Source organism: Mesorhizobium sp. M6A.T.Ce.TU.002.03.1.1 (genome assembly GCF_003997275.1).
In the GTDB taxonomy this organism is placed as follows: Bacteria; Pseudomonadota; Alphaproteobacteria; order Rhizobiales; family Rhizobiaceae; genus Mesorhizobium; species Mesorhizobium mediterraneum.
In genome coordinates this window covers 1-57,671 of the sequence record NZ_RZTI01000014.1, presented here as the reverse complement: position 1 = coordinate 57,671, position 57,671 = coordinate 1, and the positions used below count along the sequence as shown (strand labels likewise).

50 protein-coding genes and 2 pseudogenes (1 of these 52 running past the window's edge) are annotated in these 57,671 nt (G+C 61.1%); 35 read left to right on the top strand and 17 right to left on the bottom strand.

The features are described from left to right. From EOC93_RS07070 to EOC93_RS07030, 8 genes and pseudogenes are all read left to right on the top strand, one after another. On the top strand, positions 1 to 1,080 hold the 3' portion of the coding sequence (locus EOC93_RS07070) for an ABC transporter ATP-binding protein (protein WP_095486250.1). 18 nt of this gene lie to the left of the window's left edge; 1,080 of the gene's 1,098 nt are visible here — the last part of the coding sequence; the start codon falls outside the window, past its left edge; it ends in the stop codon at positions 1,078 to 1,080. Between the two features lie 30 nt (positions 1,081 to 1,110). Beyond that, positions 1,111 to 2,274, top strand: coding sequence for a mandelate racemase/muconate lactonizing enzyme family protein (locus EOC93_RS07065; RefSeq protein WP_127204220.1), 1,164 nt, complete (start codon positions 1,111 to 1,113; stop codon positions 2,272 to 2,274). Positions 2,275 to 2,297: 23 nt separating this feature from the next. Next, positions 2,298 to 3,047: a ribonuclease activity regulator RraA gene (locus tag EOC93_RS07060; RefSeq protein ID WP_095486252.1), complete on the top strand. Its 750-nt coding sequence runs from the start codon at positions 2,298 to 2,300 to the stop codon at positions 3,045 to 3,047. A 496-nt stretch (positions 3,048 to 3,543) separates the two neighbouring features. After that, complete coding sequence (locus EOC93_RS07055; protein WP_095486253.1) at positions 3,544 to 4,935, top strand: glycosyltransferase; 1,392 nt, start codon at positions 3,544 to 3,546, stop codon at positions 4,933 to 4,935. 515 nt (positions 4,936 to 5,450) lie between these two features. Then, a pseudogene (locus EOC93_RS35515) lies at positions 5,451 to 5,609 on the top strand (hypothetical protein); the annotation flags it as partial. Positions 5,610 to 5,643: 34 nt separating this feature from the next. Next, the gene (locus tag EOC93_RS34635; protein WP_245329945.1) at positions 5,644 to 5,910 is read left to right on the top strand and encodes a hypothetical protein; all 267 of its coding nucleotides are present in this window, start codon (positions 5,644 to 5,646) and stop codon (positions 5,908 to 5,910) included. A gap of 48 nt (positions 5,911 to 5,958) precedes the next feature. After that, positions 5,959 to 6,135 (top strand): DUF1127 domain-containing protein, encoded by a 177-nt coding sequence (locus EOC93_RS35305; protein ID WP_127204217.1) that lies wholly within the window; start codon positions 5,959 to 5,961, stop codon positions 6,133 to 6,135. A 4-nt stretch (positions 6,136 to 6,139) separates the two neighbouring features. Beyond that, on the top strand, positions 6,140 to 7,849 hold the full coding sequence (locus EOC93_RS07030) for a tetratricopeptide repeat protein (RefSeq protein ID WP_095486257.1): 1,710 nt from the start codon (positions 6,140 to 6,142) through the stop codon (positions 7,847 to 7,849). A gap of 260 nt (positions 7,850 to 8,109) precedes the next feature. Here the strand turns inward: EOC93_RS07030 and EOC93_RS07025 are convergent, their stop codons facing one another. After that, positions 8,110 to 8,817 carry a response regulator transcription factor gene (locus EOC93_RS07025; RefSeq protein ID WP_095486258.1) on the bottom strand — a complete coding sequence of 236 codons (708 nt, stop codon included), beginning with the start codon at positions 8,815 to 8,817 and terminating at the stop codon, positions 8,110 to 8,112. A gap of 69 nt (positions 8,818 to 8,886) precedes the next feature. Continuing rightward, entirely contained in the window at positions 8,887 to 12,576 is a 3,690-nt protein-coding gene (locus tag EOC93_RS07020) for a PAS-domain containing protein (protein ID WP_095486259.1), read from the bottom strand. A gap of 458 nt (positions 12,577 to 13,034) precedes the next feature. On the opposite strand from EOC93_RS07020, the gene EOC93_RS07015 reads away from it, so the two are divergent. Then, positions 13,035 to 14,417 carry an FAD-binding oxidoreductase gene (locus tag EOC93_RS07015; protein ID WP_095486260.1) on the top strand — a complete coding sequence of 461 codons (1,383 nt, stop codon included), beginning with the start codon at positions 13,035 to 13,037 and terminating at the stop codon, positions 14,415 to 14,417. A 158-nt stretch (positions 14,418 to 14,575) separates the two neighbouring features. Here EOC93_RS07015 and EOC93_RS07010 read toward each other — a convergent pair whose 3' ends face one another. Further along, positions 14,576 to 15,625 carry a zinc-binding alcohol dehydrogenase family protein gene (locus tag EOC93_RS07010; RefSeq protein ID WP_127204216.1) on the bottom strand — a complete coding sequence of 350 codons (1,050 nt, stop codon included), beginning with the start codon at positions 15,623 to 15,625 and terminating at the stop codon, positions 14,576 to 14,578. A 104-nt stretch (positions 15,626 to 15,729) separates the two neighbouring features. Here EOC93_RS07010 and EOC93_RS07005 point away from each other — a divergent pair, with 104 nt between their 5' ends. The 10 genes from EOC93_RS07005 to EOC93_RS06960 all read left to right on the top strand — a co-directional run bounded on the left by EOC93_RS07005 (position 15,730) and on the right by EOC93_RS06960 (position 27,904). After that, entirely contained in the window at positions 15,730 to 16,113 is a 384-nt protein-coding gene (locus tag EOC93_RS07005; protein WP_095486262.1) for a helix-turn-helix domain-containing protein, read from the top strand. A gap of 363 nt (positions 16,114 to 16,476) precedes the next feature. Further along, positions 16,477 to 17,508 (top strand): substrate-binding domain-containing protein, encoded by a 1,032-nt coding sequence (locus EOC93_RS07000; RefSeq protein WP_095486263.1) that lies wholly within the window; start codon positions 16,477 to 16,479, stop codon positions 17,506 to 17,508. Between the two features lie 90 nt (positions 17,509 to 17,598). Next, complete coding sequence (locus tag EOC93_RS06995) at positions 17,599 to 19,140, top strand: sugar ABC transporter ATP-binding protein (protein ID WP_127204215.1); 1,542 nt, start codon at positions 17,599 to 17,601, stop codon at positions 19,138 to 19,140. A 19-nt stretch (positions 19,141 to 19,159) separates the two neighbouring features. Next, entirely contained in the window at positions 19,160 to 20,149 is a 990-nt protein-coding gene (locus tag EOC93_RS06990) for an ABC transporter permease (RefSeq protein WP_095486265.1), read from the top strand. Between the two features lie 28 nt (positions 20,150 to 20,177). Then, positions 20,178 to 21,158 carry a sugar-binding transcriptional regulator gene (locus tag EOC93_RS06985; protein ID WP_127204214.1) on the top strand — a complete coding sequence of 327 codons (981 nt, stop codon included), beginning with the start codon at positions 20,178 to 20,180 and terminating at the stop codon, positions 21,156 to 21,158. After that, positions 21,155 to 22,150, top strand: a complete 996-nt coding sequence (locus EOC93_RS06980; RefSeq protein ID WP_095486267.1) for an aldo/keto reductase — start codon at positions 21,155 to 21,157, stop codon at positions 22,148 to 22,150. Before EOC93_RS06985 ends, EOC93_RS06980 begins: the two co-directional genes overlap by 4 nt. A gap of 18 nt (positions 22,151 to 22,168) precedes the next feature. Further along, positions 22,169 to 23,905, top strand: a complete 1,737-nt coding sequence (locus EOC93_RS06975; protein WP_127204213.1) for a glycerol-3-phosphate dehydrogenase/oxidase — start codon at positions 22,169 to 22,171, stop codon at positions 23,903 to 23,905. Further along, complete coding sequence (locus EOC93_RS06970; RefSeq protein ID WP_095486269.1) at positions 23,878 to 24,720, top strand: class I fructose-bisphosphate aldolase; 843 nt, start codon at positions 23,878 to 23,880, stop codon at positions 24,718 to 24,720. The genes EOC93_RS06975 and EOC93_RS06970 overlap by 28 nt, the downstream gene beginning before the upstream one ends. A 26-nt stretch (positions 24,721 to 24,746) precedes the next feature. After that, a complete protein-coding gene (locus tag EOC93_RS06965) occupies positions 24,747 to 26,258 on the top strand; it encodes an FGGY-family carbohydrate kinase (protein WP_127204212.1) in 1,512 nt (503 codons plus the stop codon). Further along, positions 26,255 to 27,904: a GMC family oxidoreductase gene (locus EOC93_RS06960; RefSeq protein WP_127204211.1), complete on the top strand. Its 1,650-nt coding sequence runs from the start codon at positions 26,255 to 26,257 to the stop codon at positions 27,902 to 27,904. Before EOC93_RS06965 ends, EOC93_RS06960 begins: the two co-directional genes overlap by 4 nt. A gap of 212 nt (positions 27,905 to 28,116) precedes the next feature. On the opposite strand, the gene EOC93_RS06950 is transcribed toward EOC93_RS06960, so the two are convergent. Beyond that, complete coding sequence (locus EOC93_RS06950; protein WP_127204210.1) at positions 28,117 to 29,091, bottom strand: AraC family transcriptional regulator; 975 nt, start codon at positions 29,089 to 29,091, stop codon at positions 28,117 to 28,119. Between the two features lie 853 nt (positions 29,092 to 29,944). Between EOC93_RS06950 and EOC93_RS06945 the strand changes: the two genes are divergently transcribed. Further along, the gene (locus EOC93_RS06945; RefSeq protein ID WP_127204209.1) at positions 29,945 to 30,904 is read left to right on the top strand and encodes a methyltransferase; all 960 of its coding nucleotides are present in this window, start codon (positions 29,945 to 29,947) and stop codon (positions 30,902 to 30,904) included. Positions 30,905 to 30,945: 41 nt separating this feature from the next. Continuing rightward, positions 30,946 to 31,167, top strand: a pseudogene (locus tag EOC93_RS06940) (RES domain-containing protein); the annotation flags it as partial. A 52-nt stretch (positions 31,168 to 31,219) separates the two neighbouring features. Here the strand turns inward: EOC93_RS06940 and EOC93_RS06935 are convergent. After that, positions 31,220 to 32,239 (bottom strand): LLM class flavin-dependent oxidoreductase, encoded by a 1,020-nt coding sequence (locus EOC93_RS06935; RefSeq protein WP_127204207.1) that lies wholly within the window; start codon positions 32,237 to 32,239, stop codon positions 31,220 to 31,222. A gap of 214 nt (positions 32,240 to 32,453) precedes the next feature. Between EOC93_RS06935 and EOC93_RS06930 the strand changes: the two genes are divergently transcribed. Both EOC93_RS06930 and EOC93_RS06925 read left to right on the top strand, forming a co-directional pair. After that, positions 32,454 to 32,708, top strand: coding sequence for a helix-turn-helix domain-containing protein (locus EOC93_RS06930; RefSeq protein ID WP_095486276.1), 255 nt, complete (start codon positions 32,454 to 32,456; stop codon positions 32,706 to 32,708). Then, a complete protein-coding gene (locus EOC93_RS06925) occupies positions 32,708 to 34,033 on the top strand; it encodes a type II toxin-antitoxin system HipA family toxin (protein ID WP_127204206.1) in 1,326 nt (441 codons plus the stop codon). Before EOC93_RS06930 ends, EOC93_RS06925 begins: the two co-directional genes overlap by 1 nt. 392 nt (positions 34,034 to 34,425) lie before the next feature. Here EOC93_RS06925 and EOC93_RS06920 read toward each other — a convergent pair whose 3' ends face one another. Continuing rightward, a complete protein-coding gene (locus EOC93_RS06920; protein WP_127204205.1) occupies positions 34,426 to 35,214 on the bottom strand; it encodes a class I SAM-dependent methyltransferase in 789 nt (262 codons plus the stop codon). 162 nt (positions 35,215 to 35,376) lie between these two features. Here EOC93_RS06920 and EOC93_RS06915 point away from each other — a divergent pair, with 162 nt between their 5' ends. From EOC93_RS06915 to EOC93_RS06905, 3 genes are read left to right on the top strand one after another with little or no spacing between them, the layout of a single operon-like run. Then, the gene (locus tag EOC93_RS06915) at positions 35,377 to 36,459 is read left to right on the top strand and encodes an ABC transporter substrate-binding protein (protein ID WP_245461384.1); all 1,083 of its coding nucleotides are present in this window, start codon (positions 35,377 to 35,379) and stop codon (positions 36,457 to 36,459) included. Further along, positions 36,449 to 37,516 carry an iron ABC transporter permease gene (locus EOC93_RS06910; RefSeq protein WP_127204203.1) on the top strand — a complete coding sequence of 356 codons (1,068 nt, stop codon included), beginning with the start codon at positions 36,449 to 36,451 and terminating at the stop codon, positions 37,514 to 37,516. The genes EOC93_RS06915 and EOC93_RS06910 overlap by 11 nt, the downstream gene beginning before the upstream one ends. Next, entirely contained in the window at positions 37,510 to 38,295 is a 786-nt protein-coding gene (locus tag EOC93_RS06905; RefSeq protein WP_095486281.1) for an ABC transporter ATP-binding protein, read from the top strand. Before EOC93_RS06910 ends, EOC93_RS06905 begins: the two co-directional genes overlap by 7 nt. Positions 38,296 to 38,342: 47 nt before the next feature. On the opposite strand, the gene EOC93_RS06900 is transcribed toward EOC93_RS06905, so the two are convergent. The 10 genes from EOC93_RS06900 to EOC93_RS06860 form a co-directional block, all read right to left on the bottom strand. Continuing rightward, positions 38,343 to 39,287 carry a lipid kinase gene (locus tag EOC93_RS06900; RefSeq protein ID WP_127204202.1) on the bottom strand — a complete coding sequence of 315 codons (945 nt, stop codon included), beginning with the start codon at positions 39,285 to 39,287 and terminating at the stop codon, positions 38,343 to 38,345. Between the two features lie 251 nt (positions 39,288 to 39,538). Then, complete coding sequence (locus EOC93_RS06895) at positions 39,539 to 40,462, bottom strand: branched-chain amino acid ABC transporter permease (RefSeq protein ID WP_245329937.1); 924 nt, start codon at positions 40,460 to 40,462, stop codon at positions 39,539 to 39,541. A gap of 59 nt (positions 40,463 to 40,521) precedes the next feature. After that, a complete protein-coding gene (locus EOC93_RS06890) occupies positions 40,522 to 41,409 on the bottom strand; it encodes a branched-chain amino acid ABC transporter permease (protein ID WP_095486284.1) in 888 nt (295 codons plus the stop codon). A gap of 69 nt (positions 41,410 to 41,478) precedes the next feature. Further along, complete coding sequence (locus EOC93_RS06885) at positions 41,479 to 42,675, bottom strand: ABC transporter substrate-binding protein (RefSeq protein WP_095486285.1); 1,197 nt, start codon at positions 42,673 to 42,675, stop codon at positions 41,479 to 41,481. Between the two features lie 47 nt (positions 42,676 to 42,722). Next, positions 42,723 to 43,469, bottom strand: a complete 747-nt coding sequence (locus EOC93_RS06880) for an ABC transporter ATP-binding protein (protein ID WP_127204201.1) — start codon at positions 43,467 to 43,469, stop codon at positions 42,723 to 42,725. Beyond that, the gene (locus EOC93_RS06875; RefSeq protein ID WP_095486287.1) at positions 43,462 to 44,217 is read right to left on the bottom strand and encodes an ABC transporter ATP-binding protein; all 756 of its coding nucleotides are present in this window, start codon (positions 44,215 to 44,217) and stop codon (positions 43,462 to 43,464) included. The genes EOC93_RS06880 and EOC93_RS06875 overlap by 8 nt, the downstream gene beginning before the upstream one ends. Before the next feature lie 701 nt (positions 44,218 to 44,918). Continuing rightward, positions 44,919 to 45,092 carry a hypothetical protein gene (locus EOC93_RS34010; RefSeq protein ID WP_164547015.1) on the bottom strand — a complete coding sequence of 58 codons (174 nt, stop codon included), beginning with the start codon at positions 45,090 to 45,092 and terminating at the stop codon, positions 44,919 to 44,921. Positions 45,093 to 45,124: 32 nt separating this feature from the next. Continuing rightward, positions 45,125 to 46,252 (bottom strand): WD40 repeat domain-containing protein, encoded by a 1,128-nt coding sequence (locus EOC93_RS06870; protein ID WP_127204200.1) that lies wholly within the window; start codon positions 46,250 to 46,252, stop codon positions 45,125 to 45,127. A gap of 14 nt (positions 46,253 to 46,266) precedes the next feature. Next, positions 46,267 to 46,578 carry a hypothetical protein gene (locus EOC93_RS06865; protein ID WP_127204199.1) on the bottom strand — a complete coding sequence of 104 codons (312 nt, stop codon included), beginning with the start codon at positions 46,576 to 46,578 and terminating at the stop codon, positions 46,267 to 46,269. 34 nt (positions 46,579 to 46,612) lie between these two features. After that, the gene (locus EOC93_RS06860; protein ID WP_126103116.1) at positions 46,613 to 47,065 is read right to left on the bottom strand and encodes a hypothetical protein; all 453 of its coding nucleotides are present in this window, start codon (positions 47,063 to 47,065) and stop codon (positions 46,613 to 46,615) included. A 571-nt stretch (positions 47,066 to 47,636) separates the two neighbouring features. Between EOC93_RS06860 and EOC93_RS06855 the strand changes: the two genes are divergently transcribed. The 9 genes from EOC93_RS06855 to EOC93_RS06815 all read left to right on the top strand — a co-directional run bounded on the left by EOC93_RS06855 (position 47,637) and on the right by EOC93_RS06815 (position 57,343). Then, positions 47,637 to 49,304 carry an aromatic/alkene/methane monooxygenase hydroxylase/oxygenase subunit alpha gene (locus EOC93_RS06855; RefSeq protein ID WP_095486586.1) on the top strand — a complete coding sequence of 556 codons (1,668 nt, stop codon included), beginning with the start codon at positions 47,637 to 47,639 and terminating at the stop codon, positions 49,302 to 49,304. Between the two features lie 51 nt (positions 49,305 to 49,355). After that, positions 49,356 to 50,417 carry a 2Fe-2S iron-sulfur cluster binding domain-containing protein gene (locus EOC93_RS06850; protein WP_095486291.1) on the top strand — a complete coding sequence of 354 codons (1,062 nt, stop codon included), beginning with the start codon at positions 49,356 to 49,358 and terminating at the stop codon, positions 50,415 to 50,417. Positions 50,418 to 50,466: 49 nt separating this feature from the next. Beyond that, complete coding sequence (locus tag EOC93_RS06845) at positions 50,467 to 51,525, top strand: aromatic/alkene monooxygenase hydroxylase subunit beta (protein WP_095486292.1); 1,059 nt, start codon at positions 50,467 to 50,469, stop codon at positions 51,523 to 51,525. Positions 51,526 to 51,542: 17 nt separating this feature from the next. Next, positions 51,543 to 51,914 carry an MmoB/DmpM family protein gene (locus EOC93_RS06840; protein ID WP_095486293.1) on the top strand — a complete coding sequence of 124 codons (372 nt, stop codon included), beginning with the start codon at positions 51,543 to 51,545 and terminating at the stop codon, positions 51,912 to 51,914. A 76-nt stretch (positions 51,915 to 51,990) separates the two neighbouring features. Beyond that, entirely contained in the window at positions 51,991 to 53,013 is a 1,023-nt protein-coding gene (locus tag EOC93_RS06835; protein ID WP_127204198.1) for an amidohydrolase family protein, read from the top strand. 5 nt (positions 53,014 to 53,018) lie between these two features. Then, positions 53,019 to 53,816: an iron-sulfur cluster assembly protein gene (locus tag EOC93_RS06830; RefSeq protein WP_095486295.1), complete on the top strand. Its 798-nt coding sequence runs from the start codon at positions 53,019 to 53,021 to the stop codon at positions 53,814 to 53,816. A 76-nt stretch (positions 53,817 to 53,892) separates the two neighbouring features. Then, on the top strand, positions 53,893 to 55,524 hold the full coding sequence (locus EOC93_RS06825; RefSeq protein ID WP_095486296.1) for a molecular chaperone GroEL: 1,632 nt from the start codon (positions 53,893 to 53,895) through the stop codon (positions 55,522 to 55,524). A 38-nt stretch (positions 55,525 to 55,562) separates the two neighbouring features. After that, positions 55,563 to 56,606: an NAD(P)-dependent alcohol dehydrogenase gene (locus tag EOC93_RS06820; RefSeq protein WP_095486297.1), complete on the top strand. Its 1,044-nt coding sequence runs from the start codon at positions 55,563 to 55,565 to the stop codon at positions 56,604 to 56,606. Between the two features lie 233 nt (positions 56,607 to 56,839). Then, a complete protein-coding gene (locus EOC93_RS06815) occupies positions 56,840 to 57,343 on the top strand; it encodes a DUF1097 domain-containing protein (protein WP_126103113.1) in 504 nt (167 codons plus the stop codon). Positions 57,344 to 57,431: 88 nt separating this feature from the next. On the opposite strand, the gene EOC93_RS06810 is transcribed toward EOC93_RS06815, so the two are convergent. Continuing rightward, positions 57,432 to 57,671 (bottom strand): helix-turn-helix domain-containing protein (locus EOC93_RS06810; RefSeq protein ID WP_281033114.1); only part of this gene is annotated, 240 nt, incomplete at its 5' end.

Below are 57,671 nucleotides of genomic sequence, written 5' to 3'. Positions count from 1 at the left end.
AAAGATCTCGTCAAGACCTATGGCAGCTTCAAAGCCGTCAACGACGTTTCGTTGACGGTCAATGACGGCGAATTCGTTGCGTTAGTCGGCCCTTCAGGCTGCGGCAAGACGACCACGCTTAATCTCGTCGCGGGGCTGATCCCAATCACATCGGGCGACATCGTCATCGGGGAACGAGTGGTCAACGACCTCGACCCCAAGGACCGCGACATCGCAATGGTGTTCCAGAACTACGCGCTCTACCCGCAGAAATCGGTCTACAAGAACCTGGCGTTCCCGTTGCAGATGCGCAAACTCCCCAGGGACGAGATTGACAAGAAGGTCAAGGAAGCGGCGCGAGTGCTCGACATGACGCACTTGCTCGAGCGCAAGCCGCGCGAACTTTCGGGCGGACAGCAGCAGCGTGTGGCCCTGGGCCGTGCCCTCGTCCGCGACCCCGCTGTGTTCCTGATGGATGAGCCGCTCTCTAACCTCGATGCCAAACTGCGCGTGCAGATGCGGTCCGAAATAAAGCGGTTCCATCAGGACCTGAAGGCGACGATCATCTATGTAACGCACGACCAACTCGAGGCCGTGACCATGGCAGACAGGATGGCGGTAATGAACGGTGGCTATCTGCAGCAATACGATTCGCCGGCACAGGTTTTCGCCCATCCCGTGAACATGTTTGTCGCGAGCTTCATAGGCAGCCCGGCGATGAGCCTTATTCCGCTGGAGGCATCGACGGCAAACGGCAACACCGTGTTGACCAGCGCGGAAGGCTGGAGCCTCGAGCTGTCGCAACTCAACGCGCGCAAGGTCCAGAGGGCGACGACCAAGAAGGTCGTGCTCGGAGCGCGACACTCGACGATCAAGCTGCACAACAGCGCGGTCCCCGGTGCCATTCCGGCCAAGGCCTTTACGGTGGAACCAACCGGAGACGTCACCTTCGTGCAGGCGTTCCTCTCCGGCGCCATCGTCAACATCAGCGTGCCTCCCAACATCGCCGTCGCACCTGACGAACAGATCTGGCTCGAGTTCGATCAGGAGCGGATGCATCTGTTCGACGGCGAAACTGAAATGGCCCTCACGGCCAACTGAGATAGGGCGGCGCGTGGAACGTGGGCGTAGATGACTGAGAGGCTTAAGATCACCGCGATCAAGCCCTATCCAGTATGGGTAGGAACGCGCAACCAGATGCTCGTCAAGGTCGAGACCGACCAAGGCATCTTCGGCTGGGGCGAGAGCGGCTTGAGCGGTCGCGAGAAGGCCGTGGCCGGCGCGGTAGAGCACTATCGCGAGTTCCTCATCGGCCGCGACCCGATGCAGATTGGCCGGATCTGGCAGGAGGTTTATCGCAGCCAGTACTTCGAGGGCGGGCGAGTTCTGCAGGCGGCGATTTCCGCCATCGACATCGCCCTTCACGACATCAAGGGCAAGGCATTGGGGGTGCCTGTCTACGAGCTGCTGGGCGGCAAGCAGCGCGACCGCGTCCCCACCTTCGCCTCGACCGGAGACGAGGCCGAGGGGGATGTCGCCATAGAACGAGCCCGCGAACTCCGCGCGCAAGGGTGGCAGGCGATCCGCTTCTTCCCCGTCGGGCAAAACGGCAGGGACATCTTCGAGCCGCGCGAGTCGATCGGCGCCACCGCGAGTATGATGAACAAGGCGCGCGAGGCGCTGGGCGACGACGTCGTCCTCGGCATCGACTATCATCATCGGCTATCGGTGGCGGAGGCGGCGAGCTTCTGCAACAAGCTCGGCCGCGGCGTGCTTGATTTCCTCGAGGAGCCGATACGGGACGAGACACCGGAGGCCTACGAATCCCTGCGCACGATGACCGACATCCCCTTTGCCATCGGCGAGGAATTTGCCAGCAAGTGGCAGTTCCTGCCCTATATCGAACGCGGCATCCACCAGTTCAACCGGCTCGATGTTTGCAATGTCGGCGGACTCACCGAGGCGATGAAAGTCGCTGGCTGGAGCGAAGCGCACTACGTCGACCTGATGCCGCACAATCCGCTTGGCCCGGTGTGCACGGCCGCGACCATGCATCTCGCTGCCGCGGTCTCCAACTTCGCGTGGCTCGAGACCAGGGCGCCCGAAAGAAAGCTGGGCTTCGACAATTCCGACTTCTTCCCGGTGCAACCACAACTCGATGGCGCCGACTATCCGGTCAGTGACCTGCCGGGGCTAGGCGTCGAGGTCGACGAAAAGGCGGTCCAGGCGGAGAGCTTTCGTTTCTGGGAAGCGCCTCACCTTAAGCGCCGCGACGGTTCCGTTACGAACTGGTAGTTCTCTTTCAACCGGAGTCCACGATGACACATGCTCCTGACATCACGCGGCCGCCAAAAAACCTGATCGACGCGCTAAGGGAGATCGGCGCCGCGACGGTTGCCGGCACGCTTGGCCACATGGGATTTCGCAATCCGCACATGGTCGGACCGGTAGCCCAAAACCACGGGAAGTCGATCGTCGGGCCGGCGCTGACGCTGCAGTTCATGCCACAGCGGCCGGATCTATTCAGCGAGGGAGAATATGCCGATCCGGAGACGCAGTTGCATCGGCACGTGCTCTATCACGCGCAGGAGGGCGATGTGGTCGTGGTCGACGCGCGCGGCGACATGAGCTCGGGCGTCTTCGGCGATATGATGTCGACGTATTTCAAAGGCAGAGGCGGCGCGGGTATCGTCATCGACGGGTGCATGCGCGACCGGCCCAATGTTGAAAAGCTCGATCTGCCCCTATGGCTGCGCGGCTGGACGCCAAATTATCATGTGCAGACCAGCATCTACCCCAATGCCGTCAACGTTCCGATTGCCTGCGGCGGTGTCACGGTGATCCCCGGCGACATCATCGTCGCCGACGACGATGGCGTGGTGGTGCTCCCCGTCGCGATGGCCGCAAAGGTAATCGAAGAATCGCAGAAGCATCACGACTGGGAGGAGTTCTCGCGAGTGAAACTCATGGGAGGCGGTTCGTTGCAGCGCTACTACCCGCTGCATGACGATGCCCGCGGGGAGTATGAGGAGTGGCGCAAAACAAACCGCTTGGAGAACCCTAGTTAGCGCATGGATTACCCTGCGGCGGGCGGCAGACCGTCTGGCGGTATCGCCGGCGTCTACGAAAAAGTGGGGAGTCGAATTTCGCTTTGGGGCACCGCTTTCGATCTGGCAGCCGGGATTGACGTGATTCAGACTTCCTCGAAGTCCGCCGAATGTCGGCTCTTGACGGACTGTGTTGATTCTGGTTTCGGGTTTTCGAGAGTCACTTCTTGCCGACCTCGGCGAACAGGAGGGAGGGATCTTCGTTCTCGAAGCGAGGCGTTTGACGCGGTCCTAGAGGTCACGAGCGCGGTCGGACGAGTTGGTATTTGCTCGGCACACCAGGCCCCTAGTTTCCTACATCGAAACGCGCAAGTCAGCGCTGAAGCGCGAGGCCGAAGCTCAGGCTTTCCGCGTTAATGTTCAGGATGGTAAGGTGATCCTTGACGGCAAGGTCAGGGTTTAGTCCGAGCGCCAGGCTCCCAAACTTGCTGCCTGGTTGTCGCAGGGAGTCCGGACTGTGGAAGATCGGATTTCGATCATCCGATGGCTCGACAAGCTGGACGCGGCGATTGCTTTGGAGGCTACCTCCCTTCGATCGATAGGCGCGGTACTCGACAGGCCCTGCATGAACATTGTGATGTTTACCAACACATTCAGCCCGCATGTCGGCGGCGTTGCACACAGCGTTGCGTCGTTGTCGGAAATGCTGCGTGAGTTGGGGCATGCAGTCCTGATCGTCGCGCCGGACTATGCGGAAGCAGCTCGATCAGAAAGCGACATCCTTCGTGTCCCTGCGATCCAGAATTTTAACGGCAGCGATTTTTCAGTGCCGATTCCGTTCACCCGCTCGCTCGAGAAGACACTGAACGCCTTCGAACCGGATGTCGTCCATTCGCACCACCCGTTTCTTCTCGGCGACACCGCCCTTCGCACCGCGGCGTCGCGAGCATTGCCGACGATATTTACCTATCACACCCGCTACGAACTCTACGGCCACTACGTTGCGCAGGATGCACCGGTCCTCCAACGGCTCGTGCTCAGCCTGGCGGCTGGCTACTGTGACCTGTGCGATCATATCATCGCTCCAACTCACAGCATTGCCGACCTCTTGCGCCACCACGACGTCACCAAACCGATCACCACAATCCCGACCGGCATTGATCTGGCCAGGTTCGCCGATGGAGATCGGCTGAGATTGCGGAGCCGGTTGGGAATAGTGGAAACCGATTTCATCGTCGGGCACGTAGGCCGGCTGGCGCCGGAGAAGAACCTGACTTACCTCACTGAAGCGGTTTGCCTGTTTCTTTTGCAAAATGAGCGCGCGCATTTTGTCGTCGCCGGCGACGGTGCGTCAGCGTCCGAAATGCGCCGCATGCTGGACGAGGCGGGTCTTCAGGACAGGTGCCATCTGCTAGGCGTGGTCGAAGGCGCCGATCTGGCCGACGTCTATGCCGCCATGGACGTCTTCGCCTTCTCGTCGCGTTCCGAAACCCAGGGTCTTGTGCTCGTCGAGGCGATGGCGACCGGCGTTCCGGTAGTTGGGCTTGATGAACCTGGAGTCCGTGAAGTAGTACGCACCGGAAAGAACGGCTATCTCCTGTCAGCCGATGCGTCCCCAGGCCAATTCTCCAAGGCTCTCGCCAGAGTCCGCGCGCTCACTCCGCCGGGCCGAGCAGCACTGCAAGAAGAAGCCAGATTGACTGCGGCCTCCTACTCACAATCTTCGACCGCGCAGCAGACCGTCGATCTCTATTCGCACGCTGTCGCGAGCCATGCTGGTGCCCGAGCTACCCGCACCCGTTCGTTTGAGGCGACGCTCGAAGGTCTCAAGCAGGAATGGAGAATCCTCGCCAACCTTGCGAATGCCGTCAAGGACGCGGTGGCGACGCGCAGTGACTCCACAAAGTGACGGCTGTGGGACGCTGCGTTCGCGCCTGGACTGCTGCATCCGTCTTCAGCCTATCCCTTCCGCTGAAAGGAAATTTCGTCGGCTCGGTTCGTGTACCTGCCGGTCTCTCGATGCATCATCGATGTCTCTTTAATCTGCTGGCGATCCAGTCCAGGCCGGAAAACAATCCGACGCGATGAAATTCTACCCAAAACTTCGTCGCGAATCCGTTGACGAGAAATGCCCTGACAACATGAAACCCTGTCACAAGCCCGACGGACAAGTGCAGCGTTTGTGCGGTGATGGCCATTTCGACCAGGCCGCCAGGCGAGGCGCCGAGGTCGCACTGGCCAGGTCCAGTCCCGTTAGCCAGCACAGAAGGGCAGCATAACCGAAAAGCAAGGTGGCAAGGATCAGAATGAAAACCGCGCTGCTGACGAAGACGCGAGGAAGCCGCAAGACCACCTCCCTCTTGAAGCGAGAGCCAATCGAAATGCCGATGAGAAACTGTCCGAACCAATAAGGTCCGCAGGTTGATGCCGTCGGTTGCCGAGCCATGGATGTCAAACAATGAGTGGCGGCAGAATGCAGACCAGAAGCGCCTGGCTGATGCTATGGCCGATACCGTGGTCCTCACCTACTCGCTTTGCACGATCCCGCACCCGAACGGCGCGCTGGCTGAGTTCCGCCGCGTCCTGAAGGCCGGCGGGCGGCTGGTGTTCATAGAGCATGGCGGCGGCGAAACTCCGCTCCCCGAGCACGCTGCAAGGGCGTCTTGTCGGACTGTGGGGCTGGCTTGCCGGCGGCTGGCATCTGACGCGCGAGCCAGCGTGGCTGATCGCGGACGCCGGTTTCACGATCCAGCGCCAAGAAAGAAGTTTCCCGCGCCTCTGGCAGCTCGGAATTCACACCACCGGGGAAGCGCTCCTCGGCGCTGAAACAAACGAAACACTTCGCGTTCAGCGCGGAAAAACGCCTGAAACAGGGATGGTTTAAATGCAACGGCACCGCTGCATTCCGCGGCGTTAATCATGGAGCGTTGCAATGTCGATAATGCGAGCAGCTTACCGCTCTTTCCGGGACTACCGGGTTCACCGTATGGCGGAACGGACCCTTGCGGCAATGGAGGATGCCCTCCTGAAGGACATCGGGATCAGCCGGTCCGAAATTGGTTTGGTGGTCCGCGGCTTGAAGCGCGGCCAAGAAGACAAGGTGGGCTGAAACCATGAAGCTTTCATTTAGGCTCCCGCTACTGGCCTGTGCGAGCGTGGCCGCCCTTCTGGCGGCGCCCGCCGCCAATGCCCATGACTCGGGCCTTCCGCACCGCCAGGCCAAGGCGGCGGCGGTTGCCGAGGATTCGACAAGCGTCCCGCTGTTCGAAAACCTAGGCAGCCATTCCTACCTTGTCACCACCGCTAACCCGCTGACGCAGGCCTATTTCGACCAGGGCCTGCGCTGGGCGTGGGCGTTCAATCACTCTGAGGCGCAGCGCGCTTTCAGGGCCGCGCAGAAGCTGGACCCGACCTGCGCCATGTGTTTCTGGGGCGAGGCTTACGTGCTCGGCCCCAACATCAACGCCGGCATGGATCCGGAGGCAGCCGCGAACGCCGCCGAAGCCGTCGCGCAGGCGCGCAAGTTGGCGCACCTCGCCTCCAGCCGGGAAAAGGACCTCATCGCCGCGCTCTCCAAGCGTTACAGCGCCGACACTTCGACCGACCAGGGCGCCCTCAACCGGGCCTATGCCACGGCGATGGCGAAACTGGCCGAACGCCATCCGCAGGACGACGAGATCGCCACGCTCTACGCCGACGCGCTTATGAACCTGATGCCGTGGGACTACTGGCTTGACAGCGGAGCAACGCCAAAGCCGGACACGATCAAGCTTGTGGCCTCACTGGAGCGGGTGCTGGGCCGCAATCCGGATCATGCCGGCGCGATCCATCTCTATATCCACGCCGTCGAAGCGTCCAAGACGCCGGAAAGGGCCGAACCCTACGCCGACCGGCTTGCCGCCCTCATGCCCGGCGCCGGACACATCGTGCACATGCCATCTCACATCTATCACCAGGTCGGCCGGTGGATCGACAGCCTGGAGATCAACCGCGAGGCGGTGGTCGCGGACGAGGCCTATTTCGAGCGCGTCAGCATAGCGCCGGAGAGCACGCCCGGTGTCTACACGGACGGCTATTATCCTCACAACCTGCATTTCTTGATGACCTCCGCACAGATGGCGGGCGACGTCGAGGCAATCGCCGGGGCGGCCAAAAAGCTCGAAGCGCTGGTCTCCGACACCATGGCCAGAAAGGTGGCTGGGCTGCAGCCGATCAAGGCGGCCACCTATTTTGCACACGCCCAGTACAGCGATCCCGAGGTCATACTCGCGCTGCCGGTGCCGGCAAACGCCCTGCCGTATGTCGAGGCAACCTGGCGATATGCGAGGGGTGTCGCCTTCGCCGCAACGGGTGCGAGCGAGGCGGCGCGCGCAGAAGCCACCGCAATCCGCAAGCTCGCCGCCGAGACCGATTTTTCCACGGAGACGGCGGGAGGACTTCCGGCGCCGGACCTGCTGGAATTGAGCGCGCTAATCGTGGAGGCCCGCATTGCCCAGCACCAGGGTGACCTACAGGAAGCGCGCAACAAGCTTGAGGCGGCGGTCGCGATCGAGGACGGCCTTGCCTATATGGAACCGGCCTACTGGTATTATCCGGTCCGACAGACGCTCGGCGCGATCCACATGGCCATGGGCGAGCACGAGGCGGCCGCGGCAGCTTTCGAGCACGTCCTGGAGCAGACTCCAAACAACGCCTGGGCGTTGTGGGGCCTGCGCGAGGTTTTCCGCAGGACCGGCAGGGCAGCGGACGCCGAAGAGATGGATGCACGCCTCAAGGCCGCCTGGGTGGGAGCGCCGGACTTTCTCGGCATCGAACGGCTCTGAGCCGCGCTTAAGGTGCCGGCGTCGTTGTCGGCTCAGGAAACGTGTCGCAGCCTCGCAACTCGGCGGCTGCGGCACACAATTCCAGGTGTCGAGAAGACAGGCTTGGCCTGCACGCCTGCCTTTCAGTGCCCACACGTCATAGTGGAACCGCAACCCAACGCAGCATGGATCCCGAAAATCAGAAGTTTGAGCGGGGGAGCCACAAAATCGCAATACCTCGGCCGCAAGGGCTGCGCTGGTCCAACTAGGCAGCGGCGCGCTCAAGAGTAGAGGTAACCCATGCCGCGGATTGTCCTGATCACCTCCGGCTTGGAGGGATCGACCTCAATTTTCTTCCGCAGGCGCGAAACGCGAATGTCGATGCTGCGATCGAAGGGATCCCATCCGCGGTCGTGGGCGAGTTCGAGCAGTTGATCGCGGTTGAGTACTCGTCCGCGATGTTCGCTGAATACTTTCAGAAGCCGGAACTCCATCGCGGTGATCGCTATTTCGGCCCCGTCGGCGTTGTATAATTTGTGTGCGTCCGGGTCGAAGCGGCACTTGCCGAACTGGACCTGGTGGCCCGGAGTGCTCGCTTTCTCCGCAGCTCTTTCGCTCGCCGATGTTCTGCGCAGCACGGCCTTTACCCGCGCCAGCAGCTCCCGCAGGTCCACGGGCTTCGCGACATAGTCGTCGGCGCCAATCTCCAATCCGACAACGCGGTCGACGATTTCCGCCGATCCGGTCAGCATGATAATGGCAACGTCTGAGTGCTCTCGTAGATATCGCGCCAGGGAGAGGCCATCCTCTCCTGGCATTCGGATATCCAATATGACCACATCGACGTGCTGGCTATCAACAAGTTCACGCAGGGCAGGCCCTGCATTGGCCGGCGTCACGGCATAGCCATGATGCTCCAGATATTCCGCCACCGTGTCGCGGATATCCGGTTCGTCATCGCAGACAACTACGTGTGCGTGCGTCGTCAAAATCGACCACCGAGCAACTAGCCTAATGGAAAAGTTGCCTCTGGAGTGACGTGCAATTCAATGGATCTGTCAAGTATTGTTGTTAACCAAGTTCGAGACAAACGAAAGGAGCTCGTTAGGTTTGATCGGTTTCTCAAGATAGGGCCGTTTCGCGGCGCGCAGGAACATCTGCGCGTCCGGGCTGATCGTGTCCCCCGTCAGGAAGGCTAACCTGTCGAGCTCGGCCGGATGGAGCTTGGCAATCTGGTTGAACAATCCCCGTCCGTCCATGTTCGGCATTTTCAGATCGCTCAGGATCAGCGCGAAAGTGCGGTTCTGGAGGTGCAGCAGCGCTTCTTCGCCGGATCTGGCAAAGGTGACGTTGAAACCATCTCGTCTGAGCACCTCAGCGACCAGCTCACCCACTTCCTCTTCGTCGTCCACCACCAGACAAGCAATGCCGGTTGAATTCGGGAGCTCGTCTTCGGCCGTTTCGGCTCGTTCGTCGAGACGGTCCGAAGCAGGCAGCGAAAGTATGAAGGTCGAGCCACCCCCCTCGGGGGATTCGACCTCGATGGTTCCTCCATGGGATTGAACGATCCGATGACAGAAGGATAGCCCGATCCCGGTTCCTGCCCCAATCTCTTTCGTCGTGAAGAACGGCTCGAAAATGCGGGGAAGTATCTCTTTGGAAATTCCCGGACCCGTGTCGGCAACGCTGACGACTATGTTGCCGGTCGTGGGATGAAGCCGCGTTGAAACCGTGATTGTCCGTCGCCCTTCCCAGCCGTGCAGCGCCTGTTCTGCATTGACAAGCAAATTGATCAGCACCTGGGCAAGCTGATCGGGATCCGCCCAGATCGGGGGAAGACCAGGTTCAAGATGAACTGAAAGCCCGATGTCCGACGATCGAATCGAATAGCTCGCCACGTCCACCGCTTCGGAAATAATGTCATCGATCGCAACGTTTGAGGTTCGCGTCGGCTGCTGTCTGGCCATAGCCAGGAAAGTCTTGACGATCCTGGCGCAGCGTTCGGCTGCCTTGCTCATCTTGTCGGCGCGTTCCACGACCTTGGCGTCGGTTGCGGTCTCCTTCAACAGCGATGACAGGCCAAGCACGACCGAGAGCGGATTGTTGAGTTCATGCGCCACCCCCGCCAGCAATCCGCCGAGCGCCGACATTTTCTCGTTCTGGTGCAGCGTCTCGCGCTGCCGCTCCAATTCCTGCTGCATTTCGATACGGTCGGTGAGATCGTAGGCGTGGGAAACAATCACCTTCTCACCGTGGTAATCGATCAGTCGAGACGAAATCGAGCACCAGCAGGTTCCACCGTCCTTGCGTTTGAGCTGGGTTTCGAAATCGTCGACCAACCCCATCGCGAGCAGCCGCTCAACGTATCGCATCCGCGCTGAAGGATCGACATAGTAGTCGATGGCGCTGGTCACGTTGCCGAGCAGCTCAACGGTGGCGGGGCTGCGGTAAAGCAGCTTCCCGTCATGCGCGCGGGTCATCTGGATGTTGACGGGGCAGGCTTCGAGGACCTTGCGGACCATTTCATCCGCTTCCTTGGCGGCCTCCTCGGCCCGCTTGCGCTCTGTAATGTCGACACGGGTGACCACGAACCCGCCTTCGCGGGTCGGACAGTTCGAGACGAAAAACCAACCCCCGTCTGTGTGACGGAATTCCTGTTGCCGGAATTCGCGGCGGTCCCTTGCCCTCTCGGCAAGCCAGTCGTCGATCTTGTCCCGTGGAACCGGAAACTGGTTGCGCTCTGCGGTCACGCGGAGGAACTCGAACCAGTTCACGCCGGGAACGAGCACATCCGCGCTTATCGCGTGCATCTGGCGGTACCTGCTGTTGGCCAGCACCAGGCAATCGTTCCTGTCGTAGAGGGCAAACCCTTCGGCCAGAGATTCGATCGCGTCGATCAGCCGCTCGTTGGCCTTGCGCGTTTCTTGCTGGGCGGCGATCATGTCGGTGATATTCGTCGTGTTCGACACTATCACCTGCCTTCCCTGGAAATCGATCAGGCGAGCGGAAATCGAAGCCCAGAAGGCCTTGTTCTCGGTGTCGTACTGCTGGATCCGAAAATCATCGATCCTGCCCTTTTCGATCAGGGTGCGCTCCAATATTGCGCTATAGTCTGGATCGACATAGTGGTCGGTTATTCGAGGACGGTCGGCGTAGAGATCTCTGGTAGCAGGATTGCGGTAGAGCGTTTCTCCCTCGATCGTGGTCATGTGTATCGGCGAAGGGCAGGCATCGAGCACCTTTTGCAGCAGTGCCGTGGCGTCGCGCTCGGCAGCCTCGGCCTTCTTGCGCTCGCTGATGTCGGCGCGCGTTACGACGAAGCCGCCAAGATCGGTGGGATGTATCGATACCGAGTGCCATTTGCCGTCGGAGAGGGGGACTTCGAAATGGGAGTGAAACTCGATCCGGCCTTGAATCCGCTCGTCCAGCCACTCATCCTCGCGCCCAACCGCATTGCGGTACACGCCGCGCTTGGCGGATTCGCGAAGGAGTTCGGCCCATTCCACGCCCGGTTTAACGAGATCCCGCACCGGGTGGTTCAGCTCGCGGTAAAGGCTGTTGCACATGACCAGGCGGTGATCTTCGTCGTACAGTGCGAACCCCTCGGAGAGTGATTCAACGGCGTCTGCGAGCATCTCCCGCGCCGCAGCGACCTCGCCGTCACGCTTCTTCTGCTTGGTCACATCGGCGATGCCGGCGAGAACCACTCGCCGGCCCTGGAACTCGACGATCCTGAGATTGCCCGTGGCCCAGAACTCTTGGCCGTCGGGTCTTTTAAGAAGCACCTCGCAATTTTCGACGACGCCCTTTTGCATGAGCTCCCGATTGATTTCCCGGTGTTTCTCGGGGTCGACAAAGTAATCGCCGAGCCGCACCGTCTCGCGTTGCGCCTTTTTGCTCCATCCAAGCAGCCGTTCGGCAGCATTGCTCTGGTAGATGAGTTCCCCCGAACTCGCGTCGTTCATCCATACCGGCAACGGATGATGCTTGATCAAGAAACCGAACAGATCCTCGCGCTGCTTCCGTTCCGTGATGTCCAACACCCCGATGATGAGCGAGCGGCGCCCGCCATAAACACCGCGACGGCAGTTGGTCGAACACCAGACAGTCGATCCGCTCGCGTTTCTAAGCTGGATTTCGTGATCCCGCACGATGTCGCTGTTGTTGGCAAGAGACCTGATTTCATCGAATTCGCCAGTATTCACGAAATGATCCGTCAGGAATTGCGGTTCGTTCGACGTCCATTTTCGGCCAAGCAGGTTCGACGCATCGAGGCTTTCATAGAGGATTTGCCCGCTTCCCGCGTCCACCACCCAAACGGGCAGCGGGTGACTGTCCGTGATGCAGCGGAATATCTCGGCGTTTTCCAGGTGCGCGATCTGCGCTCGCTTCATGTCAGTAATGTCGACGCTTACCAGGGCGATGCCACCGTCCGGCCGAGGATGTGCCGTGAGCAACTTCCACCGCCCATCCAAAGTCTCCGCTTCAACAGGAGCGTCGTCGATTTGCATCCATCGCGCCGCAGCGCTTTCAGCGAACGCGTTGCCCGGCTCGATGGGGCGGCCGTCGAAACTTTTCAGACATGAGAGGGCTTCGGCGATTGCGGCAATGGCGTCCATCGGCTGCATCTCGCCGCGGTCGAGCCGCTGGCTTCCAAATATCTCCGGATTGCTACCAACGAGGACATTGTTGGCGTCAAAGAGGGCATAGCCTGTGGGTGTGGATGTAACCGGATTATCAGGCCGCATGGACGTTCCCTTTGTTCGCGTGATGTCCCGAGGGCGGATACTAGACCCTCTTTGTTTCAGCACACATTCAGACGCTGCGTGATTTGTTTCAACTGTTTCGGCGCGTGGGAGTCTTCGCCAGCGCTGGCGTGAAAACGAAATCTATCCAACGCTCCAGAAAAACGGCCGAAACATGAATGGCCTAGATTGCACGGCCGAAACCACGGCTCGAGCTAACGACTCGGGATCTTAACCAGCCACAAAATGCCGCCTGTCATCCCCTTCGAGCGTGCCGCTGAAACAAACGAAACATTCCCACGGCGTCACAGAAAAACGTCTGAAACGAAGGCGGTGTATGACAAGAAGAGCCGCAGTGCGGCAGATTCAACCGGCGAAACGCAAATGTCCGGCGCCCAGGACGAACAATCTAGTCTTGGCGAGTTGCCGACGCGTCTTGCTCCGAAACCTGAGGGTTCAAAATGGATAAGCCAGTAACTTCGTATGATTTCCCCGACCGGCTCCGCGCGAGCCTTATTGACCAAAACCATCCGGTCTATGAAGAGGCTCGCGGGCTCTACAACGCTATGATCGACAAGAGGCCGCGCTGGATCATCCCTTGCGCCGAGGTCGCCGACGTCGTCGCGGCCGTCAATTACGCCCGAGAGAAGCATTTGCTTCTTGCCATTCGCGGCGGCGGCCACAACGGTCCAGGCTTCGGCAGTTGCGACGGCGGGATGGTCATCGACATGTCGCCGATGAAACGGGTCGATATCGATCCCACGACTCGAACGGTTCGCGTCGAGGCCGGCTGCACCCAAGGCGATGTCGACCGCGCCACCAGCGTTCATGGGCTGGCGGTGCCGGCGGGCATCGTCGCGACCACAGGCGTCGCCGGACTGACGCTGGGAGGCGGCACCGGCCATCTCACGCGCAAACACGGCCTCACCATTGACAATCTGCTTGCGGCCGAGGTCGTGCTGGCCGACGGCAGCGTCGTGACGGCAAGTGAGGACGAACACCCGGAGCTGTTCTGGGCGCTGCGCGGCGGCGGCGGCAACTTCGGCGTTGTGACGCGCTTCATATTTCAGGCGCATCCGGCGAAGGATGTCTATGCCGGGCCGATCTTCTTCGACATCGCAGATGCCGCGGAGATCATGCGCTGGTACCGCGACTTCCTGCCCGGAGCGCCGCGAGAGCTCGGGATGTTCTTCGGCATCAAGACGGTGCCCTCCTGCGACCCTTTCCCGCGCGAGATCTGGGGAAGGCGCATATGCGCGCTGATCAGTTGCTACAACGGCGCAGAGGAGGACGGCATCCGGGCGATGCAGCCCGTGCGCGACGCGCTTCCCAAGCCTTTGATGGACGGTATGGTGCAAATGCCCTTCGTCGATCTGCAGGCGCTGTTTGATCCGCTGCTGCCGAAGGGCTTGCAGTGGTACTGGAAGGGCGATTATGTCGACGAGCTGTCCGATGCGGCCATCGCTGCCCATGCCGAGCACGGCTCGAAGACCCCGAGCGAGCTGTCGCTGATGCATCTCTACCCCATCGACGGAGCGGTTCAGGACGTGGCTCCGGACGCCACCGCCTGGGGGGCGCGGCGAGCGCGTTGGTCCATGGTTATCGCGGGCATCGATCCCGACCCGACGAAGGCGTCGGAGCTGAGGCGCTGGGCAAGCGAGTATTGGGCCGCGGTGCACAAGCACAACCCGCATGGCGGCGCCTACATCAACTTCATGATGGATGATGAAGGTGAAGCGCGCGTGCGCGCCGCCTACGGTGCCAACTATGAGCGGCTCGTCTCGGTTAAGCGCAAATACGATCCGGCGAACCTCTTCCGCGTCAACCACAACATCCGGCCGTAAGCCGGGCTGAGCCTGTCCGTCTTTGGGTCACGCCGAGGCGGACAGGCTTGTGGCATGCGAAAGCCGGTGTCGCGTTCCATCGAGGGCTGACCGGAAAGCGGCCCTTACGAACTGGAAATGCAAGACAGCAATTGGCCTGCGATCATCAGCCCTCGCCGTCATCGTCGCAGGTAGTGGCGCGCCCCCATTTCGGTCGACAATCCCTCTAAGACGACTTTTCCCAACATGCGGCCGCCCTCAACAAGCCGATGCGCCTCCAGAAGACTGCTGGGCGTGAGCTTTCCAAGGTCGGTCGTCACTGTGGAGCGCAGGACACCGGAGTCAGCGAGCGCCGAGACCTCTTCGAGAATCCTGTGATGAGCGACCATGTCGGCACCGCCAGAATGAGGTCGCGTCACCACGTCCTCCCAATGCAACGAAGCGCTTTTCGACCGAAGCGGCGTCGCATCAAGGATTGCATGGTTGGTGATGACTCCGACCTTGCCGTAGGGGGCAATGATCGCTGCGATCGCAGCCCAATGCTGCTCTGTCTGGTTGAGGGCTGCGATGTGGGTGATTGCCGAAGCGCCTGTAGCGGCAAGCTCCTCGATCATCGATCGCGAATGATCGATGACATGGTGCGCCCCGAGCGACAGGCACCACTCCCGGCTCTCGGGCCGTGAGGCGGTCGCGATGACGGTCAGGCCGGTGAGGCGTCGCGCCAGCTGGATCAGCATCGAGCCGACACCGCCCGCCCCGCCGATGATCAGCAGCGTGCCGCCATCGTGCAGGCTTCCGGGCGTAACGTCGAGGCGGTCGAACAGTAACTCCCAGGCCGTCAGCGACGTAAGAGGCAGCGCTGCCGCCTGCATGAATGTGAGCCGGGCCGGCTTGCGACCCACGAGACGTTCGTCTACCGCGTGCAATTCCGCATTGGCACCGGGCCGATTGAGATTGCCCGAATAGAAGACTTCATCGCCTGGGCGAAAGAGCGTGACGTCGGCACCAACATCGACAACGACCCCTGCAACATCCCAGCCGAGGACGTCGATCTCTTCGCCTAGGAAAACCTGGCCGTTGCGGATCTTGGTATCGACCGGATTGACAGAGACCGCGCGTACCGAGACCAAGAGATCGCGCGGGCGCGGCTTGGGATACTCTTTGCTGATCTCTACGAAGCATTGAGGGTCGGACAAGGCGGAGCCTGGACGGTAGCCGATAGCCTGCATGGGAATTCCTTTTCGATGCTGAAACACCGAGCAAATTGCCATTGCGACAGACTTTGCCAATACGGCTGTTTGGCGTATTAACTTCCCAAAAGGGAACCGTCGGGATGAAGGTAAAGCACTATGTTGATGTGCCGGGGTGCCCGGTGGAGGTTACGCTCGACCTTATCGACGGGCGTTGGAAGGGCGTCGTGCTATTTCATCTGCTCGACGCCGGCTGCTTGCGCTTCAACGAGCTGCATCGCCGTGTACCCGGTATCACCGCCCGGCTTCTCACCAAGCAACTTCGGGATCTGGAGGAGGCAGACCTGGTCAGCAGGACGGTCTATGCCGTAGTTCCACCGCGGGTGGAGTACCGCGTCAGCGAGGAAGGTGAAAGTCTCCGGCCTATTGTGGAGATGCTTTCGAAATGGGGCGAGGCGCGGCTCGAGCGCCAGCGTACGAAGCAGGCTGCAACTCACGCCCGCCGGACTGTTTCGCGGAATTCATAGATAGCGGCAGCATGCGGACTTTGAGATGGCGCAATGCGACCTTGAGGTTGGTGACCTCCGACACAAATTAATAGTAACTGCAATATCAATAGCATAGTGGAAGTCGAGCTAGGGTCATGCTCCGGCGCCGGTCCACATGCACGAGGTCAGCCGCTGCGATGGCGAGCATGGTGTCTCGCTCGGCGGATGCACCAAGCAAGTATGAAATATATTTCTGCATATGAATTTTATTGACAGTTGAGCGAACTCCTGCAAATGATCAACTGCTGGGCCTCGGGAGGAGGTTCGGTGTCAGCAACCACGAGCGGCGGCACGTAAGTGTCCGACCGTCCAATTGACCAGGCTTCGGCCGAGGGAGGATTCTTGCGCAAATTTTTGAGCATGCTCGCCATGTCGGCAGCAGCCACCACTGTGTTGGGGGCAAGCCACGCCGCGGCCCAGGCCGCCAACCCGTTCAAATGCGAGCCGGGTGAAAAATACGTCATGAACGTCATGGTTTCCGGCGTCGAATATTGGTTCCCGGTCTACGAGATGTTCAAGCAGGCTGGACAGCAGTTCGGTTGCGAGACCGAATACACCGGAACGCCCGAGTACGACGTGAACAAACAGATAGCGACATTCGACCAGGCGCTGGCTCAAAAGCCGGCTGGCATCCTGGTGCATCCGATGAACTCCGATCCATTCATCGAGCCGATCAATCGGGCTATCGACCAGGGAACGGCAGTAGTCACATTCGCCGCAGATTCGCCCAACTCCAAACGCGTGTCCTACATCACCTCCGACAATGTCGCTGAAGGCACCTATGCCGCCGATGCCGTTGCCAAGGCGATGGACGGCAAGGGCGAATACGCGGTTCTCGAGAACCCCGGACAGGATAATCACGACAAGCGCATCGCCGCCTTCATCGGCCGCATGGAAGCCAAATGGCCTGAGATGAAGCTCGTCGGCCGCGCGGCGTCGAACCAGGATGCGACGAAAGCCTATCAGGCCGTGCTCAGCCTTGCCCAGGCGCATCCCGAACTGGGCGCAGTGTTCATGCCGGAAGCCAACTCGGCAATCGGCGCGGCGCAGGCCGCGAAGGAGGGGGGCGGCAAGATCCGGGTTATGCTGGCCGACGTCAACGCCAAGATCCTCGATATGATCAAGGCCGGCGAAATCTTTGGCTCGGTCAACCCGAACCAGGGCATGCAGGGCTACATGGGGTTCATGCTGCTGTGGCTGGCCAAGCATCCGGAGCTGATCGATCCGATGAACGACGCTCGGCGGTCGGGATTCAACGGCATGGGCGTGCCTTTCGTCGACAACGGCTTTTCCATCGTAACTGCGGAAAATGCCGATGATTTCTATTGGGACGCCTATCTCAAGCGGCGCGGCACCAAGGGCATCGAGGAATAAGGTCTCTTCGGAGATGCTCGAACCGGACGGGGCGCTCGCGCCCCGTCGACTGGGCCATTGTCGTCAATATCAACGCTGCAGGGGGACGCAGTGACTGCCGCCGCCATACTTGAAATCTGCGACATCTCGAAATCCTTCGGCGCCATCAAAGCGCTGACCGGGGTTGATTTCACGCTGCAGGGGGGTGAAATTCACGCGCTGTGCGGCGAGAATGGCGCGGGCAAATCCACGCTGATGAATATCATCGCCGGCATTGTGCAACCCGACGAAGGCACCATCCGTCTCGAAGGCAAGGACGTCACCATCGCATCGCCATCCGCCGCGCAGCGGCTTGGCATAGGCCTTGTCCATCAGGAAATTGCGCTCTGCCAGGATGCTACGGTCGCCGAGAATATTCTCATGGCGGCGATCAACAATCGGCGCGCGCCGCTGATGAACTTTCGCCGGCTCTACGCCGATGCGCAAAAGATAATGGACCTGCTGGCGCCGATCCCGGTCGAGACGCCGGTCGCCTATCTTTCGATTTCCAACCAGCAACTTGTGGAAATCGCCAAGGCGTTGACGCTCGAATGCCGCGTGCTGATGCTCGACGAGCCGACAGCCGCCCTGACCGAGACCGAGGCGCGGCGCCTTTTCGCAATTGTGCGCGATCTCAAGGCGCGCGGAATTTCAATCATCTACATCAGCCACCGCATGGCCGAGATCTTCAGCCTGTGCGACCGCGTCACGGTCTTTCGTGACGGCAGATATGTGGCGACCGATTCTATCGCTTCGGTCACTCCCAATGATGTCGTGCGCAAGATGGTCGGGCGCGAAATCACGCAGCTCTATCCGCAAAAGCTCTCGCCTGAGCGGCGCAGCGATCGCCCTGTCCTGTCGGTCGGGAATCTCACCTATCGACAGGGTTCCGACGGCGTCAGCTTCGCGCTTCGTGCAGGCGAAATTCTTGGCATTGGCGGATTGATTGGCGCCGGCCGCAGCGAGATGGTTCAGACCGTCTGCGGCTTGCGCCCGAAAGTGTCGGGATCGGTCGAACTCAATGGCGAGCCGGTCAGCATCAGGAACTACAGCGATGCAGTGCGCGCGGGCCTGGTCTATCTCTCCGAGGACCGCAAGGCGTCGGGCCTGTTCCTGGACCTGTCGATTGCGTCGAACATCTCCGCGCTGGACCTTCGGAAACTGACCACACCCCTTGGGCTGCTCGATCGCCGCGCCGAGGCAAAGCAAGCCACCGAGCTGGTGGAGCGCCACGGTGTGCGCATGGGCGGCATCGAGACACAGGTGTCGACGCTTAGTGGTGGCAATCAGCAGAAAGTAGCCATCGCCAGGCTTCTTTCCGTTGGCCCCAAAGTGGTCATTCTGGACGAGCCCACACGCGGGGTCGATGTCGGCGCCAAAGTGGAAATCCATCGCCTGCTTCGCGACCTTGCCGAGCGAGGCGTCGGCGTCATCGTGATTTCATCCGAGCTTCCGGAATTGATCGGGCTCAGCGACCGGGTGCTCGTCATACACGAAGGGGCCATCGTCGGCGAAATAGGGGCGGACGAATTGACTGAAGAGGCGATCATGCTGCTGGCGTCGGGTGTCCGGCAGCAACGATCAAACGCAAGGCAGGCCCACAATGTCGCTTAGACAGACCGGAAGAACCCTCATGGACGCTGAAATCAAGGCGAGCGCCCCGGGGCTTGGCGGGCGCAACTGGCTGCGTCTGGGGTCAATGCGCGAAGCGGGGCTGATCGCAATCATGCTGGCGCTGTGCGTCGCCATGACATTTGCCTCGCCGCATTTCCTGACCTGGGGAAATTTCCGGGCCATGCTGATGAGCTTCTCCATTGAAGGCATCGTCGTGGTCGGCATGACGATACTCCTCATTGTCGGCGGCATTGATCTTTCCGTCGGGTCGGTGGTCTGCTTCTCCATGGTCGTGTCAGGCGCTCTCTTCCTGATGGGACTGGACCCGTGGACCGCGAGCCTCATTGGCATAGGCGCCAGCGCGCTGATCGGCGCGGCGATGGGCTTCTTCGTGACCGTCATCGGGCTCAATCACTTCATCACATCGCTGGCGGCAATGGTCATCGTGCGCGGCCTTTGCCTTGTCATCACCAAGGGAACTCCGCTTTCGCTGTTCACCCTGCCGCCCGGGTTCAAGGCGATCGGCCAGGGCAGCTTCGGCAACGTGCCTTATGTCATCGTCATCTTTGTCGTGGTCGTGGCCATCTTCGATTTCCTGCTTCGGCGCGCCACCGCGTTCCGCAAGGTCTTCTATACCGGCAGCAACGAGAAGGCGGCTCAGTTTTCGGGCATCAAGACCAAGCAGGTCAAATTCTGGGTCACGGTCCTCTGCTCGACCCTCGCGGGCTTTGCCGGCGTCATCTACATGTCGCGGTTTGGCGCTGCGACCCCGACCTTCGGCGCCGGCATGGAGCTCAACATCATCGCGGCGGCCGTGATTGGCGGGGCATCGCTCAATGGCGGCTCGGGCACCATCTTCGGCGCCATACTGGGCATGGCGCTGCTCTCCGTCGTCACAAGCTCGCTGATCCTGCTCGACGTCTCCGTCTATTGGCAGGACATGATCAAGGGATGCATCCTGCTCGCGGCGGTATCCATCGACCATTTCCTGCACAGCAGGAAATCCTGAGCAGCAGCGCAAGAGTTGAGCATCCATCATGTCACCAACCAATTCGCGGGACGACATCACAATCGTCCGCCAGATGTATCAGGCGCTTGTGCTTCATTACATGGAAGGCAAGACGCAGGCTGAAATCGCCAAGGAGCTCGGCATCTCGCATGCGACGGTCAACCGGCTGATCAAACGCGGTCACCAACTCGGGCTTGTCGAGATCAAGATCAAGTCGCCGATCGAGCAACTGGTCGACATCGAGGCGCGACTTGTCGCGATAGGTGGCATCCAAAGGGCCGTCGTCGTCCCTTCCGTATCGGACAATCCGCAGACCGCGCTCCAGCGCGTCGGCGAGGCCGCGGCCCGGCTGGTGCTCGAGACGATCAAGGACGGCGATACGATTTCCATAACCGGGGGCAAGGGGGTGAGTGCCGTCGTCGCCGGCCTCAAGCCGAACCGCAGCTATGACGTCGAGGTCGTTCCCGCGACCGGCCTGGTCCAGGGCAAGCATTACACAGACGTCAATCATGTCGCGTCGCTGATGGCCGACAAGCTCGGCGGGCGCGCCTATCAGATTCACGCGCCGCTGTTTGCCGACAGCCCGGCCCAACGCGACATGTTGATGGGCGTCCGGGCCGTATCGGATGTCTTCAGCAAGGCGCGGGAAGCAACGCTTGCGGTTGTCGGCATCGGCTCCATCCTGACCGACGATTCGAGCTACTACGATCTGCACCCGTCCTCGAGCGCCGACCGGCTGGCCATCGAGCGCTCGGGCGCGGCGGGCGAGCTGCTCGCCCATCTCATAGACGGCAACGGCAAGCTCGCGGACTACCGCCTCAACCACTCGCTCGTTTCGCTGACGCTCGAGGAATTCGCGACCATTCCGCAATCGATCGGGGTCGCCAGCGGCGCAAGCAAGGTGGTCCCGATCCTCAGTGCCATGCGCGGCTCCCACCTCGATACGCTCGTCACCGACGAAACCACCGGCTTGAAAATCCTCGAGCTCGCCGAAGGAAATGCAGCATGAATTCTCGACAGATCACCCGCTCAATCGGCAAGTCCGGCGTTGTCACTTCGGCGGTCGGGCTCGGCACCTGGGCCATCGGCGGCTGGATGTGGGGTGGCACCGATGAAGCAGAATCGATCGCTGCGATCCAGGCGTCCATCGAAGCCGGCGTCTCGCTGATCGACACCGCGCCGGCTTACGGTCTCGGCCGCAGCGAGGAGATCGTCGGCAAGGCCATCAAGGGCCGGCGCGATCGCGCGGTCATCGCCACCAAATGTGGCCTGAACTGGCATTCGAAAAAGGGCAACCACTTCTTCGATCAGGACGGAAAGCCCGTGAACCGATATCTGAGCGCCGACGGCATCGCTTATGAAGTGGAGCAGAGCCTAAGGCGGCTCGGCACCGATTATATCGATCTCTACATCACTCATTGGCAGGACCCGACGACCCCCATTGCCGAGACAATGGAAGCGCTCGAACGCCTCAAATCAGCTGGCAAGATCCGCGCCATCGGCGCAAGCAATCTCAACGCCGCCGAGCTGCAGCAGTATGTAGAAGCTGGCCAGCTCGACGCGATCCAGGAGAGATATTCGATGCTGGATCGCGAGATTGAGCAGACATTGCTGCCGATCGCGCGCCGGCATCGAGTGGCTACGCTCAGTTACTCGTCGCTTGCGCTCGGCCTGCTTTCGGGTGCGATCGATCCGGCACGTGAGTTCAGCGGCGACGACCAGCGCAAAGACAATCCGCGCTTCTCTCAGGCCAACCGGCGCAAGATAGCCGCTTTGAAGCATGCCCTGACCCCAGTCGCGGAGGCCCACCAGGCAAGCATGGCGCAGATCGTCATCGCCTGGACGCTGGCGCAGCCCGGCATCACCTTCGCGTTGTGTGGAGCACGAAACGCGAAGCAGGCGGTCGACAATGCCAGGGCAGGGGAGATTTCGCTGAGCGCCGCGGAACTGACGGCCGTCGATGCGGCGGTGGCCGGGCATCTCGTGGCGATAGATGCGTGATCGAAAGCGCATCCTGAGATGAATCGCATCCAGACGATCGCCGGCTTGCGCGAGAACCCCGATGTTGACGTGCTCGTCATAGGCGGCGGCATTAACGGCATCAGCGTGTTTCGCGAACTCGCTTTGCAGGGCGTCGATGTGCTGCTCGCGGAAAAGGGCGATTACTGCTCCGGCGCCAGCGCAGCCCTCTCGCGCATGGTTCATGGCGGCTTGCGTTATCTTGAAAACGGTGAGTTCAAGCTGGTCCGCGAATCTCTGCTCGAACGCGACCGGCTGTTGAAGAACGCGCCGCACTATGTCGCGCCATTGCCAACCACGGTGCCGATCTTCGACCTGTTCTCAGGCATAGCAAATGGCGCAGTCCGCTTCCTTGGGCTAAGCCGTCGTCCGGGCCGGCGCGGCGCATTGGTCATCAAGACCGGCTTGGCGATGTATGACTTCTTCACCGCCGCACGGCGTGTCGTCCCGATGCATAAATTCAGAAGCCGCGCTGAGACACTCAAGGTCTGGCCTGCAATCAATCCTGCTATTCGAAATTCGGCGACATACTATGATGCCTGGGTCAGCCACCCCGAGCGGCTGGGTACCGAGATGCTGTGCGATACCATGAAGGAAAAGCCGTCCGCTCGGGCGCTCAACTATGCACGCGTATCGCTCGGTGACGCGAGCCTGGTGCTTAACGACGGACTATCCGGCGAAACGGTAGCCGTGAAGCCGCGGCTCGTCGTCAACGCAACAGGCGGCTGGATCGACCTGACCAATTCAGCGATCGGAGCCGTTGCGCCGAAGCTTATGGGCGGCACCAAAGGTTCGCATCTGATCGTCGACAATCGCGAGCTTCATGACGCGCTCGACGGGCACATGATCTATTATGAGAACGAGGACGGCCGGATCTGCATCCTGTTTCCCTATCTCGGCAACGTGCTGGTCGGGTCGACGGATATCCGTGTCGACGATCCCGACCAGGCGCGCTGCATGGATGACGAGCGGCAATACATTCTTCAGTCCCTGTCCTTCGTGTTTCCTGGGATAGAGATCGCCGATGCCGATATCGTCTTTCAGTTCACCGGAGTGAGGCCGCTGCCGATAAGCCAGGACAGTTTTACCGGGCGCATACCCCGCGATCATTTCTGCGAACTCGTCGAGGGCGCCGGTATGCTGCCGCCGACGCTCTGTATGATCGGCGGGAAGTGGACAACCTTCCGATCGTTTGGCGAACTGGCAGCGGATATCGTGCTTGAGCGATTGCGCCGACAGCGCGTCGTCGGCACCGAAAACATGCCGATCGGCGGCGGCCGGAATTTTCCGATTGCGCCGACAAAATGGTGCGCAGAGCGCGCGGCGGCACACGGCCTATCGCTCGACCGTATGCGCAGCCTTTTCGAGCGCTACGGTACCGCGGCGGATACCGTCGCCGCCTATATGGCAGCGGGACATGACGAACTCTTGCCCGGCAGCGACTACTCGGCCCGGGAGATTCAATATCTCATCGCCAATGAATATGTCGAACAGCTGGGGGACCTGCTGCTCCGTCGCACGACAATCGCCATTACCGGTGCGCTTTCGGCCGACCTTCTCGATGCGGTTCTCGACATTTTCGCTGTCGAAAAGAACTGGGACGCCGCGCGCAAGGCATTCGAGTGCACCGATTTCCTCGCCCTGTTGCAACGCCGGCACGGCGTCGATCTCGACCAGCTATCAAAAAAAGACCAAGGAAGGAGCGCCGAATGCGCATCAACAAGAAAGTCCGCATGAACCGGTTGTTCGGCGGAGCGCGCTGTCTCGACGTCGCAATCGACCATGGCGTGTGCAACGAGCCGTCGTTCCTGGAAGGGCTAGAGGATATGGCCGGCGTCGTCGCCCAGCTGGTCGCTGCGGGCCCGGACGCCATTCAGATGAATTATGGCCAGGCCGATCTGCTGCAGTCCTTGCCTGGCAAGGATAAGCCAGCATTGGTCATGCGCATAGATATGGGCAATCCATATAACAAAACCCGTCATCGTTCGATGTGGGCCATCCTGCAGAACGAAGCCGAGCCACTGATCGGCGCGCTGGAAATGGATGCAGCTTGCGTGGTCGTCAATCTATTCATGCTGCCCGATGAGCCGGACCTATTCAGGCAATGCGTCCACAACATTGCCCGCGTTCGCGCCGACTGCGAAAAATACGGCCTGCCGCTGATGATCGAGCCGCTGGCAATGCTGCCAAACTCGGAGCGCGGAGGCTACATGGTCGACGGCGATCCCGAAAAGATCGTCACCCTGACCCGGCTCGCAAGCGAGATGGGCGCCGATATTATCAAGGCGGACCCGACCACCGATCCGAACGACTTCCACCGGGTCGTGGCGGCGGCGCGCTGTCCTGTCCTTGTGCGCGGTGGGGGCAGGGAGGATTTGCGCGCCGTCTTCGACAAGTCGGCGGCGCTGATGGCGCAGGGCGCGGCAGGCATGGTCTATGGCCGCAACATATACCAGCATTCCAACCCTCGTGCCGTCGTCAGAGGATTGATGGCGATCATCCATGAGAATGCGGACGGCGCGGCGGCCTGGGAGCTCTACCAACAAGAATAACCTTAGGCAGCTTGGGAGGAGCTTCGATGCAGCAATACATTCTGGGTCTCGATGCGGGGAATACCGTCATCAAGGCCATCATCTTCGACGCCGCCGGTCGCGAGCTTGCGCTCGCCGCTCGGGACGGCCGCTCCTGCATGCCGAAGCCCGGCCATGTCGAACGGGATCTCGGCGAATTGTGGCGCAACGCCGTCGAGGTCATCCGCCAGTGCCTCGACCAGTCGGGCATCGACCCCCGCGACATCGCCGTGATCGGCTGCGCCGGCCACGGCAACGGGCTTTATGCGCTGGACCGCAGCGGCGACCCGCTGCTCGGCATCCAGTCGCTCGACACGCGCGGCGTCGGCATCGTGAGCGAATGGGCCGCCGCAGGCGTTGGCGACCGGACCTATGTCCATTGCCTGCAACGGCCCTGGGCGGCGCAGACGCCGACTCTGCTCGCGTGGCTCAAGCGTCATGACCCGGCGCTTTTTGCCCGAATGGGCACGGTTTTCCTGTGCAAGGATTTTGTCGTCAACCGCCTCACCGGCGCGCGCTCGACCGACACCTCGGATATGTCGGGCTGCGGGCTTTTGCACATGCCCGGCCGACGCTACGAGCGTGAGTTGCTGGCCGCCTACGGTCTCGACGATTGCATGGACCTGCTGCCCAACGTGCTGGAGGCCTCCGAGATCGCCGGCCATGTCACGCGCGATGTCGCCGCCGCCACCGGCCTTCGGGCGGGCACGCCTGTGGTGGCGGGCCTGTTCGACGTCGTCGCCAGCGCCATCGGTTCAGGCGTCACCAGCACCGGCGCCGCCTCCATCATTGCCGGCACCTGGAGCATCAACCAGGTTATCACCGAAGAGCCGATCCGCGATCCGTCGATCTTCATGCTGTCGACATTCGATCCGGTGCGCTACCTCGCCATCGAATCGAGCGCCACTTCGGCCGCAAATCTCGAGTGGATCGTGCGTGAGTTCTTCGAGCATGCGCCGGCAGGCGCATCGCCATTCGAGATATGCAGCGAGCTTGTTGCTTCCGTCGATCCCGCGGGAGACATGCCGATCTACCACCCATTCCTTTACGGCTCGCAGCAGAATGGCAAGGCGCGTGCAGGTTTCTACGGCATCGCCGGCTGGCACACGCGGGCGCATATGCTGCGCGCACTGTTCGAGGGTGTCGTCTTCGAACATCGGCGCCATGTCGAGACGCTGCGTCGAGCGGGAGCCACTGTCAGCCAGGCGGTCCTTTCGGGCGGCGGCTCGCGCAGCGCCATCTGGCCGCAGATATTTGCCGATGTGCTGAAAGTGCCGGTGACCGTGGCGCGCAGCCGCGAGACTGGTGCGCTGGGAGCTGCAATTGCAGCCGGGACCGGCGTCGGCTTGTTTGCCGACTTCTCTGCGGGCGCCGCCGCGATGACCGCGCCCGACCGCTTCTACAAGCCCAATAGCGAGATCGCACCGTTCTATGAGCAGCGCTATCGTCTGTATGGCGAGATCAACCAGGCCATGGGTCCGCTATGGGACAGGATGGCAAGCGAACGGACCTCTAATTGACACAGACCGTTGCCGATTTTGGACAATACGACTTCATCATCGTCGGCGCGGGTTCAGCCGGCTGCGTGCTGGCCAACAGACTGTCGGCCAATCCAGGCATGCGCGTGCTGCTTCTGGAGGCCGGCGGCAGTGACCGCTACCACTGGGTCAACATTCCCATCGGCTATCTCTATTGCATGGGCAACCCGCGCACCGATTGGCTAATGAAGACCGAGCCTGAAGCCGGGCTGAACGGTCGTGCGCTTAACTATCCGCGCGGCAAGCTTCTGGGCGGCTGCTCGTCGATCAACGGCATGATCTACATGCGCGGCCAGGCGGCCGACTATGACGGCTGGCGGCAAGCCGGAAATCTTGGTTGGGGCTGGGATGACGTGCTTCCATATTTCCGCAAGTCCGAGGACCATTTTGGCGGTGCCAACGACCTTCATGGCGCCGGTGGCGAATGGCGCGTCGAGCGCCAACGCCTGTCCTGGCCAATCCTGGATGCCTTCCGCGATGCTGCCGAGGAACTTGGCATCCCCCGGACCGAGGATTTCAACGGCGGGACCAACGAGGGGTCGGGCTATTTCGAGGTCAACCAGAGGAAGGGCGTGCGCTGGAATACCTCGAAAGCGTTCCTGCGGGACGTGCTCCGGCGGCCGAATTTGCGCGTCGTGACCGGCGCCGAGACCGAGAACCTAAATTTCGACGGAGCTTGCGTCACCGGCGTTGTCTTCCGCATGGGCGGTCAGTTGCATCGTGCGCGGGCAGGCGAGACGATACTTGCTGCTGGCGCGATCAATTCGCCGAAGCTGCTCGAGCTTTCCGGCGTCGGCCGACCTGCCGTGCTTGGCTCAGCAGGAATCCCGGTTCGCCACGCATTGGGTGGCGTCGGCGAGAACCTGCAGGATCATCTGCAGATCCGCACTGTCTTCAAGGTCGCCAATGCCTCGACGCTAAACCAGCGCTACCACAATCTGCTCAGCCGCGCGGCCATGGGCGTCGAATACGCCGTCCGTCGCACCGGACCGCTGTCGATGGCGCCGAGCCAGCTTGGCATCTTCGCCAGAAGCGACCCACGCCTGGAGACGCCCGATCTCGAATACCATGTTCAGCCGTTGAGCACCGACCGGCTGGGCGAGCCGCTGCATCGCTTCCCCGCGGTCACGGTTTCGGTCTGCAACCTCAGACCGGAAAGCCGCGGCACCGTCCACATGGAGACGCCCGATCCGCAGACTGCCCCGAAGATCCGGCCGAACTATTTGTCTACCGAGGGAGACCGGACGGTGGCTGTAGCATCGCTCCGCCATGTCCGCCGCTTGATGAAGGCGCGCGCCGTTGCGCGTTTCGCGCCTGAGGAAATGCTGCCCGGCGCACAATATGAAGGCGATGAAGATCTCGTCCGCAAGGCTGGCGATATCGGCACGACGATTTTCCACCCGGTTGGCACCTGCAAGATGGGCGCAGACCCGATGGCGGTTGTCGACGGCCGGCTGCGGGTGCACGGCATTTCAGGCCTGCGCATCGTCGATGCTTCGATTATGCCGACGATCGTTTCCGGCAACACCAACTCTCCAGTGGTGATGATCGCGGAGAAGGCATCGGAAATGATCTTGCAGGACGCAACCACGAGAATGATCCTCGGTGGCGCATCTGCGCCAAACTAGGCTGACACCTCTTGACTTGAGGATCAGTGTGCCGATGCGCCAATCGCGCCATCAGCGCCTTCGCGGCGATGAACCAAAGTAGCCAGCAGTGCCCAGTCCTGGGCTGGCACACCGCCGCGGGACGCTCGAATCGGCCAACAGCATCGGCGTATGGTCGAACTTCAGGTCCCTCAGAGGCTTCGCGGGCGACATGCCCAAACACTCATTGGCTGTTAAAAGCCGAGCGTCCCCTGGCGGATATCGGAGGGTGTCGCGCCGTAGAGCCGCCGGAAGGCGCGATGAAAGTAGGAGAGATCCCCGAAGCCGGCTTCGAATGCGATCGAGCTGATCGTCCAGTCGGCGTAACGTGGATCACTGAGGAGCCGACGGGCGCGCGCGAGACGCTGATCGAGCACGAAGGAGGAAAACGTCCTCCCCTCGGTCTCGAACAGCTTTTGAACGCAGCGTGGCGTGACGCCTTGGCGCAGTGCAACGGCGCCGACGGTGAGGTCGTGGTAGCCGAGATTGCTGACGATATCGGTCTTGACAGCCTTGAGCCGTGCTGCACGCAGGCCGCGACCTTCGGCGATCGCCGCGGCATCCCGGGTCGCGCCGATCGCCAGCGCGACGAGGTCTTGGATATGGGTTGCCGCAAGGTTCGCAACCGCTGGCGTTAAGGGCTGGTCCACATCCTCAAGTGTGGCAGCGTAGCTGACGAGCAATCGCAAGGAATCGACTGTCGACGGAATGGGTTTGCAGATCGCGTCCTCCACGTTGCCGACCATCGGGGCGAGCACATCGTGCGGGGTGCGAAAGGCGAGCCGGTGTTGACGTTCACGAGGAATTGCAAGGCCCGGCTCAGCACATGCAAACACTGCGGCCTCGCCCGCACTGATCGTGCACTCGCGGCCGATTTGGTCGACCGTTTGGGCGCCGGATAAAGCCACAAACAGAACGATGTCGTCGCTGTCGATCAGCGCCGGTGTGCGCCTGTACTGCATGCCGGCAGCTGCTCCACTGGCAATGTCAACACCGGGCAGCGCACGCAGCGTGATGCTTGCGTCAGGCGAGCTGTCCGGCACGGGGTCAATCTCGAATTTCGTAATCGCGCGCCCGAGCACTTCGCGCCAAAACTCGAAGCGGTCCGGCTCTGGCAACCCCTCGGTTGAAAAGCAGATTGACGCAAACTCGGCGGCTGAGGAGGCCATTTAAACCCTCTCTGTGCTTCCCGATTTGTGCGAGAATTGCAACTTATCGACGAGAAATACAACTTTCCAGTAAAAAATCACGTTTTCGCGCGAGTCCATAATCGCGTTCGCTTCTGCCCACGACTCGACGAGCCGGGTTCGGTAGCATCAACAAACATGGTGATCGCGCACGGTGAAAAACGCCACGACCTTTCGAAGCGATAGACGAAACGACGCTGCGATGGCCTGTTGATCCACGGCAGTTCTCCAAGTCTACGCAGCGCAGGAAGGAACCCGACGTTCCGTTTGGTGGCAGTATTCGACATGCGTTTGTCATGGCCGCCACAACTCAAGTCTCGCGGCGGCGAGGTTGCCCGGCCGTGCTTTGGCGCAAACGCCTTTGTGCTGCCTCTTTCCAGGGGGGCGCAGTGTCCTGATCCAAGCGAACGCACGAGCCGAGCCGCGAATGACTTCTGAGCAGAGGAGGAGCCAGATGATCTGGAAAATCCGAAGAGTGCACGTGGAATGGAGATTCGTCCACGAAGACGCTCTCAGTCCTCATTCATTCCCACCTCCCGTCAAGGCGTGCCGGGACGACGCTGCAAGATGGCGTCAGTGGTTGCGCGACCCACTCTCGCATCCAGATCTCGAGGTGATGTCGCTGACCCAACTCGCCGACCTCCCGTTCGACCCGCGTCGTTTCAGCCGGGAATGAGGCCGGCCAGTTCTGTTGTTTTCAAATGGACAGCCGCCATAGGCAAAAGGCTCACCTGGCCGCGAGAGTTTCCACTTCAATGCAAACAAAGTGGCTCACGATGAAACATGACATGTCGAACACCTTGCCGACATTTCCGACGTGCAAGACGTCCTGGCGATGACACTCGGCGTAGCGAAAACCCACGTACTTGGCGTCGCTGCAGAACTAGGCATTGCCGACCTGCTCAAGCACGGCCCCCGGTCGGTCGCGGAAATCGCCGCGACAACGAAGACAAATCAAGGCGCGCTGCTGCGTCTGATGCGCGTTCTGGCCAGCCTCGGTATTCTGGAAGAACCGACGCCCGGCATGTTCGTCAACACCAGCAAGGGGCGGCTCCTTCAGACTGGCGCGCCACGCTCGGTCCGCCACTATGCCATGCTGATGGCGCAGGAGTGCTTAGCCGCCTCGTGGCCGTACCTGCTGCACAGTGTGCGCACCGGCGAGAGCACGTTCGAGAAGACGAACGGCCATGGGACATACGAGTACTTCCGCATGAACCCAGCGGCGGGAGCAGTCATGAATCAGGCCATGAGCGAGATGTCCAGCCAGGAAGGCGTAGCCATTTGCGACGCCTACGAATTCGCACCGGACCTTTCGGTCGTCGACGTCGGCGGCGGGCGTGGCGGACTTTTGCTGAGCATTCTCGAAGCCCATCCGGGCATTAGGGGAACGCTGCTCGATCTGCCGCACGTGGCCACCGAGGCGCAGGAGATGCTGGCGGCGCGCGTCGTTGATCGGTGCAAGATCGTCGGCGGTGACTTCCTTCGTGAGGTCCCGGGTGGCGGTGATCTCTACATTCTGAAGCGCATTCTCGTAGACCAAACCGACGATACGGCAATGGCGGTGCTGCGGAACGTCCGCACCGCCATCGCCCCACAAGGCGCCCTGCTGATCGCCGACCCGGGCGTAGAGTCCCTCTACGGCCGGAGCTTCGACATGCTCATGCTCATGATTTTCGGGGGAAAGCTCCGCAGCGAGTCTGATCTTGCGGCGTTGTTGGAAAAAGCCGGCTTCCGGCTCACGCGAACGATGAAAACTGCATCTGCAATCCATCTGGTCGAAGCGGTGCCGATCTAGGCACTGAACTATCGCCAATATGGAAGAGGGCCCGGCATTTGCAGCTCATCGCCTGGGCGACGGCTCTCAGCGGGGGAGAGCGTCCTGCGTCCTGGTCCATCTATGACCGACTGCGACCTCAAGGCATTGCCGGTATTCTGATTCCGAGTTTTGCTCCAGGCGCCGAGACGGAGGACCGCAACCTGGTGCTGTGGGACTGGGGTCCGGATCTTTCGCACAAGGTGAACGTGTTCGATCCGAGCGGCCGGCTGCCGAAGGACTAGCTGTCCTGGCGATGAAGCATTCGCGGAAGGGCAGGGGCTTTGGCCGCAGGCGTCAGCGCCAGCCCAGGGCCGGGGCGACATGGGTCAGGATCGCCTCGATGACATGCGCGTTGTAATCGACGCCGAGCTGGTTGGGAACGGTGAGCAGCAGCGTGTCGGCCTCCGCAACGGCCTCGTCCTTCTTCAGTTCCTCGATGAGGCCGTCCGGCTCGGCGGCATAGGTGCGGCCGAACACGGCGCGCCTGTCCGCTTCGATGTAGCCGAAATGATCCTCGCTCTCATTGCTGCCGAAATAGGCGCGGTCGCGATCGTCCACCAGCGCGAAGATGCTACGGCTCACCGACACCCGCGGCTCGCGTTCGTGACCGGCCGCTTTCCAGGCCGCACGAAAGGCCCGGATCTGTTCGGCCTGCTGAATGTGAAAAGGCTTTCCGCCCTCGTCGAATTTGAGCGTGGAGCTCTGCAGGTTCATTCCCAGTTTCGCCGCCCATTCCGCGGTGGCATTGGTCGCGGCGCCCCACCAGATCCTGTCGCGCAAACCCTCCGAGTGTGGTTCGACGCGAAGCAGGCCGGGCGGGTTTGGAAACATCGGCCGCGGGTTCGGCTGGGCAAAGCCTTTGCCGCGCAAGACTTCGAGCAGCACTCCCGTGTGCCGCCGGGCCATGTCGGCGTCGCTCTCACCCTCTTGCGGGGCATAGCCGAAGTAGCGCCAGCCGTCGATCACCTGCTCGGGCGAGCCGCGGCTGATGCCCAGCTGCAGACGCCCGCCGGCGATCAGGTCGGCGGCACCGGCGTCCTCGGCCATATAGAGCGGGTTCTCGTAGCGCATGTCGATCACCGCTGTGCCGATCTCGATGCGGCTGGTCTTGGCGCCGACTGCCGCCAACAGCGGGAATGGCGAGCCGAGTTGCCGTGCGAAGTGATGCACACGGAAATATGCCCCGTCGGCGCCCAGCGCCTCGGCAGCAACGGCAAGCTCGATGGATTGCAGCAGAGCGTCGGAGGCTGATCGCGTCTGCGATTGCGGCGAGGGCGCCCAGTGTCCGAACGACAGAAACCCGATTTTTTTCATGAGAATGCCACGTCAGAGTGAAAGGCGTTCTCGTTATCTAGTTATTGAACCGCTCGCCTGCCACGCCAATTCCAGACCTGCGGCTTTGGAAGCGCAATACGCAAACGCGTATTTTCGTCTTTTATACGCCTTCGCGTATATATAAATTTTAAACGCGAACGCGGATATTGACAGTTTATACGCTCTCGCGTATATTGATGTGTGGAGGACTGCTATGACCGATCAGATCGCCCGCACAGAAAAACAGCTTGGCGCCATCCTGCGCCGCGCGCGAAAACAGGCACGGCTGAGCCAGGGGGCTCTAGGCGAACAAATCCATCTGCGCCAGGGCACTGTCTCACGTCTGGAAGCCGGAGAGCCCGCTGTCCAGCTGCGCACTTTAATGGAAGCGCTTTCGGCTCTGAACCTTGAACTGGTCGTCCGGCCACGCACCCAAGGCAGTGCCGCCGATATCGAGGACCTGTTCTGATGGCACGGAAACGCGCTCACGCTCCTCTCAATGTCTTTCTGAACAGCCGCCATGTCGGCGTCCTGCGCCGTGAGGCGACAGGTGCTATCGACTTCCAGTACGGACGCGACTGGCTGAACTGGCGCGGCACGTTCCCAGTGTCACTGTCGCTGCCCTTGCGCGAGGATCGGTATATTGGCACCCCCGTCATCAATGTGTTCGACAACCTGCTGCCTGACAGCGATCTCATCCGAAAGCGCGTCGCCGAACGCGTTGGCGCAGACGGCACAGACGCCTTCAGCCTGCTGACGGCCCTCGGTCATGATTGCGTCGGCGCACTCCAGTTTCTGCCTGATGGCGTCGAGCCCGGGACCGCCGGCGACACCGACGGCAAACCGATCACTGACGACGAGATCACCGACATTATCAAGAATCTCGCGGCAGCACCCCTCGGCATGGGCGAAGACGAAGATTTCCGAATCTCGATCGCCGGCGCTCAGGAAAAAACCGCGCTGCTGCGTAAGGACGGCCAATGGTTCAAGCCGACAGGAACGACGGCAACCACCCACATCCTCAAACCGCAGATCGGGCAGCTTCCCAATGGCATCGACCTCTCCAACAGCGTCGAGAACGAATATCTATGCCTCAGACTGCTGCATTCGTTTGGTATCCCAACACCCCCCGTTGAAATCGCCGATTTCGGGGAACGCCGCACACTGATCGTCGAACGCTTCGATCGCCTTTGGGCAAGAGATGGGCGACTGCTGCGACTGCCGCAGGAAGACATCTGCCAGGCGCTATCGATCCCGCCGACAAAAAAGTACCAGTCTGATGGTGGTCCCGGTATGCGCGAGATCATCAATCTGCTCAAAGGCAGCGACACGCCTGATGCCGACATCACGACGTTCATGCGTGCGAGCATCATATTCTGGCTGCTCGGCGCGACCGATGGGCATGCAAAAAATTTCAGCATTTTCCTCGGTCCCGGCGGACGCTATCGCATGACACCGCTGTACGATGTGCTGACAGCGCAGCCGAGCCTCGACCAGGGCCAAATTCAACGCAAGAAATTCAAACTTGCGATGTCCGTCGGAACAAATCGCCACTATGCCATCAGTGACATCGTGCCACGACATTTCATGCAGACGGCAGATATCGCTGGTGTCGGCACTCCGGCGATGCGGGCGATTTTTGAAGACATTGAAGCCAATGCCGATCGGCAAGTACAAGCTGTTGTCGGGTCGCTGCCCGGTAGCTTCCCCGATCAGCTTGTGACCTCGACCGTGGCGGCCATCAAGCACCGCAGCCAGCTCGTAGCAAATTCTCTGGAGGCTTCTCATGTCTGAGTTGGGGCAACGCCCGCGGATAGCAATCCTTGGCTAGGGCTCTCTGATCTGGGACAAGCGCCCCGAATTCGATGAAAAACATGCCCCCTGGGAAGATGATGTCCCGGCACTTAAACTGGAATTCTCGCGTATTTCCGATACCCGAACAGGGGCTCTGACCCTGGTGATCGACACTGACTACGGTCAGGAGTGCATCGTCCAATATGCGCTTAGTACCCGCACAAACCCGGCCGATGCCGTCGCTGATCTGCGCTGCCGCGAAGGCACTGTCATCTGAGCTAAAGCAGACCGGCAGCTATTCGTTGTCGTGCCGTCGCCCCGCTCCTTTGAGGCGACGGACGGCTTCAAACGAAGCAGGCATGGTGCGACCGACGCTGGCAGCGCCGAGGAGTTTACTTCGGCTTCGTCGCGCAGATCGCGAAGCGGTGTTGGATGGCTCGCTCGATCGCCTTAGGCCAACTCATCTGTCGAGCCTGAGCGCGATGGATCGCGCCCAGTTTCCAGTCGACGACGGGCTGATCGAACCCGGCTTCGGCCAGCAAGCGCCTTATCTCTCCCGCCCGTGCGCCGCCTGAGAAATGGACGCGGGCGAGAATGCGTTTGTGGCGTCCGGCCATGGCGGTGCATTCATTGTCTGCGACCCGCGACTTGCCTGCCGTGAGCTTCTCCCAAACCTCCCGCAATCTCGTCGCCCAGTTGCGGCTGACGAAATCCCCGTCGATGACCAGCAGCTTGCCGCCGGGCCTCAGTAGCGAGAACCATTCGGCAAAGGCCGCCTTTGGATCCACCAGCGTCCAGACGAGGTGACGGGTGACGATGACATCGTAGCTCGCCTTGTCCTCGAGCGTCCGTTCGGCATCCCTCACGATGAAGCGGATATCGGCGCCGCGGTTTTGTGCCTTGGCGCGCGCCTTGGCGAGCATGGCTTCCGACCAGTCGAGGCCCGTCACCACAAAGCCGAGATCGTGCATCAGATGCGAGATAACGCCTGTCCCACAGGCGAGATCCAGAGATGTCCGCCCTGCGCCGGGTCCAAGATGCCTGCTTATGAGCGCATGCCAGGCGGCGCGCTCGCGCTCGGAAAAAATCTCGTGGCCGACCTGCAGGTCGAACGTCTCGGCGCGGTCGGACCAGTAGTCCCGAATTTCGTCGCGCAGCGAATAGTTTGCGTGAGCCGTCATCGCCCCAAACGCTCTCCCCCAAAGCCGTACATTGGAATTGCTCTAAAAGATAATTCTTGATTACACAACTCATGTTTTCTAAGCCGTGGCGGCAAACTAAATCACGAGAGCACAATGATTTTGAAGTCGATATTTGCGGCCGCGGTCGCCCTCGCGGCATTCATGCCGCTTACCCTCGGCGCGCGCGCCGAAACCGTCACCGACATTAGCGGCCGCAAGGTCGAGGTGAAGACGCCGGTTGAGAAGGTCATCCTCGGCGAAGGCCGGCAGACCTACCTGATTGCCGCGCTCGATACCGACAATCCCTTCAAGCGGATCGTCGGCTGGCGCGAGGATTTCTCGCAGGCCGATCCCGACAATTACGCCGTCTATCTGGAAAAATTCCCCTCGATGGCCACGATCCCGACCTTCGGCGGTTTCAAGGACGGCACCTTCGACATCGAGCAGGCCATCGCGCTTCAGCCGGACGTGATGATCATGAATATCGAGTCCAAGCAGGCAACCGAGGACGCGCAATACATCGAAAAGCTCGCCGCCGTCGGCATCCCGGTGGTCTATGTCGATTTCCGCGAGCATCCCTCCACCAACACCGAGCCGAGCATGCGCCTCATCGGCAAGCTCTTTGGCCAGGAGGAGCGGGCGGAAGCGTTCATCGCCTACCGCGCGGCCCAGATCGCGCGGGTCACCGATGTTATCGCAAAGAATGTTCCCAAGCGCCCGACCGTGTTCATCGAGCGCGCCGGAGGCTATTCCGACGATTGCTGCATGAGCTTCGGCAACGACAATTTTGGCAAGTTCGTGGAGATGGCCGGCGGCCAGAATATCGCGGCGGACCTGATCCCGGGCACCTTTGGCGCGCTCAACCCGGAACAGATCATCGCAAGCGACCCTGATCAGGTGGTTGTGACGGGCGGTAACTGGGAGGCGTATGTGCCGGGCGGCAAATGGGTCGGCGTCGGCCCCGGCGCGGACGAAGCGGAAGCACTGAAGAAGCTCAAGGGCCTGACGGAACGGCCCGCGCTAACCGGCGTCAAGGCGGTGGAAAACGGGCAGGTCCACGCCATCTGGCACCAGTTCTACAACAGCCCCTATCAGTTCGTCGCCATCCAGCAGATGGCCAAGTGGCTGCACCCCGACCTGTTCGACGATCTGGACGCCGAGGCCACCTTCAAGGAGTTGCACGAGAAGTTCCTGCCGGTCGAGTACAGGCCTGGCCATTGGGTCTCGCTCTCCAATGAGCAGTGAGCCAGCGGCATTGTCGGCCAAGGACGGGCGCGGCCTCTACCGCGCCCTCGTCCTGCGCAAGCAGCTTATCCTCGCAGCTCTCGTCCTGGCGCTGCTCCTGAGCCTTTGCGTCGACCTCGCCCTCGGCCCTGCCAGCTACAGCCTCGACCAGGTGGTCCTCGCCCTCGTTTCTCCGGGCAGCGTGCCGCTTCAGGTGCGCGTGGTGCTGTGGGAAATCCGGCTTCCCATCGCGCTGATGGCGGTGGTCGTGGGCGCATCACTGTCGGTCGCCGGGGCGCAGATGCAGACCATCCTGAACAATCCGCTCGCCAGTCCGTTCACGCTCGGCATTTCGGCGGCGGCCAGCTTCGGCGCCGCGCTTGCGCTTGCCTTCGGCGTCGCGCTCATCCCCGCCGCGATCGAATATGTCGTGCCGCTCAACGCCTTCGTGGTTGCGATGCTGACCGCGCTCGTCATCCACCTGCTGAGTCTCAAGCGCGGCGTGACGGTTGAAACCATCGTGCTTCTCGGCATCGCGCTCGTCTTCACCTTCAATGCGCTGCTGTCGCTCGTCCAGTATCTTTCCTCAGAGCAGGCGCTCGCCGCGGTCGTGTTCTGGACGATGGGAAGTCTCACCAAGGCCACCTGGCCCAAGCTCATCATCACCAGCCTCATCCTTCTCGCAACGCTTCCGATTTTCGCGCGCCGCGCCTGGGCGCTGACGGCGCTGCGGCTAGGCGAAGACAAGGCCGCGAGTTTCGGGATCAAGGTCGCGCGCCTGAGGCTCGAAACCATGATGATGGTGAGCCTGCTCGCCGCCATTCCCGTCGCCTTTGTCGGCACGATCGGCTTCATCGGGTTGGTCGGCCCGCACATCGCCCGCATGCTGATTGGAGAAGATCAGCGCTTCTTCCTGCCCGCTTCCGCGCTTGCTGGCGCCCTCATCCTTTCGGCGAGCTCGGTTGCCAGCAAGTCGCTCATCCCAGGCACGATCTTTCCGATCGGCATCGTCACCTCGCTTGTCGGCATTCCCTTCTTCATCTCGCTGATCCTCTCGAATGTGAGGCGCTCATGGTAACGATCAGGCTCGATGGTCTCGGAGCGTTTCACGGCGCGCGGCTCGTCCTTTCGGACGTTTCAACTCCCACTTTTCGGGGTGGCGAGGTGGTTGCCGTCATCGGGCCCAACGCAGCGGGCAAGTCGACGCTTTTCAAGCGCATCGCAGGACTTTTGAAGGGCCCGGGCCGCGTCTGCCTCGATGGAGCGGCCAAGGGACCGGACGGCATCTGCTACATGCCTCAGGATACGGCAGCCAACGCGGTGCTGACCGTCTATGAATCGATCCTGCTCGCCCGCAAGCAGGGCTCGGCCTGGTCGGTCGGTGACGGCGACCTCGCGCTCATAGACGGTATCCTGGCCGCGCTCAGCATCTCGGATATTGCCTTTCGCAATGTCGGAGAACTGAGCGGCGGGCAAAGGCAGGTGGTAAGCATCGCACAGACCCTCGCCCGCGAACCTGAAATCCTGCTGATGGACGAGCCGACGTCCGCGCTTGACTTGCACCGGCAGGTCGAGGTGCTGAGCTTCATGCGCGGGCTTGCACGCAAGCACGGGATTGCAGTGCTGATCGCAATTCACGACCTCAATCAGGCCCTGCGCTTCGCCGACAAATGCATCGTCATCGCCGACGGCCGGATGTTCGCCTGCGGTACGCCGGAAGAGGTCGTTACGCCGGCGCTCCTTCGTGACGTTTATCGCGTCGAGGCGCGGGTCGAGCGATGCTCGCGGGGCATCGGTCATGTCATGGTGGATGGCGTTGCGGATGAAACGGCAGCGGCTGCGTCGATAGCAGCTTAGCCATCAAACTTTAGGGTTGAAGTCGAATCGCCGAAGCGGAAGACTGATCACCCGCTATTTGCGCTGACCGCATCACGAAGCATTTTGGTGCGGGGCTGCAGGCGCGCGACGGCCGGCGCGAAGACCGAAATCGCCTTCGGGTGGACCTTGAAATGCGCCGGCGTCGAGGTGACGATCTCACCGTCAGTGTTCACCGGCATCGGCCTTTTCGTCTCGATGTCGAACTCGACGCATCTGGCCGTGCGAACCTCGCTCCAGGCGCCGTGTGTGCCTGAGCGGAACGAGCGCAGCATAAGCGCCATTTTCCAGAGATTCGTCATTTCCAGGCTGTACAGGTCGAGATGGCCGTCATCGATCTCCGCCGTCTCCTCGACGACGTTGCCGCCGCCATAGTGCCGGCCGTTGCCGACCGCTATCTGGTAGGTCTCGACTTCGGTCGTTACGCCCTTTTCGGTAATCCTTGCTTCGAAGTGGCCAGCCTTGGTCAACACTTTCATAGCCGCCAAGGCATAGCCAAACCTGCCGAAACGCTTCTTCAGCCCCGGATCGAGCCCCTGGGCAAGGTCGGTGCTGATGCCGATGCTCGCAACGTTGAAGAAAGCGTGACCATTGACGGTCCCGACATCGATCAGACGCCTTCCGCCCTGTACAATCACGTCGGCAGCCTTCAGCAGATCCAACGGTATTTCGAGGGTGCGCGCCAGATCGTTCGCCGTCCCCATCGGAATGATGCCCATAGGCAGCCCGCTTTCCATGGCCGCGACCGCCGCCGAGGACACCGAGCCATCGCCGCCGCACACGATCACAAGGTCGGCCCTATGGCGAAGGCGCACGATGTCGCGTGCTATCTCGGGCAGCGCCTCAAACGTCTCGACGGTGACGCGAAGCCCACCGGCCTGCAGCCGCTCGACGACCGGTGCCATAGATTCCTGCCCGCGTCGCGCCTTTGAATTGACGAGCAGAAGCGCGCGTCTGGTCGTGATTTCGTTCATGCGGCATAGATAGGGTGCTTGCCTGCGGATTACGACGCCAACAGGCGCGCCTGGGAAGACCCAGAGTTGAATTTTCGTAACAGCCCGAATTGCTGGTTGTCACATCCGATCAGGAATCGGCACAGTTGAGGACGCTGTGTGCACGTATCCACCGCGGCCAACTTGGCCGAACCTGACGCTCAAACATCCTTCGTAGGTCGACTTCTCAATCTCGACCGTCGATCAATCGAAATTTAGGTTTCATGACCTGTTCAGAGCGGTTTCCCGATCCATTTTGCCAGGATGCCAACGACGCCCTCCCGGAACAACAGCACTGCGACAACGAAGATGGTGCCCTGGGCGATCGTGACCCAGTCGCCAAATGTCGCGAGGTAATTCTGCATCGTGACGATAACTGCCGCGCCGACGATAGGTCCGAACACCGTGCCCATGCCACCCAAGAGCGTCATCAGCACGACCTCGCCGGACATGGTCCAGTAGACGTCGGTAAGTGACGCCAATTGGAACACGATCGCCTTGGTTGCGCCGGCAACGCCGGCGAGCGCGGCTGACAACACGAATACGGTGAGCTTGTAGCGGTTGACCCGATAGCCCAGCGATATCGCGCGGGGCTCGTTCTCGCGGATCGCCTTCAACACCTGCCCAAACGGCGAATGGATGATCCGGTAGATCAGCAATATGCCGGCGAAAAAGATGGCGAGCACGAAAAAATAGAGCAATTCGTTTGAGCGCAGGTCGATCAGTCCAAACAAATAGCCGCGCGGGACGGCCTGGATGCCGTCCTCGCCGCCGGTAAACGCTGCCTGCAGCGAGAAGAAATAGACCATCTGCGCAAAAGCCAGCGTCACCATGGCGAAATAGATGCCGTGGCGGCGAATGGCGAGGGAGCCGATGGCCAGACCGAGCACGGCTGCCACCAGTGTGCCCGCGATAATGGCAAGTTCGGGCGTCAAACCCCACACCTTTGCCGCATGGGCCGAGACGTAGCTCGCCATGCCGAAATAGGCAGCGTGGCCGAAGGATAGGAGCCCGCCATAGCCGAGCAACAGGTTGAAGGCGCAGGCAAACAGCGCGAAGCACAGCACCTTCATGACAAAGATTGGATAGAGCAGAAAAGGCGCGGCGATGAGGAAGACGAAAAGCGCGGCGAAGATCGCAAGGTGATGGCGTGGCATGCCGGCGGCGCCAACGGACGTGACGGCCGTCATGGCAATCGGGTTGGTGTCGGTTACCATCACGCGCTCCGCCCAAACAGGCCGGCGGGCTTGACCAGCAGCACCAGCGCCATGATGACAAAGATCACCACGGCCGAGCCTTCCGGATAGAACACGCGGGTCAGACCTTCGATCAGCCCAAGCCCGAAACCGGTGAGGATCGAGCCCAGGATCGAGCCCATGCCGCCGATGACGACGACGGCGAAGACGACGATGATCAGGTCTGCGCCCATGTTCGGATTGACTGCGTATATCGGTGCGGCGAGCACGCCGGCGAAACCGGCGAGTGCGACGCCGAAACCATATGTGAGCGTGACCAGCAGCGGCACGTTGATGCCGAACGCACCGACCATGGTCGGGTTCTCGGTCGCTGCCCTGAGATAGGCGCCAAGTCGGGTCTTTTCGATGATGAACCAGGTCGCGAGGCACACGATGAGTGAGGCCACAATCACCCAGGCGCGCGAATTGGGCAGGTACATGAAGCCGAGATTGTGCCCCCCCGTTAGAAGCGGCGGCGGCGGGTAGGGCAGGCCAGATACGCCGAAAAACTGGCGGAAGAAGCCGACGATGATCAGCGCCAGGCCGAAGGTGAGCAGCAGCCCGTAGAGATGGTCGAGGTGATAGAGCCGTCGGATCAACACGCGCTCGAGCACGATGCCGGTGAGGCCGACGATCGGCGGAACGATGAACACAGCCCACCAGTAACTGACGCCGAGATAGTTGAGCAGCATCCAGGCGCCGAAGGCGCCCAGCATGTACTGCGCACCATGCGTGAAATTGATGATGTTCAAGAGACCGAAGATGACCGCCAGCCCGAGGCTCAAAACCGCATAGAAGGACCCATTGATCAGCCCGAGCAGCAATTGGCCGAACAGGACCTGTGGCGGAATTCCAAGGAGTTCGAACATGGTCGCTCCAGTTGACTTGTCGACGAGAGGACGCGCCGAGCGGTTCGGCGCGTCGTTGGCGAGGCCCGCTTATTTGACGAGCGGACAGCCGCCGTCGGCGAGCGGGCGGAACGCCTTGTCGGCCGGAATGGTGGCCACGGTCTCGAAATAATCCCATGCCCCCTTCGATTGGTCCGGCTTCTTGACGCGGAATAGGTACATCTCGTGCAGCTTGCGCCCGTCCGCGCGGATCGTACCCTTGCCAAACAGCGGATCGTCCGTCGGCATTTCCTTCATCTTGGCCATCACCTTGGCCGCATCCTTGTCGCCAACGGCCTCGACGGCCTTAAGGTAATGCAGCACCGAAGCGTAGACTCCGGCCTCGATCATCGAAGGCTTCTGTCCGCTGTTCCGCTCCTGGAAGCGGGCAGAGAATTCACGCGTCTGATCGTTCTTGTCCCAGTAGAATGCGCCGGTGAGCACGAGGCCTTGCGCCACTTCGAGGCTCAGCGCATGCACGTCATTGATAAACATCAAAAGGGCGGCGAGCGATTGGCCGCCCTGCGTGATGCCGAATTCCGACGCCTGCTTGACCGCGTTGATGGTGTCGCCGCCGGCATTGGCGAGGCCGACGACCTTGGCACCCGACCCTTGCGCCTGCAGCAGGAAGGACGAGAAATCCTGGCCGGGGAAAGGATGACGCACGGCGCCGAGAACCTTGCCGCCCGATGCTTCCACGACCGCCGACGTATCGCGCTCGAGCGCATGGCCGAAGGCATAGTCGGCTGTGACGAAGAACCATGTATCGCCACCCTGCGCGACCATCGCCGAACCCGTGCCGTTGGCAAGCGCCCAGGTGTCGTAGGTCCAGTGGACGGTGTTGGGCGAACAGGCCTTGCCGGTGAGGTCGGACGAGGCCGGACCCGAGGCGAGGAAGATCTTGTTCTTCTCCTTGGTGATCTCGTTGACGGCGAGCGCCACCGACGAGGTTGGCACGTCGGCGATCACGTCGACATTTTCGGTGTCGTACCACTGGCGGGCGATGTTCGAGCCGACGTCCGGCTTGTTCTGGTGGTCCGCGGAGACGATCGATACGTTGATGCCCTTGTCGGTCGCCTTGAAGTCTTCCGCCGCCATCTGGGCCGCGATGACCGAGCCTTCGCCGGCGATGTCTGCATAGATGCCGGAACGGTCATTCAGAACGCCGATCTTGACATCCGTGGCGTAGGCTGCGCCGGCCGACAAAAGGCTCGCCAGTGAAGCCAGAATGAACCCTGTTGCTTTCATCACTACTCTCCTCCGATTGCGGCGCGACGCGCCCGTTGATGGCTGTCTCAGACACCGAGATAGGCGTGCAGCTTGTCAATGTTGGCGTCGAGTTCGCGGTTAGGAATCATGTCGATCACGCGCCCCTGCTCCACCACGTAATGACGGTCCGCGACCAATGCGGCGAAATGAAAATTCTGTTCGACGAGCACGATCGTGAATCCCTCGTCCTTGAGCCGGGCAATGGTGCGGCCGATCTGCTGCACGATGACGGGCGCAAGCCCCTCGGTCGGCTCGTCGAGCAGCAAGAGCTTCGCGCCCGTCCGCAAGATCCGGCCGATGGCCAGCATCTGCTGCTCGCCGCCCGAAAGCTTGGTGCCTTGGCTCGAAAGCCGCTCCTTCAGGTGCGGGAAGAGCTCGAAAATCTGCTCGACGGTGAGCCCGCCGGGGCGCACCTGCGGCGGCAGCATTAAATTCTCCTCGACCGAGAGGCTTGAGAAGATTGCGCGCTCCTCCGGGCAGTAGGCGATGCCCATCCGTGCGATCAACCGCGACGGCAGCTTGATCATCTCCCGGCCGTCGTAGGTGACCGATCCCGAGCGCCTGGACAGGATGCCCATGACCGCCTTCAGCGTCGTCGTCTTGCCGGCGCCGTTGCGGCCGAGCAGCGTCACCACTTCACCTTCGCCAACCTCGAAACTCAGGCCGTGAAGCACATGGCTCTCGCCGTACCAGCCCTGCAGGCCATCGACACGCAGGAGGGGTCTCTCCGAGGGGGCAGCAGCCGGCCTGCTCGTAAGTCCAACTTCAGACATGTCCGGCCCCGATATAGGCTTCGATAACACGCGGATCTTTGGAAACCGCGGCATAGTCGCCTTCGGCGAGGACTTTGCCGCGCGCGAGCACGGTGATGCGGTTCGACAGCGAGGCTACGACCGACAGATTGTGCTCAACCATCAAAATAGTGCGGTTCTTGGAGATGCGCCGGATCAGCGCCGAGATCCGCTCGATGTCTTCTTGCGCCATGCCGGCCATAGGCTCGTCGAGCAGCAGCATTTCAGGGTTCAGCGCCAGCGTCGTCGCGATCTCAAGCGCGCGCTTGCGGCCGTAGGACAGATCGCTAGCGCGGATATCGGAAAACTCGGTCAGGCCGACATCGGCGAGAAGAGCCGCGGCCTCGCTATTGAATGTGGACAGCAGTTTCTCGGAACGCCAGAAATCGAAACTGTCGCCGCGCCGGCGCTGCAGCGCGATGCGGACATTCTCCAGTGCCGTCATGTGCGGAAACACCGCCGATATCTGGAAGGAGCGCACAAGGCCCAGCCGCGCGATGTCGGCTGGCTGCATCCTGGTGATATCCCGGCCCTGGTAGCGGATTGCGCCGCGCGTCGGCTGGAGGAATTTGGTCAGCAAGTTGAAGAGGGTCGTCTTGCCTGCGCCGTTGGGGCCGATCAGCGCGTGGATCGATCCTCGCTCGACCGTCAGGTCGACATTATTGACAGCGACGAAACCCTTAAATTCCTTAGTCAATCCCACTGCTTCGAGGATCGCTCCGGAATTCATGCGCGGGAGCCTTCGCCCGTCATCGGCGTGAAACGTGGAACCGCGCTGCGAGGCTGTCCGCCCCCAGGGTGACTTCCATGGTTTCCTCCCGTGGCACTCCCACCCGCAACAAACGACCTAATGCACATCGCGTCAAGGCTGCAATTTTTCAGAAGGCTCGAACTTCGTGAAACGCTCAGTCACTGTCCTTGGCACAGGATTGCCTGGAGAAGCTGGCGAGCGGTTGGTATCACATCCGATCGGGAGGCAAATTGACCGCAGTCAACCTCGATATCCCGATCTCATCCGCGACGCGCTAGTGCGGGGTTAAGTCCAATGATGCCATTGAGAGCCTTCTGGTTCGGATCGTTCGCCTGCACCGCCGCAGCATCAATGTCGAAAACGTAGCAAATCCAGCTCAGTCGCTGGCGATCGTGCGATGTGGGCCTTGGACAGCACGGCTGCGGTCACGCGCCTATCAGCATCAAGCCCATTACCGATCGTGCGACATTGGCCGCAGGAAAGGGCTCGACGTTATCAAATCCAAGTGCGCTACGTGATCCGTAACTAAGATATAAATTCCATTGATATGGAATGTAGCGCGCGGGCATGGCGTGTTGGGAGTCAGCGAGTGTCTCGCAATCAAGACGCCCGCAAGCCATGGCCTCGCCTGAAGCTCCTTCGAAGCTATGGCTTACGAGCGAAACTGGTTGGTCAGGAGCCTAGTTGGTCTTCAACTGGCCGACACGGTTTTCGGCAATCCAGCGGGCGGCAAGCACCAATGCTCCCATACTGAAATCCTTGCCATGCTTGGCCACCATTTCTTCCGACAGTTTGGCGAGCCGGTCGAAAAATTCGTCCTTGCTCTCGTCCTCGGGGGTGGGTTCGGTTTGCATTTGGTGCTCCTGTTGCATGCGGCCTGCCTTTGTTATTTGAACATCGACGCGGGAAAGGTGACGATCGCGGCGGTGCCGTCGACGGTGCCCACCGCCAGGTGCTGTCCGTCACTGGACCAGGCAAGCGCGGTCACCGCGCTGCCCAGGGGTCTGACGAGGAGTTCGTCCCGCGCGCCGATCTGGGCGATGGTGATCCGACCGTTGGCATAGCCGGCCGCAATCAGTTTTTTCTCCGGGTGCGCAGCCACTGTCTCGACCGGAACCAGCCCGGCGCGACCAGTCTCCAGCGCGCCGGAGATTTCGCCGTCAAGTGGCGGCGCGGTCATCGACCAGCCGGCGATCCGGAAGGCGCCCGATGCAAACAGCGCATTCTCCGGCAGGCTCCAGCACACCGTGCGGACCGGGGATGGAAATCCCGCGATAATGCAAGTGCGGCCATCGGCTATGCACACCAGGGCAAAGCCTCCGGCTTCGAGCCCACAGGCCAGCCAGGTGCCGTCGCCACTCCAGCGGATCGATATCGGACGCGCTGAAAAGGCGATATCGCGTATCAGGGTGGTGTCGCCATCGACCATCCAGATCGACAATCCGTCGTCCAGGCTATGGGCGAGGCGCCTTCCGCCTGGCGAAAAGGCAAGCGCATCCGTGGACGGTGTCGTACCGTGTCGCAGTCGCACGGCATCGCCTTGGCCTCGTGCCAGGAAGACATCCTGCCCGTTGCTGACGGCTGTGATGGCTGTGCGGGGGCTGTGGTCGACGGCGACGACCGGCCCGTCGATCTTGACCAGCGTCTCCATCACATTGCCGTCCGCGGCCAGATGCACCGCTTCGCCAGCCGCCGTTCCAACGAGGAAGCCGGAGGAAAGGTAGTTGGCGAGCGGAACGTCGCCATCTCCCAACACAGCAGTGGCTATCAATGGCAACGGAAATTTTTCCCTTGGGCGGATCGTCGTCTGGCCGAGATCGCCGCTCACCCTGATCCGCGACTGCGGCGGTTCCTGGTCGGCGACCGCGGCTATGGCGACCGTTCCATCGACGCAGGCGAAGGCGACAGTCGAGTCATCGGCGCTAAAGCGCAGATCGGCGATCGCCGACGGACGACGCCAGCTTCTCGCCAGCAGGTCGAACAAGGTCAGGTTCTGTATCGCGTGCTGGTTCATGGCGATTCCCTTCGTCAGTTTCCATCCGTCGCCGCGAGGCTGCGATCGACGTCCTCGACGTCACCTTCCGCGGCGACGATGCTGTCCTCACATGCCGCGCATTCGTGCATGACTGCCGCGGCTCTCTCCTGCGCTTCATGCAAGTCCCGCACCAGTTGCGCGCTGACGCCGTTCCTGCCGATTTCGAGTTCCAGGCGCAGCACTTCCATCTCGATACCGGCGCGTTTCTGATTGAGCCGCAGCGCCTCGGCAGTGAGCGCGGAGACGTTGGCGACGAGATCGAGCCGGCGGGCGAGCAACGCGTCACGCCTGGTAGTTTGGCCCATCGGGTCCTCCTGTCATTTTTCGCCCAGCCATCGGTCAGGCTGGCTTTTCGAAAGCCGACAGCAATTTGGGCAATGTTCCGGCCTGCGAATGGAACTGTCTTTCAGCCGTTTCGATGTGGCTCTTGAGCTGATCCCAGATGTCGACCCGGATCATCGAAGTCGTATCGCCGGTGAGGCGCTCGATCTCGTCGACGCGGAACTGGCGTGACAGCGAAACGCCGGAAAACACGAATTCCCGCAACAGAATCGCGTGGTTCTCGATGAACAGATGGATCATCGGATGCGTTTCCGTGGTGACGCCGCCGGCGGCAAGCTCGGCCCGGATGAAGTCCTGGAAGTGGCTCTGGAGGCGATGTTGGCTCTCGCCCATGAAGCGCATCACAAAGACCAGATCGCGGGGCATCAGCCTGACAAGTTCGCCGGTGACGCCATCGGCTTGGCTGGACATTGGCTCGGGCGGTCTTCGGCTGTCTTTATCGTTCGGCACGGTCTCTCTCCAGCGCGAGGCCCGTCCATGGGCCGTCGCCTTCAAATAGTAGAGAAAGACGAAGAATTGAATAGATGATATTTGTTTTCGAACTTGCTGCATCTGCGAACTAGACGTATTGCAATTGCGAATAGATATTAGATATTACAGGCGTACGTTACAAATGTAAAATAACGTTACATTTGGCTATCTGCCCGTATGCCGAAAGAGCAGCGATTTTGTTTTGAGCCCTTGCCATGGGGTGCTATTTTCAAATTGGCACGGCGCTTGCTTTGTACATTTCCACAAGAAGCCCATCGCGCTTTGACGCGGTGCCAAAAGAACGAAGGAACGGAGGAAGCAGGGACAAGTCACGTCCGCTTCGATACGCCATCGCACATGCGGTTGGCGCCGCGGGCCCTGCCAGCCGCCTAACACCTTTGCCGCGATCCACTTGAACGGCCGGACCATGAGTCGCGCCTGATGCGCAACCCTTTGTCGTGCCGCTCGCATTCTCACTGGCGGTGCTGTGCCGCCGCTTCATGCCGGGGTCAAGGGACCTGCGGCTCAAACCTGGTGGAGGCTTATGACCATGACGTCTCTGACGCTCAACAAGATTACCTCGCAACGCGGAATCTCCGTGGGCGAGGCAACCAAGAAGATTGCCGATCTCGGCTGGAACCCTTCCTACGTCCAGGAAGCGATGACGTTTCCGACGGACTACAAGATCAACAAGACGCCGCGCGACCCGATGAAACAGGTTCTGCGATCCTACTTCCCGATGCAGGAAGAGAAGGACAATCGTGTCTACGGTGCGCTCGACGCGGCGTTGCGCGGCGACATGTTCCGCAATGTGGAACCGCGCTGGGTCGAGTGGATGAAACTCTTCCTTGCGATCATTCCGTTCCCGGAAATTTCTGCTGCCCGCTCGATGGCGATGGTCGCCCGTATCGCGCCGGGCGAGGAGCTCAGAACCGGCTTCACCATGCAGATGATCGACGAGTTCCGCCACTCGACGATCCAGATGAACCTGAAGAAATGGTACATGGAAAACTACATCGATCCGGCCGGCTTCGACATCACCGAGGAAGCCTTCGGAAAATGCTACGCCACGACCATCGGCCGGCAGTTCGCGGAAGGCTTCATCACCGGCGACACCATGACCGCCGCCTGCATGTACCTGACCGTGGTCGCCGAGACCGCCTTCACCAACACGCTGTTTGTCGCCATGCCTTCGGAAGCCGCCCGTAACGGCGACTATGCGCTGCCGACCGTTTTTTTGTCGGTCCAGTCCGATGAGAGCCGGCATATCGGCAATGGCCATTCGCTGCTGATGGCGGCGCTCAAGGAGCCGGAAAACCACCTGCTGCTCGAGCGCGACCTGCGCTACGCCTTCTGGCAAAACCACGCGATCGTCGATGCAGCCATCGGCACCTTCATCGAATACGGCACCACCAACCGCGACAAGAACAAGGAGTCCTACGCGGAAATGTGGCACCGCTGGATCTATGAGGACTACTACCGCACCTACATGCTGCCGCTCGAGAAATACGGCATCAAGGTCCATCACGACGACGTCCAGGCGGCCTGGGAACGCATCACCAAGAAGAACTACGTCCACAAGGTCGGACAGTTCTTCGCGGTCGGCTGGCCGGTCAATTTCTGGCGTATCGAAGCCCAGACCGACAAGGACTTCGAGTGGTTCGAGCATAAGTATCCGGGCTGGTATGCCGAGTTCGGCGATTTCTGGAAATGGTACGCCAAGCTTAGCCACAAGGGCGAGAAGGTGCTGCTCTTCAACAGCGACGTGGGCTACGTCTATCCACACCGCTGCTGGTCCTGCCTTGTTCCCTGCCTGATCCGCGAAGACATGGTGGTCGGCGAGATCGACGGCCAGTTGCACACCTTCGCCCACGAACTCGACAAGTGGACCGCGACCGTGGCCTTCGCCGACGAGTATGAGGGCCGTCCGACACCCGCGATGGGCCGCTTCAGCGGCAAGCGCGAATGGGAGACGCTCTATGACGGCTGGGATTTGGCCGATGCCATCAAGGACCTGAACTTCGTCCGCTCCGATGGCAAGACGCTCGTACCGCAGCCGCATATGCGCTTCGACGACAAGGAGATGTGGACGTTGGACGACGTGCGCGGCAACACGCTGGGATCGCCGTTGAACGCGCTCCGCGGCATGACGCCGGAAGGACGCGCGCAGCACCTGGCAGACTACGCCAAGGGCTTCACCATCAATCCCTGCAACTGATCAGGCCAAGGGGGCGGGTTCGTCCCGCCCTCTCTTTCATTGGAGGTCCGTATGTCGGAAACCCACACGGTCAGGCTCAGCCCAGTCGGCGTCGAATTCGACGTCGAGCATGGCGAGACGGTGCTCAACGCCGCTTTCCGCCAGGGCATCGCCCTGCCGCACGGCTGCAAGGAAGGGCAATGCTCGGCCTGCAAAAGCGTGTTGCTCGATGGCGAAGTCGACATGCTCAAATACTCGACCTTCGCACTGAACGACATGGAGAAGGAGAGCGGCCACGTCCTTTTGTGCCGCTGCATCGCCTACTCCGATCTGGAAGTCGAGCTTCTCAACTACGACGAGGAGATTTTGGCGAAAGCGATCGCCGTGAAGACGTTCAAGGGCCGGATTGCTCTGATCGAGCACCTGACCCACGACATTCGCGGCATCGAGATCGAACTCGGCTCGCCGATAAAGTTCTGGGCGGGGCAATATGTCGACATCACGGTTACCACGGAAAAGGGGGAGACGATTACGCGCTCGTTCTCCATGGCAAATACGCCGGACCAAACCCAAAAACTCTGCTTCATCATCAAAAAATACCCCGAGGGAAAGTTCTCCGGAGAACTCGATTCCGGAGGAATCAAGCTCGGAGCCGAAGTCACCGTCGTCGGACCCTACGGAACCTGTTTCCGACGCGACGAACGGCAAGGACCCCTGATCCTGGTCGGCGCCGGATCGGGCATGTCGCCGATCTGGTCGATCCTCAACGACCATCTGAAGAGCGGCGAGAAACGCCCTGTCTATTTCTTCTACGGTGCCAGGACGCGCAACGACCTGTTCTATCTCGACAGGATCGCCGAGCTGATCGGTCAGCATTCGGATGTCACTTTCATTCCCGTGCTGTCGCACGCGACAGACGACGCCGAATGGGAAGGCGAACGCGGTTTCGTGCACCAGAGTGTCGACGCCAAGCTCAAGCAATTGGCGGTCGACGGACAGGGCGATGTCCATGCCTGTGGCCCGCCACCGATGATCGATGCGCTTCAGCCGGTTCTGTTCATGAACGGGTTCGAGACGGAGCGGATCTTCTTCGACAAGTTCACCACATCGGCAGGTGCAACACCGGCCCACTGAGGGGCGGCAACGCAACTGCAACCACAACTGCAACAAGGGAGTGAAGACTATGCCAGCTACCTCGAGTTCAGTCGGGTCCGGAGCCGCCGGCGCGGCGATCTTTGCCGACTCCGACAGCCGGAAGTACCGGTATTTCGACCCGAAGGGCCAGCGCGCCACCCACTATGAGGACATGACAGTCGACGTGCAGCCTGACCCGGAGCGTTACCTGATCCAGGACTGGATCATCTCTTTTGCCGACGGCAAGGGCGCTTATGTCAAGCAGAACACCGCCGCTCAGAGCTCCAACTGGCATGCCTTCCGCGCCCCCGATCAGGAGTGGGAACGCACGCACTACCAACGCCAGTCGAAAATCGAGACGATGGTACAGAGCGTCATCAACAACGCCCGCAAGTCGGGGGCGCCTAAGACATTCGACAAGGCCTGGATCAAGATTCTGCAGACGCAGCTCGGCGCCTGGAAGCACGCCGAATTCGGGCTCGGCACCTCGTTGATGCAGGCGCAGCGCTACGGCTACACCCAGATGATCAACAACGCCACGCTGACCAACTCGTCTTACAAGCTGCGGCTTGCCCAGGACATCACGCTCTACCTTGCCGAGATCGGCATGGACCTTCCCGGCTGGGACGACGAACTCGGCAAGACGGCCTGGCTCGAGGACAACAACTGGCAAGGCACCCGCGAAGCGGTCGAGACCATCATGGGCGCGACCGACTATCTCGAACAGTACTTCGCCATCAACATCGTCTTCGAACCGCTGGTCGGGGAAGCATTCCGCTCAGGCTTCCTGATGCAGATCGCCGCCGCAAACCACGACTTCATCACGCCTGCGGTGATCTCGGCAGCCGAGGCCGACTACGAGCGCAATCTCGCCAACACGATCGACCTCATGCACATGCTCGCCAACGACGAGAAGCATGGCGCGGCGAACAAGAAGCTCTTCCAGGGCTGGGTCAAGAAGCACGGCGCGCTCGCCGACAAGGCAGCCATCGGCCTGCAGCCGATCTGGTCGATGCCGCATTCAAAGCCGGTCGCTTTCTCGGATGTCCGTGCCAAGTCCGAGGAACGGATTGATCAGATACTCGGCGAACTTGGCCTCAAGCGCTGACACAGGGAGAAACTGTCATGTCAACTGCAGCACGCGACGCATCGCAATCCAACATTTTCAGGTCGATGAAGGACATCACCTTCGAACAGACGATTTCGCACCAGTGCGGCGTCACCATGAACGACTCGGTGGAAGCCAGGGCCATCGCTGAATTCATGGGCCTGAAGCCGAACGTAACGGTCACCTACCAACCGGCGATGATCCGCATCGATGGCACCGGCAAGCTGATCTTCAAGATGGACGAGATCAGCGAATATCTCGGCCGCGAGATGACGGCGGAAACCTTCGAGGTCAACAGCTCGACCCACTACGGACGGATGGTGCGCATCGACGACAACACCGTGATCCTGTTCGGCAACATGGATGAGATGTTCGAATACATCGAATAGACGCTCCAGAAAATCAGGCGCGCCGCCTGGCTGCGGCGCGCCGAACCGATCAATCGCACATCTTGTGGAGGTAGAAATGTTTAGAACACCAGAAGGCAAGGATATTTTCATTGTCGATGGCCATACCCATTTCTGGGACGGCAGCCCGGAGAACCAGAAAAATATCCACGGCAAGCAGTTCATCGAGTGCTTCTATGCCTATCACACCGGGCTGAGCCCCAAGGACCAGCTGTGGGAGAAGAGCAAGTTCGAGAAGTACAGCGCCGACGATCTCTATCGCGACCTGTTCATCGACGGCCCCGATGATGTGGCGATCGTCCAGTCGACCTATCTCAAGGACTTCTACAAGAACGGCTTCAACACGATCGAGCGCAACGCCGAGGTGGCCAAGCTCTATCCCGAACGGTTCATCGTCAACGGCGCCTTCGATCCGCGCGATGGTGAGAAGGCGCTTGAGTACATCCACTTCCTCAAGGAGACCTACGACGTCAAGGGCGTGAAGATGTACACGGCCGAATGGAACGGGGCTTCCAAGGGCTGGAAGCTCACGGATCCCGATGCCTACAAATGCTTCGAACTCTGCGACAAACTCGGCATCAGGAATATCCATGTCCACAAAGGGCCGACAATCCTGCCGCTCAGCAAGGATGCGTTCGACGTGCATGACGTCGACCATGCGGCGACTGACTTCCAGGGCCTCAACTGGATCATCGAGCATTGCGGCCTGCCGCGCCTCGACGATTTCTGCTGGATCGCAACGCAAGAAACCAACGTCTATGGTGGGCTTGCGGTAGCGCTGCCCTTCATCCATTCGCGCCCGCGCTATTTCGGCGAGGTCATCGCCGAACTGCTTTTCTGGATCGGCCCGGAAAAAATCCTTTTCGGTTCCGACTACGCGATCTGGACGCCGCGCTGGCTGGTCGAGAAGTTCTGGGCCTATCAGATCCCAGAGGACATCGCCGCCGAACGCGGTGTGCAACTGACCGACGAGATCAAGGAGAAGATCCTGGGCCTCAATGCGGCGCGTCTCTACAACATCGACGTCGAAGCCAAGAAGACGGCGCTCGCCAGTTCGCCCTTCAGCATCGCGGCGGAGTAGGGGCCATGGCAACTGCCAGCGTTTCCGGCAACCGCGAGAAGGAACTCTGGCGGCGCCTTGGTGAGGTCAACGACCCGGAGCTCGACGAACCGATTACCGAGATGGGCTTCGTCGAGCGGGCCGAAATGACGAGCGATGGCAGTGTGGAGATCGACCTCCGCCTGCCGACCTACTGGTGCTCGCCCAACTTCGCGTTCCTCATGCTGGACGGCGTCCGCAAGGCGCTCGACCAGCTCTCCTGGGCGCCGGCCTATCGCGTCAAGCTGCACGATCACATGTTCGCGGAAGAGGTCAATCGCGGCATGGAAGCCGGCAAGACATTCGGCGATGTCTTCGCCGTACTTGCCGAGGATCAGGATCTTGGCGGCTTGCGTGAGACCTTCAGGATGAAGGCGTTCAAGCGGCGCCAGGAGGCGGTCCTGCGCGGCCTGCGGCAGCACGGCCTGACCGATCGAGAGATCCTCGGCATGGACCTGCCGGCATATGACGTCGCACGGTTCGAACCGGGCGAGGCGGCCAAACAGAAGCCGAGATACAGGGCGGCTCTGCTTGAGCGTTTTCCCGACCGCCAGGCGGATGATCCTGTCTTCGTGACTTGGGAAGGCCAGAAAATACCACCTGCGGCGCTCGGTGCCCATCTCGCCGAACTGCGCGGCGTGCGCATCAACATGGAGTTCAACGGCGCGCTGTGCCGTGGGCTCAAGCAGACCAGATACAAGGAACTGGATGTGGTCGACGGCGAACCGACGCTGGTCGATTTCATCATGGATCGCGTGCCGGCACGAACCGCGCCGACCGCCTGAAGCAGAGCTGAAACAACGGCCTCCCTCGCACGAGGCCCCTAACCAACAACCCGCCCGTAAGGCGGAAGGAGAAACCATGCCCAAAATAATGCTTCACAATTCCGAAGCGCGCCGTGCACTTGCCCGTGGTGTCTTTCGGCTGGCCGCTGCCGTCGAGCCGACACTCGGCCCCAAAGGCATGAACGCCATGATCGACCGGCCGATCGGCACGCCGATGGTGACCCGTGACGGCGTCAGCATTGCCTCCGAGATCGAATTGCACGACCGTTTCGAAAACATGGGCGCGCAGGTCGTGCGCGAAGTGTCGATGCAGACCAATGAGGTCGCCGGCGACGGCACCACGACTGCCATCGTGCTCGCCAATGCGCTCATCCAGGGCGGTGTGGAGGCGAATGAACGAGGCGCGAAACCCGTCGATCTGTGCAAGGGCATCGATCTTGCCGTGGCAGCGGTGGTGGCGGCGCTCAAGGCTTCGGCCAAGCCCGCCAAGGGCAACGGCATTCTCGCTTCGGTCGCCAACATTGCGGCGACCGATACCAAGCTTGGCGCGCTGGTGGCGGAAGCCCATCAGCGGGTAGGGGCCGAAGGCGTCATCACCACTGACTTCAGCGTGACGACCGAGACCACGCTGGATGTGGTCGAGGGCATGTCCTTCGAACGCGGCTATCTTTCGCACCACATGGTCACCGATCAAGAGAAGATGGAGGCTGTTCTCGAACGACCCTACATCCTGATGACCGATCTCAAGATCAAGGAGCCTGAGGCGCTGGATGCGGCTCGTCGCATTGCCGACGAGGCCGGTCGGCCGCTGCTGATCGTGTCCGAGGAAATGTCGCCGGAAGTTGTGGTAACTCTGCTCGGCAAGCACGGACCGGGAAAATACCTCGTGGTCCATCCGCCGGAATATGGCCATTGGCGCAAGGCGATGATGGAGGATCTGGCGATCATCACCGGCGGCAAGGTGATCGCGCGCGACCTCGGCGGCCGGCTGGAGGACATCACCGCCGACGATCTTGGAACGGCTGACCGGGTGAAGACCAGTTCATCCTATACCTCGATCATCCGCGGGGGCGGCGACCATGCGGCAGTCGCATCGCGCCGCGCCCAGGTGCAGCGGCAGTATGAAGCCTCGCCGCCGAACATCGACCAGGACAAGTTGCGCGAACGCCTGGCCAAGCTCTCTGGTGGCACCGCGATCCTTTATGCCGGCGGTGTAACGCCGGTCGAGCAGAAGCGAACCATACAGCTCATCGAGGATTCGCTGAATGCGGTGCGCGCCGCATGCGAAGAGGGCGTGGTTGCCGGTGGCGGCTCGGCGCTTGCCCAGATCGCACCGCTGCTCGACAAGGTGGCGGCCGGCGTCGACGGCGATGTCGCCGAAGGCGTGCGACTAGTGCGGTCGGTGCTGTCGCGGCCGCTGTGGCGTATCGCCGCCAATGCCGGCGCCGATCCCGAGGCAGTCGTGGCGGAAGTCACGCGCATCAACGGCGGCTACGGCTACAACGCTTCTGTCGGCAGCTACCAGAACATGTTCGAGGCAGGGATCATCGATCCGGTCCGCGTCACCTACACAGCACTCGCCAACGCAGCTTCGGTGGCGACGCTGATCCTGACCACCGAAACGCTGATTGGTCATCTCGCCGAGGACGAGGACCCGACGGCCGGACCGGCGCGCGGCGGCGGCTCTGAGAAGCTCGGCCGCGCCTGAAGCAATCCGAACAATCTCGACGTTGAAAGGACACAGGCATGAAAGCCGCCAGACTGTACGAATACGATCCGCAGATGAACGTCCAACTCAAGATCGAGGAGGTCAAGGCACCGACCATCACTGCTCCCGACGAGGTGATCGTGCGGGTGGGTGCCGCCGGCCTGTGCCGCACCGACCTTCACATCATCGAAGGTGTGTGGAAGCCGACCATGGACCCCGAAGGCACGCTGTTGCCCTACATCATGGGCCACGAGAATGCCGGCTGGGTCGAGGAGGTCGGCAGCGGCGTCAGATCGGTCAAGCGCGGCGACGCGGTGATCTGTCACCCGTTTCGCTCGTGCGGCATCTGCCTCAATTGCCGCCATGGCGAGGACATGTACTGCGACAATGGCCAGTTTCCCGGCCTTGGCATGAATGGCGGCTTCGCCGAATATTTCATCACCAGCGAGCGTTCGCTGATCAAGCTGAACGCCAACGTCACGCCGATCGAGGTGGCGCCGCTGGCCGATGCCGGCATCACTGCCTACCGCGCCGCCAAACGCGCCGCGAAGTTGCTCAGGCCAGGGAGTTACTGCGTCCTGCTCGGCATAGGCGGGCTTGGCCATATCGCGCTGCAATCGCTGCACGCGATTTCGGGTTGCCGCATCATCGCAGTCGATCGCGAGCCGGCGGCCCAGGTGCTGGCCAAGGACCTCGGCGCCGACTTTGTCCTCGATGGCGGGCCGAATGTCGTCGAGGAGGTCAGCCAGATCACCGGCGGCGGCGCCCATGTGGTCATCGACTTCGTCGGCGAACTCGGTGTCGAGAACATCTGCTGGAAGATGGTGCGCAAGGGCGGCCAATTGTTCGTCGTCGGCTATGGCGGCACGGTCAACGTGCCGACCGCGCATCTGGTCATCGAGGAGATCAACATCGGCGGCAGCCTCGTCGGCAACTTCACCGAGCTTGTCGAACTGATGGAGTTGAACGCCGATGGCAAGGTGAAGATGCATTACACTGAATACAACCTCGCAAGCATTAACACCGCGCTCGACGATTTCAAGAACCGCCGGTTCACCGGCCGCGGCGTCATCGTGCCGTGAAGCGTCTGGGTCGGGCCTGCACGGAGCAGGCCCGGCGTTTTGGTCCGCGTGCCGACATCGCCGTTTCCGAGTCGGTGTCGCCGAAGAGGCCGGTCTGGCTGCTTGCCAGCGTCGGCAAGCCGTTTTTCCTGAGCGCCGCGGCTGATGCCCTGGCTTTTCCGTATCGGGACGTAAGCGAAGCGTGGTCCTGAAACGAGTTCTTTCTTCGCGGTTTGAAAAAATGGGAGGACAATATGGATCTTATTACAGGATTGGCCGTCGTCATCGGCATTATGGGCGGCATTGCAACGTGGGCAGCGATCACGATAGGCAACCCCTATCTGCTGATCTGGGCGGTATTTGTGGGCTGGGGAAGTTTCTATCACTGTGGCGGCAAGGAAGCCGGGTTCAAGAATTCGGCGCTTGCAAACCTTTGGGGAGCGATCTGCGCCGCAGGCGCGTTGATAGCACTGACGTCGATAGGTGTTACGGCTCTCACGGCCGGCATTTGCGTCGGCGTCTCAATCGTAATCCTGATTCTCGCTGCCAAGCTGCCATTGCTGAGTGCCATTCCATCAGCGGTCTATGGGCTACGCAACGACCGCGGCACTTTTTCTGCTTGGCGCTGCCGCCTATGGCGAGGGTCCAAGCGGCATCAGCAAGGTCGCGGCGGCTGTGGTGATTTCGCTGATCATTGGCAACAGTCTCGGCTACGTTTCCGAGAAACTGACAGCTGCTGTCGTGAAAAGCTGATCTAACCCCCGCTACCGCTTCAGTGATTAACTTTTCCCAATCCCGTGGCGCGAATGCCGCGGGCTTCTTTCGTGCCGGTGACAGGCTCTGATCCTAGATGAAACCGCGCCGGATGCCGTATTGGTCGAGCTTGCGGTAGAGCGTTGGCCGGGAGATGCCGAGCCGCTTCGCGACCCGGCTGAGGTTGCCGCCTTCCGCCGCCAAGGCGTTCTTCATTGCCTGGCGTTCGGCCTCGACGAGCGTGCCTCCCGATTCATGCGCGGGTACACGGCTGTCCGACCCGGCTTCCGATCCAGAGCCGGACGCGGTGATCTCCTCGGGAAGGTTGTGAAG

Bases quoted from the DNA above. Each gene is read 5' to 3' on its own strand.
- EOC93_RS06900 (WP_127204202.1), bottom strand. From the start codon at position 39,287: ATGAACGAAATCACGACCAGACGCGCGCTTCTGCTCGTCAATTCAAAG.
- EOC93_RS06825 (WP_095486296.1), top strand. From the start codon at position 53,893: ATGCCCAAAATAATGCTTCACAATTCCGAAGCGCGCCGTGCACTTGCC.
- EOC93_RS35305 (WP_127204217.1), top strand. From the start codon at position 5,959: ATGTCGATAATGCGAGCAGCTTACCGCTCTTTCCGGGACTACCGGGTT.
- EOC93_RS06980 (WP_095486267.1), top strand. From the start codon at position 21,155: ATGAATTCTCGACAGATCACCCGCTCAATCGGCAAGTCCGGCGTTGTC.
- EOC93_RS06845 (WP_095486292.1), top strand. From the start codon at position 50,467: ATGCCAGCTACCTCGAGTTCAGTCGGGTCCGGAGCCGCCGGCGCGGCG.
- EOC93_RS34635 (WP_245329945.1), top strand. From the start codon at position 5,644: ATGGCGGCGGCGAAACTCCGCTCCCCGAGCACGCTGCAAGGGCGTCTT.
- EOC93_RS07065 (WP_127204220.1), top strand. From the start codon at position 1,111: ATGACTGAGAGGCTTAAGATCACCGCGATCAAGCCCTATCCAGTATGG.
- EOC93_RS06855 (WP_095486586.1), top strand. From the start codon at position 47,637: ATGACGTCTCTGACGCTCAACAAGATTACCTCGCAACGCGGAATCTCC.
- EOC93_RS34010 (WP_164547015.1), bottom strand. From the start codon at position 45,092: ATGCAAACCGAACCCACCCCCGAGGACGAGAGCAAGGACGAATTTTTC.
- EOC93_RS06945 (WP_127204209.1), top strand. From the start codon at position 29,945: ATGACACTCGGCGTAGCGAAAACCCACGTACTTGGCGTCGCTGCAGAA.
- EOC93_RS06820 (WP_095486297.1), top strand. From the start codon at position 55,563: ATGAAAGCCGCCAGACTGTACGAATACGATCCGCAGATGAACGTCCAA.
- EOC93_RS06835 (WP_127204198.1), top strand. From the start codon at position 51,991: ATGTTTAGAACACCAGAAGGCAAGGATATTTTCATTGTCGATGGCCAT.
- EOC93_RS06885 (WP_095486285.1), bottom strand. From the start codon at position 42,675: ATGAAAGCAACAGGGTTCATTCTGGCTTCACTGGCGAGCCTTTTGTCG.
- EOC93_RS06985 (WP_127204214.1), top strand. From the start codon at position 20,178: ATGTCACCAACCAATTCGCGGGACGACATCACAATCGTCCGCCAGATG.
- EOC93_RS06895 (WP_245329937.1), bottom strand. From the start codon at position 40,462: ATGCCACGCCATCACCTTGCGATCTTCGCCGCGCTTTTCGTCTTCCTC.
- EOC93_RS06965 (WP_127204212.1), top strand. From the start codon at position 24,747: ATGCAGCAATACATTCTGGGTCTCGATGCGGGGAATACCGTCATCAAG.
- EOC93_RS06915 (WP_245461384.1), top strand. From the start codon at position 35,377: ATGCCGCTTACCCTCGGCGCGCGCGCCGAAACCGTCACCGACATTAGC.
- EOC93_RS06850 (WP_095486291.1), top strand. From the start codon at position 49,356: ATGTCGGAAACCCACACGGTCAGGCTCAGCCCAGTCGGCGTCGAATTC.
- EOC93_RS06865 (WP_127204199.1), bottom strand. From the start codon at position 46,578: ATGGGCCAAACTACCAGGCGTGACGCGTTGCTCGCCCGCCGGCTCGAT.
- EOC93_RS06950 (WP_127204210.1), bottom strand. From the start codon at position 29,091: ATGGCCTCCTCAGCCGCCGAGTTTGCGTCAATCTGCTTTTCAACCGAG.
- EOC93_RS06840 (WP_095486293.1), top strand. From the start codon at position 51,543: ATGTCAACTGCAGCACGCGACGCATCGCAATCCAACATTTTCAGGTCG.
- EOC93_RS06920 (WP_127204205.1), bottom strand. From the start codon at position 35,214: ATGACGGCTCACGCAAACTATTCGCTGCGCGACGAAATTCGGGACTAC.
- EOC93_RS07020 (WP_095486259.1), bottom strand. From the start codon at position 12,576: ATGCGGCCTGATAATCCGGTTACATCCACACCCACAGGCTATGCCCTC.
- EOC93_RS07030 (WP_095486257.1), top strand. From the start codon at position 6,140: ATGAAGCTTTCATTTAGGCTCCCGCTACTGGCCTGTGCGAGCGTGGCC.
- EOC93_RS06905 (WP_095486281.1), top strand. From the start codon at position 37,510: ATGGTAACGATCAGGCTCGATGGTCTCGGAGCGTTTCACGGCGCGCGG.
- EOC93_RS06880 (WP_127204201.1), bottom strand. From the start codon at position 43,469: ATGTCTGAAGTTGGACTTACGAGCAGGCCGGCTGCTGCCCCCTCGGAG.
- EOC93_RS07015 (WP_095486260.1), top strand. From the start codon at position 13,035: ATGGATAAGCCAGTAACTTCGTATGATTTCCCCGACCGGCTCCGCGCG.
- EOC93_RS06815 (WP_126103113.1), top strand. From the start codon at position 56,840: ATGGATCTTATTACAGGATTGGCCGTCGTCATCGGCATTATGGGCGGC.
- EOC93_RS06890 (WP_095486284.1), bottom strand. From the start codon at position 41,409: ATGTTCGAACTCCTTGGAATTCCGCCACAGGTCCTGTTCGGCCAATTG.
- EOC93_RS06930 (WP_095486276.1), top strand. From the start codon at position 32,454: ATGACCGATCAGATCGCCCGCACAGAAAAACAGCTTGGCGCCATCCTG.
- EOC93_RS07060 (WP_095486252.1), top strand. From the start codon at position 2,298: ATGACACATGCTCCTGACATCACGCGGCCGCCAAAAAACCTGATCGAC.
- EOC93_RS06990 (WP_095486265.1), top strand. From the start codon at position 19,160: ATGGACGCTGAAATCAAGGCGAGCGCCCCGGGGCTTGGCGGGCGCAAC.
- EOC93_RS06970 (WP_095486269.1), top strand. From the start codon at position 23,878: ATGCGCATCAACAAGAAAGTCCGCATGAACCGGTTGTTCGGCGGAGCG.
- EOC93_RS06925 (WP_127204206.1), top strand. From the start codon at position 32,708: ATGGCACGGAAACGCGCTCACGCTCCTCTCAATGTCTTTCTGAACAGC.
- EOC93_RS06870 (WP_127204200.1), bottom strand. From the start codon at position 46,252: ATGAACCAGCACGCGATACAGAACCTGACCTTGTTCGACCTGCTGGCG.
- EOC93_RS07010 (WP_127204216.1), bottom strand. From the start codon at position 15,625: ATGCAGGCTATCGGCTACCGTCCAGGCTCCGCCTTGTCCGACCCTCAA.
- EOC93_RS06935 (WP_127204207.1), bottom strand. From the start codon at position 32,239: ATGAAAAAAATCGGGTTTCTGTCGTTCGGACACTGGGCGCCCTCGCCG.
- EOC93_RS06910 (WP_127204203.1), top strand. From the start codon at position 36,449: ATGAGCAGTGAGCCAGCGGCATTGTCGGCCAAGGACGGGCGCGGCCTC.
- EOC93_RS07005 (WP_095486262.1), top strand. From the start codon at position 15,730: ATGAAGGTAAAGCACTATGTTGATGTGCCGGGGTGCCCGGTGGAGGTT.
- EOC93_RS06975 (WP_127204213.1), top strand. From the start codon at position 22,169: ATGAATCGCATCCAGACGATCGCCGGCTTGCGCGAGAACCCCGATGTT.
- EOC93_RS06875 (WP_095486287.1), bottom strand. From the start codon at position 44,217: ATGAATTCCGGAGCGATCCTCGAAGCAGTGGGATTGACTAAGGAATTT.
- EOC93_RS06830 (WP_095486295.1), top strand. From the start codon at position 53,019: ATGGCAACTGCCAGCGTTTCCGGCAACCGCGAGAAGGAACTCTGGCGG.